Annotated in this window: 54 protein-coding genes (1 of these 54 only partly in view); 37 read left to right on the top strand and 17 right to left on the bottom strand. The window is 61.8% G+C overall.

Features of this window, described 5'->3' with window-relative positions:
• Positions 1-6: 6 nt before the first annotated feature.
• From EOE18_RS03880 to EOE18_RS03845, 8 genes are all read left to right on the top strand, one after another.
• Positions 7-390, top strand: coding sequence for a protocatechuate 4,5-dioxygenase subunit alpha (locus tag EOE18_RS03880; protein ID WP_127706403.1), 384 nt, complete (start codon positions 7-9; stop codon positions 388-390).
• Complete coding sequence (locus EOE18_RS03875) at positions 383-1,240, top strand: class III extradiol dioxygenase family protein (RefSeq protein WP_127706401.1); 858 nt, start codon at positions 383-385, stop codon at positions 1,238-1,240. Before EOE18_RS03880 ends, EOE18_RS03875 begins: the two co-directional genes overlap by 8 nt.
• 177 nt (positions 1,241-1,417) lie before the next feature.
• Positions 1,418-3,559, top strand: a complete 2,142-nt coding sequence (locus EOE18_RS03870; protein ID WP_246027244.1) for a PQQ-dependent dehydrogenase, methanol/ethanol family — start codon at positions 1,418-1,420, stop codon at positions 3,557-3,559.
• Positions 3,560-3,638: 79 nt separating this feature from the next.
• On the top strand, positions 3,639-5,150 hold the full coding sequence (locus EOE18_RS03865; protein WP_127706399.1) for an aldehyde dehydrogenase family protein: 1,512 nt from the start codon (positions 3,639-3,641) through the stop codon (positions 5,148-5,150).
• Positions 5,151-5,211: 61 nt separating this feature from the next.
• Complete coding sequence (locus tag EOE18_RS03860; protein WP_127706397.1) at positions 5,212-6,084, top strand: amidohydrolase family protein; 873 nt, start codon at positions 5,212-5,214, stop codon at positions 6,082-6,084.
• Positions 6,085-6,115: 31 nt separating this feature from the next.
• A complete protein-coding gene (locus tag EOE18_RS03855; protein WP_127706395.1) occupies positions 6,116-6,892 on the top strand; it encodes a glutathione S-transferase family protein in 777 nt (258 codons plus the stop codon).
• Between the two features lie 125 nt (positions 6,893-7,017).
• Complete coding sequence (gene ligM / locus EOE18_RS03850) at positions 7,018-8,418, top strand: vanillate/3-O-methylgallate O-demethylase (protein WP_127706393.1); 1,401 nt, start codon at positions 7,018-7,020, stop codon at positions 8,416-8,418.
• A gap of 76 nt (positions 8,419-8,494) precedes the next feature.
• Positions 8,495-9,160, top strand: coding sequence for an alpha/beta hydrolase (locus EOE18_RS03845; RefSeq protein ID WP_127706391.1), 666 nt, complete (start codon positions 8,495-8,497; stop codon positions 9,158-9,160).
• A gap of 94 nt (positions 9,161-9,254) precedes the next feature.
• Here the strand turns inward: EOE18_RS03845 and EOE18_RS03840 are convergent, their stop codons facing one another.
• Entirely contained in the window at positions 9,255-9,575 is a 321-nt protein-coding gene (locus EOE18_RS03840; protein WP_164852653.1) for a ribonuclease E inhibitor RraB, read from the bottom strand.
• A gap of 400 nt (positions 9,576-9,975) precedes the next feature.
• Here EOE18_RS03840 and EOE18_RS03835 point away from each other — a divergent pair, with 400 nt between their 5' ends.
• The 4 genes from EOE18_RS03835 (at position 9,976) to EOE18_RS03820 (ending at position 14,479) form a co-directional block, all read left to right on the top strand.
• Positions 9,976-11,385 (top strand): MFS transporter, encoded by a 1,410-nt coding sequence (locus tag EOE18_RS03835; protein ID WP_127706387.1) that lies wholly within the window; start codon positions 9,976-9,978, stop codon positions 11,383-11,385.
• Entirely contained in the window at positions 11,382-12,824 is a 1,443-nt protein-coding gene (locus tag EOE18_RS03830; RefSeq protein ID WP_127706385.1) for an NAD-dependent succinate-semialdehyde dehydrogenase, read from the top strand. Before EOE18_RS03835 ends, EOE18_RS03830 begins: the two co-directional genes overlap by 4 nt.
• 34 nt (positions 12,825-12,858) lie before the next feature.
• Positions 12,859-13,914, top strand: coding sequence for an amidohydrolase family protein (locus EOE18_RS03825; RefSeq protein WP_127706383.1), 1,056 nt, complete (start codon positions 12,859-12,861; stop codon positions 13,912-13,914).
• Between the two features lie 91 nt (positions 13,915-14,005).
• On the top strand, positions 14,006-14,479 hold the full coding sequence (locus EOE18_RS03820; protein ID WP_127706381.1) for a Saro_0803 family transcriptional regulator: 474 nt from the start codon (positions 14,006-14,008) through the stop codon (positions 14,477-14,479).
• Positions 14,480-14,489: 10 nt separating this feature from the next.
• Here EOE18_RS03820 and EOE18_RS03815 read toward each other — a convergent pair whose 3' ends face one another.
• On the bottom strand, positions 14,490-16,187 hold the full coding sequence (locus EOE18_RS03815) for an acyl-CoA dehydrogenase family protein (RefSeq protein ID WP_127706379.1): 1,698 nt from the start codon (positions 16,185-16,187) through the stop codon (positions 14,490-14,492).
• Between the two features lie 116 nt (positions 16,188-16,303).
• Here EOE18_RS03815 and EOE18_RS03810 point away from each other — a divergent pair, with 116 nt between their 5' ends.
• Entirely contained in the window at positions 16,304-16,759 is a 456-nt protein-coding gene (locus tag EOE18_RS03810; protein ID WP_127706377.1) for a MarR family winged helix-turn-helix transcriptional regulator, read from the top strand.
• A gap of 27 nt (positions 16,760-16,786) precedes the next feature.
• Here the strand turns inward: EOE18_RS03810 and EOE18_RS03805 are convergent, their stop codons facing one another.
• From EOE18_RS03805 to EOE18_RS03795, 3 genes are read right to left on the bottom strand one after another with little or no spacing between them, the layout of a single operon-like run.
• A complete protein-coding gene (locus EOE18_RS03805) occupies positions 16,787-17,929 on the bottom strand; it encodes a M14 family metallopeptidase (protein ID WP_425464281.1) in 1,143 nt (380 codons plus the stop codon).
• Entirely contained in the window at positions 17,926-18,492 is a 567-nt protein-coding gene (locus tag EOE18_RS03800) for a DUF4136 domain-containing protein (RefSeq protein ID WP_164852652.1), read from the bottom strand. Before EOE18_RS03800 ends, EOE18_RS03805 begins: the two co-directional genes overlap by 4 nt.
• A 46-nt stretch (positions 18,493-18,538) precedes the next feature.
• A complete protein-coding gene (locus EOE18_RS03795; RefSeq protein ID WP_246027243.1) occupies positions 18,539-19,228 on the bottom strand; it encodes a DUF4136 domain-containing protein in 690 nt (229 codons plus the stop codon).
• Between the two features lie 167 nt (positions 19,229-19,395).
• Here EOE18_RS03795 and galE point away from each other — a divergent pair, with 167 nt between their 5' ends.
• From galE to EOE18_RS03770, 5 genes are all read left to right on the top strand, one after another.
• A complete protein-coding gene (gene galE / locus EOE18_RS03790) occupies positions 19,396-20,400 on the top strand; it encodes a UDP-glucose 4-epimerase GalE (protein ID WP_127706373.1) in 1,005 nt (334 codons plus the stop codon).
• Positions 20,401-20,522: 122 nt separating this feature from the next.
• Positions 20,523-20,648: a type B 50S ribosomal protein L36 gene (gene ykgO / locus EOE18_RS03785; protein ID WP_008069451.1), complete on the top strand. Its 126-nt coding sequence runs from the start codon at positions 20,523-20,525 to the stop codon at positions 20,646-20,648.
• Between the two features lie 127 nt (positions 20,649-20,775).
• On the top strand, positions 20,776-21,429 hold the full coding sequence (locus tag EOE18_RS03780) for an HAD family hydrolase (protein ID WP_246027242.1): 654 nt from the start codon (positions 20,776-20,778) through the stop codon (positions 21,427-21,429).
• A 17-nt stretch (positions 21,430-21,446) separates the two neighbouring features.
• Positions 21,447-22,172 (top strand): peptidylprolyl isomerase, encoded by a 726-nt coding sequence (locus EOE18_RS03775; protein ID WP_127706369.1) that lies wholly within the window; start codon positions 21,447-21,449, stop codon positions 22,170-22,172.
• A 114-nt stretch (positions 22,173-22,286) separates the two neighbouring features.
• A complete protein-coding gene (locus EOE18_RS03770) occupies positions 22,287-23,993 on the top strand; it encodes a type I secretion system permease/ATPase (protein ID WP_127706367.1) in 1,707 nt (568 codons plus the stop codon).
• On the opposite strand, the gene EOE18_RS03765 is transcribed toward EOE18_RS03770, so the two are convergent.
• A complete protein-coding gene (locus EOE18_RS03765; RefSeq protein ID WP_127706365.1) occupies positions 23,990-25,498 on the bottom strand; it encodes a YifB family Mg chelatase-like AAA ATPase in 1,509 nt (502 codons plus the stop codon). The genes EOE18_RS03770 and EOE18_RS03765 overlap by 4 nt on opposite strands.
• A 247-nt stretch (positions 25,499-25,745) precedes the next feature.
• Between EOE18_RS03765 and rpmH the strand changes: the two genes are divergently transcribed.
• From rpmH to EOE18_RS03725, 8 genes are all read left to right on the top strand, one after another.
• Positions 25,746-25,880, top strand: coding sequence for a 50S ribosomal protein L34 (gene rpmH, locus EOE18_RS03760; protein ID WP_018075531.1), 135 nt, complete (start codon positions 25,746-25,748; stop codon positions 25,878-25,880).
• Between the two features lie 80 nt (positions 25,881-25,960).
• Complete coding sequence (gene rnpA, locus EOE18_RS03755) at positions 25,961-26,446, top strand: ribonuclease P protein component (protein ID WP_425464280.1); 486 nt, start codon at positions 25,961-25,963, stop codon at positions 26,444-26,446.
• The gene (yidD, locus tag EOE18_RS03750; protein WP_127706361.1) at positions 26,443-26,652 is read left to right on the top strand and encodes a membrane protein insertion efficiency factor YidD; all 210 of its coding nucleotides are present in this window, start codon (positions 26,443-26,445) and stop codon (positions 26,650-26,652) included. Before rnpA ends, yidD begins: the two co-directional genes overlap by 4 nt.
• 46 nt (positions 26,653-26,698) lie before the next feature.
• Positions 26,699-28,444 carry a membrane protein insertase YidC gene (gene yidC, locus EOE18_RS03745; protein WP_127706359.1) on the top strand — a complete coding sequence of 582 codons (1,746 nt, stop codon included), beginning with the start codon at positions 26,699-26,701 and terminating at the stop codon, positions 28,442-28,444.
• A gap of 29 nt (positions 28,445-28,473) precedes the next feature.
• Complete coding sequence (yihA, locus tag EOE18_RS03740) at positions 28,474-29,103, top strand: ribosome biogenesis GTP-binding protein YihA/YsxC (protein ID WP_220445967.1); 630 nt, start codon at positions 28,474-28,476, stop codon at positions 29,101-29,103.
• Between the two features lie 158 nt (positions 29,104-29,261).
• The gene (locus EOE18_RS03735; protein ID WP_127706355.1) at positions 29,262-30,206 is read left to right on the top strand and encodes a S1/P1 nuclease; all 945 of its coding nucleotides are present in this window, start codon (positions 29,262-29,264) and stop codon (positions 30,204-30,206) included.
• A 70-nt stretch (positions 30,207-30,276) separates the two neighbouring features.
• Complete coding sequence (gene dapE / locus EOE18_RS03730) at positions 30,277-31,455, top strand: succinyl-diaminopimelate desuccinylase (protein WP_127706353.1); 1,179 nt, start codon at positions 30,277-30,279, stop codon at positions 31,453-31,455.
• 115 nt (positions 31,456-31,570) lie between these two features.
• On the top strand, positions 31,571-32,878 hold the full coding sequence (locus tag EOE18_RS03725) for a dicarboxylate/amino acid:cation symporter (RefSeq protein WP_127706351.1): 1,308 nt from the start codon (positions 31,571-31,573) through the stop codon (positions 32,876-32,878).
• Between the two features lie 147 nt (positions 32,879-33,025).
• Here the strand turns inward: EOE18_RS03725 and nth are convergent, their stop codons facing one another.
• Both nth and dapB read right to left on the bottom strand, forming a co-directional pair.
• Entirely contained in the window at positions 33,026-33,673 is a 648-nt protein-coding gene (nth, locus tag EOE18_RS03720) for an endonuclease III (protein WP_127706349.1), read from the bottom strand.
• A 286-nt stretch (positions 33,674-33,959) separates the two neighbouring features.
• A complete protein-coding gene (gene dapB / locus EOE18_RS03715; protein WP_127706347.1) occupies positions 33,960-34,691 on the bottom strand; it encodes a 4-hydroxy-tetrahydrodipicolinate reductase in 732 nt (243 codons plus the stop codon).
• Positions 34,692-34,884: 193 nt separating this feature from the next.
• On the opposite strand from dapB, the gene EOE18_RS03710 reads away from it, so the two are divergent.
• A complete protein-coding gene (locus tag EOE18_RS03710) occupies positions 34,885-36,711 on the top strand; it encodes a HAMP domain-containing methyl-accepting chemotaxis protein (RefSeq protein ID WP_127706345.1) in 1,827 nt (608 codons plus the stop codon).
• Here EOE18_RS03710 and EOE18_RS03705 read toward each other — a convergent pair.
• Positions 36,700-37,479: a HesA/MoeB/ThiF family protein gene (locus tag EOE18_RS03705; protein WP_127706343.1), complete on the bottom strand. Its 780-nt coding sequence runs from the start codon at positions 37,477-37,479 to the stop codon at positions 36,700-36,702. The genes EOE18_RS03710 and EOE18_RS03705 overlap by 12 nt on opposite strands.
• Positions 37,480-38,017: 538 nt before the next feature.
• Between EOE18_RS03705 and EOE18_RS03700 the strand changes: the two genes are divergently transcribed.
• Complete coding sequence (locus tag EOE18_RS03700; protein WP_127706341.1) at positions 38,018-38,452, top strand: hypothetical protein; 435 nt, start codon at positions 38,018-38,020, stop codon at positions 38,450-38,452.
• Positions 38,453-38,772: 320 nt separating this feature from the next.
• On the opposite strand, the gene dnaA is transcribed toward EOE18_RS03700, so the two are convergent.
• The 3 genes from dnaA to mutM all read right to left on the bottom strand — a co-directional run bounded on the left by dnaA (position 38,773) and on the right by mutM (position 42,092).
• Positions 38,773-40,248: a chromosomal replication initiator protein DnaA gene (dnaA, locus tag EOE18_RS03695; protein WP_246027258.1), complete on the bottom strand. Its 1,476-nt coding sequence runs from the start codon at positions 40,246-40,248 to the stop codon at positions 38,773-38,775.
• Positions 40,249-40,828: 580 nt separating this feature from the next.
• Entirely contained in the window at positions 40,829-41,089 is a 261-nt protein-coding gene (gene rpsT / locus EOE18_RS03690; RefSeq protein WP_127706337.1) for a 30S ribosomal protein S20, read from the bottom strand.
• 187 nt (positions 41,090-41,276) lie between these two features.
• Positions 41,277-42,092, bottom strand: coding sequence for a bifunctional DNA-formamidopyrimidine glycosylase/DNA-(apurinic or apyrimidinic site) lyase (gene mutM, locus EOE18_RS03685; RefSeq protein ID WP_127706335.1), 816 nt, complete (start codon positions 42,090-42,092; stop codon positions 41,277-41,279).
• Positions 42,093-42,275: 183 nt separating this feature from the next.
• On the opposite strand from mutM, the gene EOE18_RS03680 reads away from it, so the two are divergent.
• The 4 genes from EOE18_RS03680 to EOE18_RS03665 all read left to right on the top strand — a co-directional run bounded on the left by EOE18_RS03680 (position 42,276) and on the right by EOE18_RS03665 (position 46,656).
• Positions 42,276-43,133, top strand: coding sequence for a SurA N-terminal domain-containing protein (locus EOE18_RS03680; RefSeq protein WP_127706333.1), 858 nt, complete (start codon positions 42,276-42,278; stop codon positions 43,131-43,133).
• Between the two features lie 85 nt (positions 43,134-43,218).
• Positions 43,219-43,974 carry a class I SAM-dependent methyltransferase gene (locus EOE18_RS03675; RefSeq protein ID WP_127706331.1) on the top strand — a complete coding sequence of 252 codons (756 nt, stop codon included), beginning with the start codon at positions 43,219-43,221 and terminating at the stop codon, positions 43,972-43,974.
• Position 43,975: 1 nt separating this feature from the next.
• Complete coding sequence (gene ubiB / locus EOE18_RS03670; protein WP_127706329.1) at positions 43,976-45,532, top strand: 2-polyprenylphenol 6-hydroxylase; 1,557 nt, start codon at positions 43,976-43,978, stop codon at positions 45,530-45,532.
• Positions 45,499-46,656, top strand: a complete 1,158-nt coding sequence (locus EOE18_RS03665) for a hypothetical protein (RefSeq protein WP_246027241.1) — start codon at positions 45,499-45,501, stop codon at positions 46,654-46,656. Before ubiB ends, EOE18_RS03665 begins: the two co-directional genes overlap by 34 nt.
• Here the strand turns inward: EOE18_RS03665 and EOE18_RS03660 are convergent.
• Positions 46,634-47,263 (bottom strand): hypothetical protein, encoded by a 630-nt coding sequence (locus tag EOE18_RS03660; RefSeq protein ID WP_127706327.1) that lies wholly within the window; start codon positions 47,261-47,263, stop codon positions 46,634-46,636. The two genes, EOE18_RS03665 and EOE18_RS03660, sit on opposite strands and share 23 nt — an antisense overlap.
• 580 nt (positions 47,264-47,843) lie before the next feature.
• Between EOE18_RS03660 and coaBC the strand changes: the two genes are divergently transcribed.
• The 3 genes from coaBC (at position 47,844) to EOE18_RS03645 (ending at position 50,295) form a co-directional block, all read left to right on the top strand.
• Positions 47,844-49,034, top strand: coding sequence for a bifunctional phosphopantothenoylcysteine decarboxylase/phosphopantothenate--cysteine ligase CoaBC (gene coaBC, locus EOE18_RS03655; RefSeq protein WP_127706325.1), 1,191 nt, complete (start codon positions 47,844-47,846; stop codon positions 49,032-49,034).
• Positions 49,021-49,491 (top strand): dUTP diphosphatase, encoded by a 471-nt coding sequence (gene dut, locus EOE18_RS03650; protein WP_127706323.1) that lies wholly within the window; start codon positions 49,021-49,023, stop codon positions 49,489-49,491. The genes coaBC and dut overlap by 14 nt, the downstream gene beginning before the upstream one ends.
• A 231-nt stretch (positions 49,492-49,722) precedes the next feature.
• Entirely contained in the window at positions 49,723-50,295 is a 573-nt protein-coding gene (locus tag EOE18_RS03645) for a porin family protein (protein ID WP_127706321.1), read from the top strand.
• 93 nt (positions 50,296-50,388) lie between these two features.
• Here EOE18_RS03645 and EOE18_RS03640 read toward each other — a convergent pair whose 3' ends face one another.
• The 4 genes from EOE18_RS03640 to secB all read right to left on the bottom strand — a co-directional run bounded on the left by EOE18_RS03640 (position 50,389) and on the right by secB (position 54,508).
• The gene (locus tag EOE18_RS03640; RefSeq protein ID WP_127706641.1) at positions 50,389-51,030 is read right to left on the bottom strand and encodes a DUF4136 domain-containing protein; all 642 of its coding nucleotides are present in this window, start codon (positions 51,028-51,030) and stop codon (positions 50,389-50,391) included.
• 241 nt (positions 51,031-51,271) lie between these two features.
• The gene (gene trpS / locus EOE18_RS03635) at positions 51,272-52,291 is read right to left on the bottom strand and encodes a tryptophan--tRNA ligase (RefSeq protein WP_127706319.1); all 1,020 of its coding nucleotides are present in this window, start codon (positions 52,289-52,291) and stop codon (positions 51,272-51,274) included.
• Between the two features lie 5 nt (positions 52,292-52,296).
• Entirely contained in the window at positions 52,297-53,874 is a 1,578-nt protein-coding gene (murJ, locus tag EOE18_RS03630) for a murein biosynthesis integral membrane protein MurJ (protein ID WP_127706317.1), read from the bottom strand.
• A gap of 85 nt (positions 53,875-53,959) precedes the next feature.
• Positions 53,960-54,508, bottom strand: a complete 549-nt coding sequence (gene secB, locus EOE18_RS03625) for a protein-export chaperone SecB (protein ID WP_127706315.1) — start codon at positions 54,506-54,508, stop codon at positions 53,960-53,962.
• A gap of 278 nt (positions 54,509-54,786) precedes the next feature.
• Here secB and EOE18_RS03620 point away from each other — a divergent pair, with 278 nt between their 5' ends.
• Together EOE18_RS03620 and mltA are read left to right on the top strand one after the other, a co-directional pair.
• Complete coding sequence (locus tag EOE18_RS03620; RefSeq protein ID WP_127706639.1) at positions 54,787-55,440, top strand: Tim44/TimA family putative adaptor protein; 654 nt, start codon at positions 54,787-54,789, stop codon at positions 55,438-55,440.
• Positions 55,441-55,607: 167 nt separating this feature from the next.
• Positions 55,608-56,315, top strand: partial view of a murein transglycosylase A gene (mltA, locus tag EOE18_RS03615; RefSeq protein WP_127706313.1) — the 5' portion only. 519 nt of this gene lie beyond the right edge of the window; only the first 708 of its 1,227 coding nucleotides appear in the window; its start codon is at positions 55,608-55,610; the stop codon falls past the right edge of the window.

The raw sequence follows: 56,315 nt of genomic DNA, 5'->3' as shown, positions 1-56,315 counted from the left end.
GCCCGCATGACAGCACAACAGCATCCAGCCCCGATAGAAGGGACCCATCTGTTTGACGGCATCGCCGCCGCCAAGGGGTTCGAACTCAACGCCATGTGTTATTCGTTTAACGAGGCGGCCAACCGTGCGGCCTTTCTGGCCGATGAGGATGCCTATTGCGCGCGTTTCAACCTGACCTCTGATCAGCGCGAGGCAGTGGCGAAGCGCGACGTGCTGGGCATGATCGCGGCGGGTGGCAACATCTATTACCTTGCCAAGCTGGCCGGCATTTTCGGCCTGAATGTGCAGGATGTGGGCGCCTTGCAAACCGGCAAGAGTGTTCCCGAATTCAAGCAGTTCCTGCTCGACCAAGCTCAACAGATCAAGCAATTGGAGGCCACCCATGGCTGAAATCGTCGGCGCCTATTTCACCAGCCACGTGCCCGCCATTGGCGGCGCCATCCATAAGGGTTTGCAACAGGACCCTTACTGGAAGCCCTTTTTTGATGGCTTTGACAAGGTCCATGAATGGTTGGCGCAGGTGAAGCCTGATGTGGCGATTGTGTTCAACAATGACCACGGGCTCAACTTCTTCCTCGACAAGATGCCCACTTTTGCCGTGGGCGCCGCCCATGAATATCACAATGCCGATGAAGGCTGGGGCCTGCCGCTTTACAAAAGCTTTCAGGGCCATACCGAGTTGAGCTGGCACCTGATCGAGCATCTGGTGGAGAGCGAGTTTGACGTGACCACCTGCCAGAAGATGCTGGTCGATCATGCCCTGTCGATCCCGTTTGAACTGGCATGGCCCGATGTCGATGCTTGGCCGGTCAAGATCGTGCCCTTTGCCATCAACACGGTGCAGCACCCGCTGCCCAGCGCCAAGCGCTGCCTTGCGCTGGGGCGGGCGGTGCATGAGGCGCTGAAAACATGGCAGGGTGACGAGCGGATTGTCATCATCGGCACCGGTGGCCTGTCGCACCAGCTGGATGGCGAGCGTGCCGGTTTCATCAATGCCGAATATGACAAGTTCTGCCTCGATAACCTGTCCAAGGATCCCGATGCGCTGACCCAGCATTCGATCCACGAAATGGTGCGCCTGTCGGGGACGCAGGGCGTGGAAATCCTCAACTGGATCGCCGCGCGTGGCGCGCTGGGTGAGGCGGCGGCCAGCGAGATTCACCGCAATTACCACATCCCCATCTCGAACACCGCTGCGGCAACCTTGCTGCTGGAGCCTGACGCGCTGGTCGGCGCCTGAGGCTAAAACGCAAAAGGGCTGGTGCGCAAAGCTGCGCCAGCCCTTTTTGCTGTCCGTCGCAAATTGCGGCGAAGCGACTGATCTTGCCGCTTCAAACCCCTTGACCCTCGCCTTATAAAACGTAAGTATTGCTTACAAAGGCAGCCCGTATCGAAACAGGGCGCCAAAGGAGAGGTTATGGGCTTGTTGGCAAAGAGCGGGGCCTTGCGCGCCCTGTGGCTTGGTGGCGCCGCCATTGGCATGGTCACTTCCGGTTTGATCGGTTCCATCGCGCAGGGCGCGGGGCCGCAAGGTTTGGCGGTAAACGCGGCCTCCATCGCTGCCGCCGCGCAAAAGGGCGACAATTGGCTCAGCCATGGCCGCAGTTATGACGAGCAGCGCTTCAGCCCGCTATCCCAAATCAACCAAAGCAATGTGGGTCAGTTGGGTCTGGCATGGTATGCCGACATGGACACCGCGCGCGGACAGGAAGCCACGCCTCTGGTGATCGACGGGGTGATTTACACCACCACGGCATGGTCCAAGGCCAAGGCCTATGACGCGCTGAGCGGCAAGCTCTTGTGGCAATATGACCCGAAGGTGCCGGGCGAAACGGCGGTGAAGGCCTGTTGCGACGTGGTCAATCGCGGCATGGGCGCATGGGGGAACAAGCTGTTCCTTGGCACGCTGGACGGGCGCCTGATCGCGCTGGACCGCGAGACGGGCAAGGTCCTGTGGTCCAAGGTGACGGTGGACCAGTCCAAACCCTATACGATCACTGGCGCGCCGCGCGTCATCAATGGTTTGGTGATTATCGGCAATGGCGGGGCGGAAATGGGCGTGCGCGGCTTTGTCGCGGCCTATGATGCCAATACGGGCAAGCAGGTGTGGAAATTCTACACCGTGCCCGATGCGCCGGGCAAAAATGCCCCCGAATATCTGCGCCGCGCCGAAGCCACTTGGAAGGGTGAATATTGGAAGCTGGGCGGTGGCGGCACCGTGTGGGATTCCATGGCCTATGATGAAAAGCTGGACCTGCTGTATATTGGCGTAGGCAATGGTTCGCCGTGGAATCAGGCCTATCGCTCGCCCGGCGGTGGGGATAATCTCTATCTGTCCTCTATCGTGGCGGTGCGGCCCAAGACCGGCGAATATGTCTGGCATTTTCAGGAAACGCCGGGCGAGACTTGGGACTTTACCGCCACTCAGCACATCGTTCTGGCCGATCTGATGATCAAGGGACAGAAGCGCAAAGTGCTGATGCATGCGCCCAAGAATGGCTTCTTCTATGTGGTAGACCGCGAGACGGGCCAGTTCATTTCGGGCAAGAATTTCGTGCCGGTCAATTGGGCCAGCGGTCTGGACCCTGTGAGCGGTCGCCCGATCGAGATCCCCGAGGCGCGTTATGACAAGACGGGCAAATTCGCCTTTGTCACCCCCGGCGCGGGTGGCGCGCATAGCTGGCACCCGATGGCTTGGGACCCCAAGCAGAATCTGATGTTCATTCCCGCCCAGATCGCCGGCTTCCCCTATATGCCGGAGGAAGGGTGGAAATCGGCCAAATATGGCTTCAATAATGGTTTGAACCAAGGCGCGGCAGCATTGCCTGCCGATGAGGCGGCGCGGGCTGCGGCCAAGGCGGCGACCAAGGGCGCGCTGATCGCGTGGGACCCGCTGACCCAGAGCGAGCGTTGGCGCGTGGATTATCCGGGGCCGTCCAACGGTGGCTTGCTGGCCACGGCGGGCGACCTGCTGTTCCAAGGCACGGCCAAGGGCGAGTTTCTGGCCTATTCGACCAAGGATGGCAAAAAGCTGTGGTCCTTTGGCGCGCAAACCGGTGTGATTGCCGCGCCGGTGACCTTTACGGTGAAGGGCCAGCAATATGTGGCGGTGATGGCGGGTTGGGGCGGCATCTGGCCGCTGGCGACCGGCGCCTTGGCATGGAACAGTGGCCCGATGCAGAACACCTCGCGCCTGTTGGTGTTCAAGCTGGGCGGTAAGGGTAAGCTGCCCGCCGCGCCCGCTATGACGCTGGCGCCGCTCGATCCCCCGCCCGCGACCGCCTCGGCGGAAGTGGTGGCCAAGGGGGCGTATACGTTCGGGCGCTTCTGCGGCACCTGCCATGGCGATGCGGCGATTGGCGGGGGCGTGCTGCCCGATCTTCGCCGCAGCGCCGCTTTGCATAGCGCCGAGACTTGGAGCGCGATTGTGCATGATGGGGCCTTGAAGGATCGCGGCATGATCGCATGGGGCACCCAATTGAGCCGTGAGGAGATCGAGGCGGTGCGGGCCTATGTGATCAAGCGCGCCCATGAGGACAAGGCGCTGGGGAACAAGTGAGCGCTTGTCGCTATTGGTATAGTATATTACATTTCCCGACAGGGCAGGGGAAACACCTGCCAGCAGAGAGGATAAAGCCATGAACGAGATGACCACGATCTCCTATCAGCAGCGTGCCTATTCCGATGCCGCGCAGAAGGCGCTGGCGCGCAAGCCCGCCCTGTTCATCAATGGCGAATGGGTGGCCTCCAGCCATGGCACGCTGATCGAGGTGGAAGACCCCAGCTCCGGCGCGATTATCAGCCATATCGTTGATGCCTCGGTGGCCGACACCGACCGCGCCGTGGCCGCCGCCCGCGTCGCTTTTGACGATGGCCGCTGGAGCGGTCTGCCGCCCATCGCGCGCGAAAAGATCATGCTGCGTCTGGCCGACCTGATCGAGGCGCATGCCGATGAACTGGCCGAGCTGGAAGCGATTGACGTGGGTAAGCCCAAGACCATGGCCCATGTGGTCGATGTGCCCGGTGCGGTGAGCCACATCCGCTATATGGCCGGTTTCGCGGCCAAGGTTGGTGGCGAGACGGTGCAGCCCTATACCGCGCCTGGTAGCGCTTTCTTCAGCTATACGTTGAAGGAACCGGTCGGCGTTTGCGCGCAGATCGTGCCGTGGAATTTCCCGCTGCTGATGGCTTGTCTCAAGATCGGGCCTGCCTTGGCTGCTGGTTGCACCATCATCCTGAAACCTGCGGAACAGACTTCGCTTACCGCGCTGCGTCTGGCCGATTTGATTGCCGAGGCGGGCATTCCGGCCGGCGTGGTCAATGTGATCACCGGTTATGGCCATGTGTCGGGCGACCGTCTGGTCAAGCATCCCGATGTGGATAAGGTGGCCTTCACCGGCTCGACCGAGATCGGCAAGCTGATCAACAAGAATGCCACTGACACTTTGAAGCATGTCACGCTGGAACTGGGCGGTAAATCGCCTGTGGTGGTGATGCCCGATGTGGATGTGGCGGAAGCTGCTCCGGGGGCCGCTGGCGCGATCTTCTTCAATTCGGGGCAGGTCTGTGTGGCTGGCTCGCGCCTTTATGCCCATCGCAGCGTGTTTGATTCTGTGGTGGAAGGCATTGCCAATACCGCGCCTTTCTGGGCCCCGCGCCCCAGCCTTGATCCGGCGGCGCATATGGGCCCTGTGGTCAGCAAGGAGCAGTATGACCGCGTGCTCGGCTATATCGAGGCGGGCAAGCGCGATGGCGCCAGCGTGGCTATGGGCGGCGATGCCCCCAGCGCTGCGGGCCATTATATCAACCCGACGCTGCTGGTGGATGTGAACCCGCAAATGAGCGTGGTGCGTGAGGAAATCTTTGGCCCCGTGGTGGTGGCGCAGCGGTTTGATGACATCAATGATGTGATCAAGGAGGCTAATGCCACGCAATTCGGTCTGGCCGCTAGCGTCTGGACCAAGGATGCGCGGACGCTGCACAAGCTGGCCTCCAGCATCAAGGCGGGCACGGTATGGGCCAATTGCCATGCGATTATTGACGTGGCGCTGCCCTTTGGCGGTTATAAGGAAAGCGGCATTGGCCGCGAGCAGGGCCGCGCAGGCATCGAGGCCTATCTGGAAACCAAGACTGTGGTGATGAAGCTGTAAGGCTTTGGCTTTTGGCGGGCTGAGGGATGCACTCCTTGGCCCGCCCTACTCAGGAAAAACTATGCCCATCGATCTTAGTAAAATCCGCGCCATCGATGTGCATGTTCATGCCGAAGTGTCCTGCCACGATCCGGAAGATCCGGTGATGGGCCAGTTTTTCGATGCGGCCAGCGCCTATTTCAAGGCCCCGCGTGAAAGGCCCAAATTGCCCGAGATCGTGGAAGTCTATCGCGAGGCGCAAATCGCTTTCTGCCTGTTTACGGTGGATTGCGAGAGCCATATCGGCGCCAAGCGTGTGTCCAATTATGAAGTGGCCGAATTTGCCGCCCAACATGATGACATCTGCATCCCCTTTGCCAGCATAGACCCGCACAAGGGCAAGCTGGGTGCGAGGGAGGCGCGGGATCTCATTGAGAATTATGGGGTCAAAGGCTTTAAATTCCACCACATCATGCAAGGCTGCGCGCCGGCGGACCCGATGACTTATCCGATTTACGAGGTGATCAACCATTACAAGCTGCCTGCCATTTTCCACACCGGCCATTCGGGCATGGGCACGGGGATGCGCGGCGGCGGGGGCGTGCGGCTGAAATATGGTCAGCCCATGCTGGTCGATGATGTGGCGGTGGACTTCCCCGATATGAAGATCATCCTGGCCCATCCCAGCTGGCCATGGACCGATGAAAGCCTGTCGATGGCGCTGCATAAAGACAATGTTTTCATTGATCTGTCGGGCTGGAGCCCCAAATATTTTCCGGCCCAGATCATCCAGTATGCCAACACGCAATTGCGCAAAAAGATGCTGTTCGGCAGCGACTTTCCGCTGATCCACCCCGCCAAATGGCTGGATGCGGCGCGCGGTGTTGGTTTCCGCGAGGAAGTGTTGCCCGCCATTATGAAAGATAATGCGGCGCTTGTGTTGGGCCTCGCCTGACATCTTGCCAAGCCGCGCTTGGGAGAGACTTATGGCATTGACCTATTACCATGCGGAACCGGCCGCCAATTCGCTGAAATCCATGATCCCGCTGATTGAAAAGGGGCTGGATTGGCAAAGCCGCTATGTCGACCTGCATAAGTTCGAGCAGCATCAGCCATGGTTCACCGCCATCAATCCCGAGGGGCAGGTGCCGGTGCTGGACCATGACGGGGTGATCATCACCCATACCACGGTGATTAACGAATATCTTGAAGACGCCTTTCCCGATGCCCAGCCCGACAGTGGGCCCTTGCGCCCGCGTGATCCGGTTGGCGCGGCGCGGATGCGTTATTGGAACAAGTTCGTCGACGAGCATGTGATGAATTTCGTCTCCATGCATGGCTGGCACCGCATGGTGGGGGTGATTGCCCGCAACATCGAGTCGGGCGAATTTGAAAAGCTGTTGGAGAGCATTCCGTTGCCCGATCAGCGCAAGAAATGGGCGACCGCCCGCAGCGGTTTTTCGGAAGCGGATCTGGCCCATGCCACGGCCAAAATCGAATATGCCGTGGACAAGGTGGAGCGGCAACTGGGCGAGACGGACTGGCTGGCAGGGGACGCCTACACCTTGGCGGACATCAATTTCTACAGCCATTGCGGCATGATGGTCGAACGCATGTTTCCCGAGATGGAGATCGCGCGCCGTGCGCCCCGACTGGTGGAATGGCGCGACCGGATGACCGCGCGCCCTGCGGTGGCCAAAGCCTTGGCGGGCGAGGATCGCACTGCGCCGGGCCTGCGCACATGGACCGGCCACGCGCGCTAGGCGCAAGGAGGCCCTGCGTTAAAAGCTAAAGCGGGCTTGCAAAGATTGTTTGTGTAGCTTACAAAACTTGCTATGCGGAAAACCGCAAGTGCAACCCTGAAATCCCTGTGGAGAGAGGATCGACAATGTCCGCCCAAAATCTTGACCAATTGCTTGCCAGCTCGGGCAACATCGTGGAAATGCTGCGTAACTCGCAGCTTGGCGCCTATGTATACCCCGTGGTGGCGCCCGAATTTTCCAACTGGCGTTCCGAACAATGGGCATGGCAGCATTCGGCGGTGCTGTTCGATCAGTCGCACCATATGGTGAACCTCTATATCCGTGGCAAGGACGCGCATAAGCTGCTATCGGACACGATGATCAACAGCTCGAAGGGCTGGGCGGTCAACAAGGCCAAGCAATATGTGCCCACCACGCCTTATGGTCATGTGATCGGTGACGGCATCATTTTCTGGGAAGAGCAGGAAAGCTTTACCTATGTTGGCCGCGCTCCGGCTTCGAACTGGCTGCGCTATCATGCGGCTACCGGTGGCTATGACGTGGAAATCGAGCTGGACGACCGTTCGCCGATGCGCCCGATGGGTAAGCCCGTCACCCGCAAGGAATGGCGCTTTCAGATTCAGGGCCCCAACGCCTGGGCGGTGATCGAAAAGCTGCATGGCGGCCCGCTGGAACAGCTCAAGTTCTTTAACATGAGCACGATGAACATTGCGGGCAAGACCGTGCGCACGCTGCGCCATGGTATGTCGGGTGCGCCGGGTCTGGAAATCTGGGGCCCCTATGCCGAGCAGGAAGAGATCCGTGCCGCCATTCTGGAAGCGGGCAAAGAGTTTGGCCTGATCGCTTGCGGCAGCCGCGCCTATCCGTCGAACACGCTGGAATCGGGCTGGATCCCCTCGCCGCTGCCTGCCATTTACACCGGCGAAAAGCTGAAGGGCTTCCGCGAATGGCTGGGTGCCGACAGCTATGAAGCCACCGGTTCGATCGGCGGCTCCTTCGTTTCGGACAATATCGAGGATTACTACCTCAATCCCTGGGAACTGGGCTATGGTCCCTTCGTGAAGTTCGACCATGATTTCCACGGCCGTGAAGCATTGGAAGCCCTGAACCCTGCCGAGCAGCGCAAGAAGGTGACGCTGGCGTGGAACCCCGAAGACATGGCCAAGATCATGGCTTCGATGTTCAACCCCGATGGCGAGGCCTACAAGTTCTTCGACGTGCCGTTGGCGAACTATGCCTCGTCCAACTACGACCGCGTGGTGGATGCAGGCGGCAAGACGGTGGGCCTGTCGATGTTCACCGGCTTCTCGTTCAACGAAAAGCAGGCTTTGTCGCTGGCTACGGTCGATCCCGAAATCCCCGTTGGCACCGAATTGCGCGTGGTATGGGGCGAAGAAAACGGCGGCACGCGCAAGACCACGGTCGAGCCCCATAAGCAGATCGAAGTGCGCGTGGTGGTTTCGCCCGTGCCCTATAGCCGCGTGGCGCGTGACACCTATGCCGAAGGCTGGCGCACGGGCCGTTAAGTGCCATAAAAACAAAGGGCGGCGTCTGGTTTAATCACCAGGCGCCGCTGTTTATATCAGCAGGGAGAGGGCGGGCATGACCGATTACGTCTTGGTGCATGGCGCATGGGCAGGCGGTTGGTCGCATGAGGGGCTGGCCGAGGACCTGCGTGCGGCGGGGCATCGCGCTGTGGTGGTGCATTTGCGCGGGTTGGGCATTCGCAGCCATGAATTGCACCCCGGCATCACCCTGTCCGACCATGTGGAGGACGTGTGCCTTGCCGTGGCCGAGGCCGGTTTCGACCGTTTCGTGCTGGTTGGCCATTCCTATGGTGGCATGGTGATCACCGGTGTGGCCACCAAATTGGGCGGGCGGATCGACGCCATTGCCTATCTGGATGCTTTCCTGCCCGAGGATGGGCAGTCGCTCTGGGACATTACCAGCGAGTATGAGCATCGCCATTATATCGATACGCAGAAGTTCACCCCCGGCCTTGTCGCGCCGATCATCGGTGGCAACAGCAGCAAATTATCGCGCCATCCCTTGCTGACCATGCTGGAGGCGGTGCGCTTTACCGGTGAGGAAGCGAAAATCCCTGTGCATGCCTATGTGCTTGCTACGGGGTGGAAGCCATCACCGTTCCATGGTTTCGCTGCCAAGGTGAAGGCGGATCCTGCTTGGGCCTATTATGAGGCAGATTGCGGCCATGATGTGATGAATGGCCAGCGTGAGCAGGTCTTGGGCATATTGCTTGGATTATAATCTTGTGACTATCGGTCTGGGCTTCCCTTTTGGGACTATCGGCCCAGACTCGGTGGCGGTTGTCTCCCCCAACCGTACAGGCTGATCTAACCGGTTAAACTTCCGGCAGATGCCAGCCTTCGCTGTCACCATCAAAGTCAAGCGCGAGCGCTTCGAGATCTTCCTCTACGGCGGTCACCGCGTCGCAGGTGGGCGTAATGATGCAGGAGGCGACGACTTCCCAAATGCCTTCTTCGTCAACCGGTTCATAGGCGATTGCTTCGTATCCGATGCTTATGGCCGCTTGGGCGAAGCCATCGGCATCATCGGCGTTGTGAAAGCTGTGAATGAAGTCGATTACAGTTGGCTGCGAAGGATCAAGGCCATCTTCGATCCATTCTCGCAGCATCACCATATTCTCGTCTAGAGCCGTCATGATTACCCCCTGAGATCCACTGAAGGTTGGTAAATAATTTAATAACATGACTTTTTTGTGATTGCGAAGCGAAACATGGGATCAATATACGTATTAATGCGTTAGTCGACAAAAAATCCTTAAAAGCAATGATTTAAGTAGTTGGTAATATGCCATTGCGTTTAATGGATGAAAGATATCCAACCATTATGGATTGATTTTGGTCCCGCGTAAGGCTGAATGCGGTCATGCCCCAAGGTCTATCTGTCAAAAATGGCGGTCCGGCCAACCGCAAATGCGAATCACTGCGCCATGAAAATAATCGTCCTTTGCATTTGTGACTGGACAAGCGCTCTGGAAACAGTTTGTATCTATCACATACAAAGTGCCCGGCAACAGGGCGCAGATGGAGAGGTGATTTATGGCCACGACCATGGCGGGCGGCCCTGCCGATATGGCGCCGCAAGGCAGCGCCCATGCCGCTGATCGCGCAGCAGAAGCTTCCCCCTTGCCCCATGCGGGCGATGATGCCCCCTGGCCATCCACCGGCACGGCCTATTATGCCTTGGCGGTCATCATCTTTGCGACCTTTCTCAACTTTTTCGATTCCGCGGCTTTTGGCCTGTTGATCGAACAGATCCGGGCCGAATTCCATCTGTCGAACACCGCGATCGGCCTGCTGCAAGGGCCGGTGAATGTGGTGTTCTATATGGTGGTGATGCTGCCGCTATCGCGCATGTCGGATATTTATCCGCGCAAATATGTGCTGGCGATTGGCGCTTTGTTGATTGCACTGCTCAATGCGGCGGGCGGGTTTACGGCGACGTTCATGGCTCTGGCCTTTACCCGAATGTTGGTGGGGGCGGGGGGCGGCGCCCATGCGCCCGGCTCCTATTCGCTGCTGGCCGATTTCTTCCCGCCCGAAAAGCGGCGTTGGCCGTTTGCGCTGCTGCAACTGGGCTTTATCGGTGGCGGCACGCTGGGACTGGTGCTGGCGGGGCAGATGCTGGCGCTGGCCATGGGCTGGCCTGAAAGTGATTTTCTGGACGTACATCTGCATGGCTGGAAATATGTGCTGATGATGCTGGCGCTGCCTGGTGTTGTGGCCTGTGGTCTGCTGCTGCTGGTGAAGGAACCGCCGCGCCGTGGGGTGATCGCCGCAGGCAAGCCCTTGCCGATCCGCGATGTGATGGCCGAAATCTGGCGTCGTCGTGCGGTCTATGGGCCTTTGTTCCTTGGGCTTGGCTTTTCGGCGGCACATGCCATGGCTTTGCCCGCATGGATGGTGCCTTTTTACAAGCGCACCTATGGCTGGAGCGAGATGGAGATTGCCACCCGCGCGCCGATGTTCATGCTGGCGGGACAATTGGCGGGGCTGCTGGTCGGGCCGATGCTGCTTAAACTGCTGTCGCGCCGCTATCGTGATGCCAATGTGCGCGCGGTGACGATTTGCTTTACCGCTGTGGTGCCGCTGGCGATTTTCGGGCCGATGATGCCCAATGGCTGGCTGGCGCTGACCTGTTCGATGCTGTCGGGCATGTTGGGCATTGCGTCGGCTGTTCCGCAAAATCTGACAATTCAGGAAATTACCCCGAACCAGATGCGCGGGCAGGTGACAGGCCTTTACCTGATGATGTTTACCGCAGTAGGTGCGGTCGGCCCCTTCATGATCGGCATTATGACCGACCATGTTTTTGGTAATGACGGCGATGTCTGGAAGGCATTGGCTTTGTCGGGCCTTTTGCTCAACCCTGCCGCTGCCTACATTATGAGCCGCGCGATCAGGCCTTATGCCGACGCTTTGGCCCTGCTTGATAAGGAAAAATCATGAGCTATCCCGAACTCTCCCTGATGATTGCCGGTGAAAGGATCGGCCTGGCCAAGGAAACAGGGGGGCAGCGCCGCAGCCATGCCGTGCTCAATCCGGCTACCGGTGGCGTGCTGGGGCAATTGCCTTTGGCCGATGCCGATGATCTGGATCGCGCTTTGGCCGTGGCCGAGCAAGGCTTTGCCATCTGGCGCCGCTCCACCGCGCAGCAGCGGGCAGCGGTGCTGTCGGGCGCGGCGGCTTTGCTGATCCAGCGTCAGGAAGAGATCGCCCGCAATGCCACGCTGGAAGAAGGCAAAACCCTGGCCGAGACGCGGATCGAGGTTTTGATGGTGGCGCAACTCTTCAGCTTTTACGCTGGCGAGACGCAGCGCATCTATGGCCGCGCGCTGGTGCGCCCCGAGGGCCAGCGCTCGACCGTGACCTATGAGCCGGTAGGACCGGTGGCGGCTTTCGCGCCATGGAATTTCCCCATTGCCAATTGCGGGCGCAAGCTGGGCGCGCCGGTGGCCGCCGGTTGCAGCGTGATTATGAAACCGGCGGAGGAAGCCCCCGCCAGCGCGCTAGCCGTGTTGCAGGCGCTGCTGGATGCCGGTTTGCCGCCCCAAGTGGCGCAGGTGGTGTTCGGCGTGCCGGACGAGGTGAGCCGTCATCTGCTGGCCAGCCCGATCATCCGCAAATTGTCCTTCACCGGATCGACTGTGGTGGGCAAACATCTGGCCAAACTGGCGGCGGAAAATTGCATCCGCACCACGATGGAACTGGGTGGCCATGGGCCGGTGCTGGTGTTCGCCGATGCCGATATTGATCATGTGCTGAATGTGGCGGTGGGGCACAAATTCCGCAATTCGGGGCAGGTCTGTGTCAGCCCCACCCGCTTCATTGTCGAGGAAAGCGTCTATGACCGCTTCCGGACCGGCTTTGCCGAGCGCGCCGCCGCGATCCGCGTGGGCGATGGTTTGGACCCCGACACGCAGATGGGCCCGATGGCCAACCCGCGCCGCCCCGAAGCGATGGAAGTGCTGATCGGCGATGCGATCGAGCATGGCGCGACGCTGCATACGGGCGGCAAGAGGATCGGCAATCAGGGATTCTTCTTTGAGCCTACGGTCCTGTCCGACATTCCCCTGTCGGCGCGGATCATGAATGAGGAGCCTTTCGGCCCGGTCGCGCTGATCAACAGCTATAGCGACGAGGCCGCGATGATCGCCGAGGCCAATCGCCTGCCCTATGGCCTTGCCGCCTATGCATGGACCAGCAATGCCGCGCGGCAGAAACGTCTGGCCGCGCAATTGGAGGCGGGCATGGTGGGTATCAACACCGTGGCCATTGGCGCGGCGGACGCACCCTTTGGCGGGGTGAAATGGTCGGGCCATGGCGCCGAAGATGGGCCGGAGGGCTTGATGGCCTGTCTGGTCACCAAGGCTGTTCACGAGGGCTAAACGCCCCGCAGCAAGGTATAAAGGGAGAGGATCAATGACCCACGCACTGAACACCGGTGGCGATCGCGGCTATCTGCGCATCGCCACCGAGGAAGCCTTTGCCACGCGCGAGCAGGTCGATGTGTTCCTGCGCATGATCCGCGATGGCACGGCGGATAAGGGGATGGTCTCGCTTTGGGGCTTTTACGCCACCAGCCCCAGCCCGCGTGCCACGCAGATCATGGAGCGCCTGCTCGATCTGGGCGAGCGGCGGATTGCCGATATGGATGCGACCGGCATTGATGTGGCCATTCTGGCGCTGACCTCGCCCGGCGTGCAGCCGATGCTGGATGTCGAAGAGGCCAAGGCCATTGCCCGCAGTGCCAACGAGCAATTGGCAGCGGCCTGCGCAGCCTATCCCACGCGCTTCGTCGGCATGACGGCGGTGGCGCCGCAGGACCCGCAATGGTCGGCCGATGAAATAAGGCGCGGCGCCCGCGAATGGGGCTTCAAGGGCGTGCAGATCAACAGCCATACCCAAGGCCATTATCTGGACGAGCCGCAATTCGATCCCATCTTTCAGGCCTTGGTCGAGGTGGATCAGCCGCTTTATATCCACCCCGCCACTTTGCCCGACAGCATGATCGGCCCGCTGGTCGAAGCGGGGCTGGATGGTGCCGTGTTCGGTTTCGGGGTGGAAACGGGGATGCATTTGCTGCGCCTGATCACCACCGGTATTTTTGACCGCTATCCCACTTTGCAGATCATGGTTGGCCATATGGGCGAGGCTTTGCCCTATTGGCTCTATCGTCTGGATTACATGCATCAAGCGGGCGTGCGCTCGCAGCGTTATGAGCGGTTGAAGCCGCTCCAAAAGACCATTGCCGATTATATGCGCAGCAATGTGGTGATCACCAACAGCGGTATGGCATGGGAACCGGCGATCAAATTTGCCCAAAGCGTGCTGGGGGAGGATCGCGTGATGTATGCCATGGATTATCCCTATCAATATGAAGCGCAGGAAGTGCGTGACATGGATAATCTGGATGTGTCGGCGCAGGTGAAGCGCAAATTCTTTGAGGGGAATGCGCGGCGCTGGTTCAAAATCTAGGCGTCTCATCCCTTGTGACAGGGGGCGGGGGCTTGCGCAAAAGGCGGCCCCCCGCCAAGCTGAAAGCGTAACAAAGGACGATTGCGCGATTATGCCCAGAGCCAAGGAAGTGCTGACCATCACCACCCCGCCCGGCGAGGATGCGGAGGATATTGGTGAAATCCGCGATATTGTCGGTTTCCATCTCCGCTTGGCCCATGGCGCGGTCTATCGCCACTTTACCGAGACTTTTACCGATCTGGGCCTGACGCAGAAACAGGTGTCGGTGCTGTGGCTGGTGGATGATCACCCCGGCATCGCGCAAACCGGCCTGTCGCAAAGGATGCGGATGGACCGCGCCACCACCATGGCCATCGTCAATCGGTTGGAGGCGCGCGATCTGTTGGCGCGAGGTCCTTCGCCGACCGATGGGCGCAAACAGACGCTGAATCTGACCGAGGCGGGCAAGGCGATGCTGGCCACGGCGAAAGAGGCCATTCGCGCGCATGAGGATTGGCTCAAATCCCGTTACACGCCGCGCGAAGTGGCGGTTTTGATCGAATTGCTCACCCGTTTGCACGAGTGAGCGATCCGGTTTAGTCTTCGAGAAAAGCGCCGAAACCTTCCAGCCTTGCCGCACCGGCCAAGGCTTGCGCGCTGGCCAGATGGGCGCGCGGGGCAATGTCGGACAGGGCAAAGCGTGCGGCGGCGGCCAGTTGCTGGCCCAAGGGATCGCCCGCATTGCCGGTGATCAACCGTGCCGCGATCCAGCCCTGTGCCACGATGGCTGCTAGTGACAGGAAAGCGGTCGCGCCTGCTTCGGCATCCTCCTGCTCCGCCACGGCTAGCGTCTCTGCCGTGCTCTCCAGCGTGGCCAGCGCGGCGTTCAGGCCCGCATGATCCAGTACCGCGATGTCGGGCTTGGCGGCGGCAAGGAAGGCTTGATAGGCCGCGCCTCCACCCCCGCGCAACCGGCGAAGGGCCAGATCCTGCGCCTGCATGCCGGTGGTGCCTTCAAACACGGTCAGAACGCGTGCATCGCGCAGCCCCTGTTCCACCGGCCATTCGCGGGTGTAACCAGCGCCGCCCAGCACCTGAATCGCATCGGAAGCCACGCCAAAGCCGGTTTCCCCGCCCAAAGTCTTGATGATCGGCAGCAGCCAGCCTGCCAGCGCCTCGCCTTGTGCCTTTTGCGCCGGATCGCTGGACACGCGGGCAAGGTCTGCGGCATTGGCGGTGGCGTAAATCAGCCCGCGCAAACATTCCACCCGCGCCGATAGTGACAGCAGTTGCAATTGCACATCGCGGTGCTGGTTGATCAGCATGGCTTGCGGGCCATTGCCGCCCTGACGCCTTTCCGCGGCATAGCCATGGGCGATTTCCGCCGCGCGACTGGCAATGGCCAGACCCATGACGCCGGTGGCAAGGCGCATATTGGTGATCATCACGAAAAGCTGCGGCAACCCGCGCCCGATCTCGCCCAGCAAATAGCCTTTCGCGCCTTCCACCCCCATCACGCAGGTTGGCGAGGCATGCAGGCCCAGCTTTTCCTCCAGCCTGCGGATGATGATCGGTTGGCGCTGCCCGTCCAGATCGCTGGGCACAAGGAACAGGCTTATCGGGTCTTTGGGGCTGGGGGCCTGGCCTTCGGGCGCGGTTTTGGCGAGTAGCAGATGGGCGATGCTGGTGGTGATGTCCTGATCGCCAAAGCTGATCCAGCATTTCTCGCCGGTGATGCTCCATATGCCATCACCCAAAGGCTCGGCGCGGCTGCGCAGGCGGCGCACATCGCTGCCCGCATCGGGTTCGGAAATGCCGATCGTAGCCCCCATGCTGCCATCGATCAGCGCGGCCAGATAGCGCTCCTGCACCGCCTCGTCGCCATAGGCCTGCAACAGGCGGGCGGCGGCGCGGCTAGGCACGGGCATCATGCCAAAGGCGGGGCCGTGGCGGTCCATCATTTCCTGCACCGCATTGCCCAGCGCCGTAGGCAGGCCCATCCCCCCAATCTCGGCCGGAGCATCCAGCATCAGCCAGCCACCTTCGCGGAAGGCCTCCCAAGCGGCCTTGTGCTCGGGCACGGTGATCACCCGCCCATCCACCAGCTTGCACCCCGCCACATCGGCGGCGGCATTGAGCGGGGCCAGATAATCCTCACCAAAGCCTTTGGCCGAATGCAGCACCTGCTCGATCAGTTCCTCGCTGGCTTCGGCAAAGCTTTCGCTGGCGGCGCGCACAGCATCCCAACCGGGGCTGAGCGCCAGATGGCGGGCGATGGTGGCGGTAATATCCATGTTGCGCTCTCCCTCTGTGGCGCTTTGTCATTTGTTATGATCTATAACGATAAGGCGCGCCGCCGCCAAATGAAAAACGCTTGCCTTGGCGCAAAAGAGGCAGCACTCAAGAGTGTATGAGTGATCCTTTATCCACGCTACCGGGCTATTTGCTGCGCCGCGCTTCGGCTGCCGCGCTCGCTGGCCTCAATCGCCGCCTTGCGCCCTTGGGCCTGCGCCATGTTGATGCCAGCCTGTTGCTGATCCTGCATTCCATGCCGGGCACCACGCAAAGCGAGGCGGGGCGCCTGCTGGATATCCAGCGCGCCAATATGGTGCCGATCGTCAGCCGGTTGGAGGGGCGGGGCCTGATCGACCGGCAAAAGGTCGATGGCCGCTCGCAAGGCCTGCATCTGAGCGCCAAGGGCGATGCGCTTTGCGCCGAGGTGCGTGAAGAGATCGAGGCCTATGAACTGGCGTTGCTGGCTGGCCTGCCCGATGACATGCGCGAGGGCGCGGTGGCAGTGCTGGACGCCTTCTGGCGCGCGGCCGAGGCGTTGAATGTGGAGGCGCCGAGCGGGGAGGAGGGCTAAGGCCTCGCTCCCCTCTGCCAAGGCGGATCAGCCCTGCATGACCCATTCGGCCAAAGCCGCCATGCAATCGCGGCCCAGTTGCGCGCTGCGTTCGGGGCTCCAGCCCTGATCGGGGCAGGGCAGATCATTGTGATCCTTGAACGGCATTTCCAGCGTCATGGCCACCGCGCCAAAACGTTCGGCAATCTGGTTGGTGGCCATGGTCAGGTTGGCCTTGCCCGCAGGCGCGATGGGGTAACCGCGCTTTGTCTGGAAATCGGGGGTGCGGCGGTCAAGGATTGAGCGATAGGCGGCATAGCCTGCGCTTTGTTCGTCGGTGATCGAGGGGATGCCTTCAAAACCGGCGATGAACACATGGGGGATGGCTTCATCCCCATGCACGTCAATGCAGAAATCCACGCCCGTTTCATCCATAGCCTTGCGGATGGCCAGCACCTCGGGGCTGCGTTCGGGGGTGGGCGCATGCCATTCGCGGTTGAGGTTTACCCCCGCCGCATTGGTGCGCAAATGGCCAAGGCGTGACCCATCGGGATTGGCATTGGGCACGATATGGAAGGTGCAATAATCGCGCAGCAACCGGCCATGCGGGTTGGCCTCGTCGGTCAGCAGGTCCAGCGCGCCTTCCATCCACCATTCGGCCATGCTTTCGCCCGGATGCTGGCGGGCCTGAAGCCAGACCTGCACATCGCCCTCGCCAAGGGTCAGGCAGTCAATGGGCTGGCCTTCGATGCTTTGGCCAAGGCAGCGATAGGAGACGAAGGGCATGCTGGCCGTTTCGCTGATCAAATCGTGATGGCGCTCCATCGAATAGGGCGCGAAATAGGCGAACCAGCACAGATCACTGTCGGGCGTATGGGTGATGACCAGAGTCCCGCCTTCGACCTCCGGCTCCCAAGCGGTGGCCGCGCGGCCCCAATAGTCGCGGTCTTCCGACACGCAGGCCTTATAGCCTGCCCAGCCATCGGGATAGGCCGCCTCTTTCAGCCCTGTGATGCGCAGCACCAAGGTCCGTCCATCTGCGCCCGAAACGCGGAAGTGGAACCACTGGAAAAACTCCGAATGGGCATCGCGGCGGATTTTCAACCTCGCCTGCGCGCCATCCACGGAGAGCACTTCGATATTGCCCGAGTCAAAGGCGGCGGTGATGTGGATAGGCGTGTCAGTCATCATGGCACCTTGATGGTTTCGCCCGACTGGCCGGGGAAGCCGGAAAACAAAGCCTGCGCCAGACGCGGCGCGGCCAGCGATCCTTGGGAGAAGGGGGATGTGGCGCTGACGGTAAAGCTGGCGCGACCTTCCCACAAGACCTTGCCGCTTTGGCGGTCACGGATCACCGCGACCAGATCGGTGGCGGTCTTTTGCTGTGGGCCGGTCTGGAACGGGATGGACAGGCCAACGCCAGCATTGGCGCCGGCATAGCTGTTGTTACCCCCGCGCAGGCCGACGCGGACAGGCGCTTGGGCATTGCGGATAGACTGGCGTTCAATGCGGATTTGGGCGGTTTGCGCGGCGCTTTCGGGCGCGGCAATGGCATAGCCTGCCTGTGTCAGCGCTTGTTCCACCGCGATGCGATAGCTGGACTGGTCTTCTCCATCGCCCGCGATCACGGCGATAGTACCGCGACCCAAAGCGGCCGTCTCGGGCACGTGAAAGCGCGAGACTTCCACCGGACCAAGCGGAACGCCGCAGCCCGTCAACGCGAGCAATGCAAAAGGGGCAAGCCAATGTTTCATCGCGCGACTGGTGGCGCGGGGCAGGGATTTAGGCAAGCGTGAAGTTTCAGCGGCTGATGGGCGAGGAGGAGGGGAAGCGTTCGAACAGGGCTGCGGCCAGACGGGTGGAAATGGCCGTGTCATTCCATTTGCTCGACCCTTCGCGCGTGGCGATGCGGGCGCGGGCCTCGTACAAGGCCTTGCCGCTCAACCGGTCGCGGATGCGGATTTCCATATTGGTCGAGATCAGCGCCCCCAATGGCTTGGTGCCATCATAGGCAAGGCTCAGCCCCATCATCGAGCCGCGATTGGAAACGCCCATCGTGGCGGTGCCGGAAATCGGGCTGCGCTTTTCCTCGGCGGGTTCCAGCTGGTCGCGGGTGACGGTGATTTCCACGATTTGCCCGCCGGTGGCATCGGGGCGGGTGGTGTCATAGCCCGCCTTGGCCAGTTGATCGATCACCGCCGCCTCGAAAGTGGCCTGTTCGCGCCCCGAAGTGGTGCTGCCCGCCAGCGTTTGCACCGCCACTGCAATCGGGGCCTGCGCGGTGGAGGTGAGCGCAGGGCCCGCGCCATCGGCCATGAACCTTTCGGCATCCACGCGGCCCTCGCGGTCGTCGCGTTGGACCATGCGGCTGTCGAAACGAGAAGGGCCAAAGCCGCCCCAGCCACCGCCCCAGCCCGGTTGGGCCAAAGCGGGCGATGCGGCGGCGGCAAGCGGCAACAGGGCCATGGCATATCGGATGGGGCGAATCATAGGTAAAGTCAGCTTTCACGAGATCACAGGGGTGCCGCAAGCCGGACTTGTGCGAGCCATAGCCTTGCCGCAAGCTGAACCTGTGGGGACTATCTTCTTGAATTCTTCATCGGTGCAGGCCATTCCTTTGCCAATTCACCTAAAATAGACACATGGAAGCACCACGCATGACTGACAAGATTCCCGTTCTGGTGACTGGCGGCGCCGGTTATATCGGCAGCCATGCCGTGCTGGCCTTGCAGGATGCCGGTTGGCCGGTGGCGGTGGTGGACAATCTGGTCACCGGTTTCCGCTTTGCCGTGCCCGAAGGCGTGCCCTTCTATGAAGGCGATATTGCCGATAGCGCGCTGCTGGCGCAGATCTTTGCTGAGCAGGGCACGCAGGCGATCCTCCATTTTGCAGGATCGGTGGTGGTGCCCGAATCGGTGGAGAACCCGCTCAAATACTATCGCAACAACACCGCCAACAGCCGCAATCTGATCGAGGCTGCGGTGGCTGGTGGGGTGAAGCATATTATCTTCAGCTCGACTGCGGCGACTTATGGCATTCCCGAAGTCTCGCCGGTGCAGGAAGATAGCCCCAAGCAGCCGATCAACCCCTATGGCATGTCCAAGCTGATGACGGAAATCATGCTGGCCGATGTCGCGGCGGCGCATCCCATCAATTACGGCGCCCTGCGCTATTTTAATGTGGCAGGCGCCGATCCGCAGGCGCGCACCGGCCAGTCGACCGCTGGCGCGACCCATCTGATCAAGGTGGCGGTGGAAGCGGCGCTGGGCAAGCGCGAGAGCGTGGGCGTGTTCGGCAGTGATTTTGCCACGCCCGATGGCACGGGGGTTCGTGACTATATCCATGTCTCCGATTTGGCGCAGGCGCATCTGCTGACGCTGGAGGCGCTCATCGCGCAGCCGGAGCGCAATCTGACCATGAATTGCGGCTATGGGCGCGGCTTTTCGGTGCTGGAAGTGCTCGATGCGGTGGACCGTGTGACCGGCGGTCAGATCAACCGCGTGATTCAGGGCCGCCGCGCAGGCGACCCCGATTCGCTGATTTCCGACAATGCGCGCATCAAATCCACTGTTCCATGGGTGCCGCGCTATGATGATCTGGACCTTATTGTCGCCCATGCCCTTGCGTGGGAGCGGAAATTGGGCGAATTGGGCCATGGTTAAGGCTTGATGGCCGGGGCGAGGGTTGACTTTACCCCCATGCCTGACTATCGGCCCAGCTTCCATTTCCGGCGGCGAATACCCTCCGGGCTTTTCGCCACCAGCGCTTATTCAAGAGTAGAACCATGAAGATTCGCAACAGCCTGAAGTCGCTGAAGGACCGCCACCGGGATAACCGCGTGATCCGTCGTCGCGGCCGCACCTATGTGATCAACAAGACCCAGCGTCGTTTCAAGGCTCGTCAGGGCTAAGGACTGCTGTTGGTTTTGCGGGGCTGTAACGGCCCTGCAGGATTGATCGATCGGCCCGCTTTCCCTCTTGTGTGTCACCCGCTATGGGGTTGATACGCAAAAGGGAAAGCGGGCCGATGGCGTTTATGTGCCCCGCCCGCGCCTCGACAGGAAAGGTGGATCGGTGGGTGTAGCGCAGGCCAGTGTGGTGGTGTTCGATATTGGCCGCGTGCTGGTGCAATGGCGAATCGCCAATCTCTATGAAAAGTTGATCCCCGATTCGGCGCGGCTCGATTGGTTTCTGTCCAACGTGGTGACTGAAAGCTGGCATGCCCAGCACGATGCGGGGCGCCCCTTTGCCGATATGATCGCTGAACTGGTGGCGGAATATCCTGATGAGCGCGCGTTGATCGAGGCCTATGCCCCGCGCTGGCTGGAAACCGTGCCTGCGCCGGTTGATGGCACGGCGGATCTGGTGGAGGCTTTGGCCGCCAAGGGCGTGCCGCTTTATTGCATCACCAATTTCGGGGTGGATGCTTGGGGCATGTTTCGTCCCACTTTCCCTGTGCTTGACCATTTTCGCGATATTGTGGTGTCGGGCCATGAGAAGCTGATCAAGCCCGATCCGGCGATTTTCCATCTGGCGGCGCAGCGTTTTGGCCATGCGCCCGAAACCATGCTGTTTATTGATGATAATGCCGACAATATTGCCACGGCCAAGGCTTTGGGCTGGCACACGCATCATTTTGTCGATGGCGCAGAGGCGCTGGCGCAGGATTTGCGCGGGCGTGGTTTGATCTGAAGGCGAAGGGACCGGATATGTTGATGCGAATCGCTGCCTCGCTGGCCGTTATGGCGCTGGTCGCTGCGCCTGCCTCCGCTGCGCCTGCCCGCCGTGTGATTGTCAAAGTGGTGCAGGCCAAGCCGCCTGCGCCCATGCCCTTACCCCCCGCCATCCCGTTTCATGAAATCGAGCGTGTGGCGATCACCACCGAATTGGGCGTGATCACGCTGGATCTGGAAGGCAAGAAAGCGCCGATCAGCACCGGCAATTTCCTGCGCTATGTCGACAGCAAGCGTTTTGACGGCATGGCGTTTTATCGCTCCATGCATCTGCCCTGGGGTGATCCGCCCAATGGTTTGATTCAGGCGGGCGTGCGGGGCGATCCGCGCAAGGTCTTGCCGCCTGTCGCCCATGAGCCGACCAGCCAGACCGGCGTGCTGCACAAGGCTGGCACGATATCGCTGGCTCGCCTTGCGCCCGGTACGGCGACGGGGGATTTCTCGATCATGCTGTCGGATCTGGAGGCTTTGGACGCCGATCCCAAATCGAGCGATCCGGAAATTCAGGCAGGCTATGCCGCCTTTGGTCATGTGGTCGATGGCATGGATGTGGTGCGCAAGATCTGGGACACCCCCCGCGATCCCGAGGCGGGCGAAGGGGCTTTGAAGGGCCAGATGCTGGCCACGCCGGTCAAGGTGTTGAGCGTGCGCCGTGTGCCTCTGCCACAGCCTTTGCCCTTGGTTACCCCGTCCGCGCCTTGAACGCCGGATGCAATCATGGTTGACGCAGCCTTGCCTGCCGCTAGCCATGATTGCGGAGTTTCCCTTGGCAGGCTGCGCTGCTTTGTCATCATTTGGGTGTGATAAGAGACTGTTATGACCACAGAGCCTGCCGCCCCGCCCGAACAGCATGAAAAATTGAAAGCCATCCTGCGCGATAGCCGCAAGGCGATGGTGGGGATTGGCGTGCTCAGCGTTGCGCTTAATGTGCTGCTGCTGTCCGGCTCGCTCTATATGATGATGGTTTACGACATGGTGCTGCCCAGTCGCAGCGTGCCGACCCTGTTTGGTCTGGCGGTGCTGGTGCTGGTGGCCTATGTGTTTCAGGGTGTGCTGGATTTCATCCGCAGCCGCTTGCTGATCCATTTCGCCAATGCGGTGGACGTGGACCTCAACCGCGATGTCCATGCGCTGATCATCATGCTGGGGCGTAAACAGGCGGCGGGCGATGCCACACAGCCGATGCGCGATCTGGACCAGTTGCGCAGCTTTCTGTCGGGCGCGGGACCATCGGCTTTGGTCGATATGCCTTGGATGCTGTTCTTTATCGCGGTGCTGTTCCTGCTGCATCCCTATCTGGGCATTACGGTGCTGGTGGGGGGCGCGATTCTGGTGGCTATCACCTATCTGGTCGAAAAAATGACCAAGGAGCCTTCCGCCCAGTTGATGGAATGGAACACGCGCCGCTTGCTGGAGGCCGAGGCCGCGCGCCGCCATGCCGAAGTGTTCACCGCCATGGGCATGCAACAACGCATGGGCGACCGCTGGGTCGCCACCAGCCAGACGATGCTGGCCGCGCAGGGGCGTTTGTCGGCGGTGGTCAATGGCATGGGCAACCTGTCGAAAATCAGCCGTATGGTGCTGCAATCGGCGGTGTTGACGGTGGGCGCGCTGCTGGTGATGAAGCAGATGGCGACCGGCGGGGTGATCTTTGCCAGTTCGATCCTGTCATCACGCGCGCTGGCGCCGCTGGAAAGCATTATCGGCAATTGGCGCGGCTTTATCTCTGCGCGGCAAAGCTGGGCGCGGCTGCATAAATGGTTGGGCGAAATGCCCGATACCGAGAGCCTGCAATGGTTGCCCGCCGCGACCAACAAGCTGGAATTGCAAAGCGTGACGTTGGGCCCTCCAGGCAGCACCGAGCCCACCGTGCGCGGGGTGAGCCTGCTCGTCAAAGCGGGCGAGGGCGTGGCCATTCTGGGGCCGAGCGGTTGCGGCAAGTCGACCTTGGTGCGCGCGATCACCGGCGTCTGGGCCTTGGCCGATGGCCATGTGCGTCTGGATGGCGCGGCGATCGAGCAATGGCCGGTGCAGGAATGGGGCCGCCAGATCGGCTATGTGCCGCAGAATGTTGAACTGCTGGAAGGATCGGTGGCCGAGAACATTGCCCGCTTTGACCCGCAGGCCACGTCCGATGCGGTGGTGGAGGCGGCCAAGGCGGCTGGTGTCCATGATCTGATCCTGAAACTGCCCAAGGGTTATAACACGCCGGTCGGGCGCGAGGGGCAGACGCTGTCGGGCGGGCAGAAGCAGCGGATTGCGTTGGCACGCGCGCTGTATGGCGATCCTTTTCTGATCGTGCTGGACGAGCCCAATTCCAATCTGGACGAGGAAGGCGATCAGGCGCTGATGGGCGCAATCCGTCAGGCGCGGGCGCGCGGCGCGATTGTGATTGCCGTGGCGCATCGCGCCTCGATCTTGCAGGCGATGGATCTGGTGGTGCTGATGCAGGAGGGCCGGATCGTCGGCTTTGGTCCCAAGGAGCGGATGGTGCCGCATCTCTTGCCTGCGCCTGCGGTTTAAGCTCTGGGGGCTTGTCGGCGGTAGGATAGGGCTTCGGCCATATGGGCGCGGGTGATACACTCGCTGCCTGCCAGATCGGCGATGGTGCGCGCCACGCGGCGGATGCGCGTATAGGAACGCGCCGACAGGTTCATCGTGGCGGCAGCTTTCAGCAAGAGTTCCTGCGCGGGTGTTTCGGGCGTGGCAAAGGCCTCCAGCGCGTCCCCGTCCAGATCGGCGTTGCTGCGCATGGCGGTGCCAGCCAACCTTTCGGCCTGGATCGCGCGGGCTTTGGCCACACGGGCGGCCACTTGCGCGCTGCCTTCCTTGGGCGCGGGCAGGGCCAGATCGACGGCGCGGACCGGATCAACCTCTACATGCAGGTCAATGCGGTCGAGCAGGGGGCCTGAAACCTTGCTCTGGTAATCGGCGGCGCAGCGCGGCGCGCGCGAACAGGCCAGTGAGGCATCGCCCAGATGGCCGCAGCGGCAGGGGTTCATCGCCGCAATCAATTGAACGCGGGCCGGATAGGTGACATGGGCATTGGCGCGGGCCACGCTGACCTCGCCGCTTTCCAGAGGCTGGCGCAGCGAATCGAGCACCGCGCGCTGGAATTCGGGCAATTCGTCAAGGAATAGCACGCCCAGATGCGCCATGCTGACCTCACCGGGTTTGGCGCGCAATCCGCCGCCGGTCATCGCGGCCATGCTGGCGCTGTGGTGCGGCGCGCGAAAGGGGCGGTTGCGGCTGATCCGCCCGCCTTCCAATGTGCCCGCGACCGAGGCGATCATCGAGACTTCCAGTGCCTCGGCGGGGCTGAGCGGGGGCAGGATGCTGGGCAGGCAGGAGGCGAGCAGCGATTTGCCCGCGCCGGGTGGACCGACCATCAGCAGATTATGCGACCCCGCTGCGGCAATCTCCAAAGCGCGGCGGGCGGTTTCCTGCCCCTTCACCTGCTTCAAATCCGGCCCTGCCGCCGGCGGTTCGGCTTGGCCCATGGCGGGCGGGCTCAACACTTGCGCGCCTTTCAAATGGGCGAGCAGGCTGGCCAGGTCGGGCGCGGGCACCACCGGCACGCCTGCGGCCCAGCGCGCCTCTGGTCCTTGGGCGGCGGGGCAGATCAGGCCAAGATCGCGGACACTTGCATGCATGGCAGCCAGCAACACGCCGGGCGAGCCGACAATCCGCCCGTCGAGCGACAATTCGCCCACCGCCAGAAAATCCTGCAATTGTTCGCCATCGCAAACCCCCATCGCCGCCAGCAGGGCCAGCGCGATGGGCAGGTCGTAATGACTGCCCTCCTTGGGCAGATCGGCGGGCGACATATTGACGATGATCCGCTTGGGCGGCAGCGCCAATCCCATCGCGGTCAGCGCGGCCTGCACCCTTTGGCGGCTTTCATTCACCGCCTTGTCCGGCAGGCCCACCAGATGGAAGCCGGGCAGGCCAGCGGCCAATTGGCATTGCACCTCTACCGCACGGGCATCCAGTCCCAGATAGGCGACGGTTTGCACCAGAGCCACCATGGCCACATCCTCTCATGCTGTTTTGCCAAGTATTTCTACCTATTCTTGACTTTGTCGAGCGGGAAATGGAAAGGGGCGCCCGTGAAGGGGGACGAGCTAACGCGAATCCCTTGACTCTGGAGCGCGCATCCCATACTGGCGCCGCTTCACGCCTTGGCAGCGATGCTATGGTGTATCTGGCGCAGGACTGCGTCAATCAACGCAATCCGGATCAAACGCCGGTCAACGCAATTCGAGGGTTTTGACAATGAAGCGCACTTTCCAGCCCAGCCGGCTCGTCCGCGCCCGCCGTCACGGCTTCCGTGCTCGCACCGCGACCGTTGGTGGTCGCAAGGTGCTGCGCGCCCGCCGCGCACGTGGCCGCAAGAACCTGTCGGCCTGATCGATTCGTTCGATCACGGTGTAAAGACGGGGCCGGAGGCTATGCCTTCGGCCCCATCTTTGTTGGTGGGGCGCTTGTTGATGGGTAGTGCGTCCATGGGTGATGTGCTGGTCAAAGAGGCTGATGCTCAAACCTTGCCGCTCAAGCTGCAAGTGCTGACCCGCCGCGCAGACTTTCTGGCCGCCAATAAAGGCTTGCGAATCGCCCGCGCCGGTTTGGTGTTGCAGGTGCGCCCCAATGGCGGCGATGCGGCCCGTTTCGGCATTACCGTTACCAAGAAAATCGGCAATGCCGTGGTGCGCAACCGGATGAAGCGGCGCTTTCGCGCTTTGGTGCGTGAAGTCTTGCCGCAGCATGGGCTGGCGGGGCATGACCATGTGCTGATCGGGCGCGAGGGCGGGGTAGAGCGTGACTTTGCCCTGTTGCGCGCCGAATTGCTGGTGGCGCTGGAACGGGCGCGGGCTGGCAAGGGCGATCCGCCGCGCAAGGGGCCAAGGCTGAAAGGTCGTGGCGGGCAGGCCGCGGGTAAGCCCAAAGCGCCTCAACCCACGGTGTCTGGCGCGTGAAATATGCGCTGATCTTCATCGCCCGCCTGTGGCAATGGGGGCCATCGCGCATTCTGCCTCCATCCTGCCGCTATGCGCCGTCCTGCTCGGCCTATGCCATACAGGCGCTGCAGAAATATGGCGCGATTAAGGGTGGATGGTTGGCGGCGAAGCGTCTATTGCGCTGCCACCCATGGGGTGGGCACGGCTATGATCCGGTGCCCTGATTCCCGTTAAATCTGTTGTTATGATGTCTGGCTTGAGGAAATACGCGTGAAGAACCAGCGCAATATGATGATTGCGATGCTGCTGACCGGGCTTCTGCTGTTTGGCTGGGATGCGGCGATCCGCTATTTCTATCCCGATGCGGGCAAGCCCAAGCCTGCCGCTGTTGCCAGCCCGACCCCCACCGCCAGCGCCAAGCCCACCCGTGAAGGCGGCCTTACCAGCGTGGTCGATCAGGCGGTGGAGGCCAAGGCGCTCAACACTGATCTGAACGCTGGCGCGCGTGTGCCGGTGGAAGCGCCGGGCCTGTCGGGCTCGATCAATCTGGTTGGTGCGGTGGTCGATGACCTGTCGATCAACCGCCACAAGCAGACGGTGGAAAAGGATAGCAAGCCGGTCCGTCTCTTCTCGCCCGCTGGCACGCCTGCCGAACATTTCGCGCAGCTGGGCTGGGTAGGACAGGGTGTACAGACGCCCGATGGCAACACGGTTTGGACCGTGCCCGCCGGTGCCAAGCTGACCCCGCAGACGCCGTTGACGCTGAGCTGGGCCAATGCCACCGGCCAGACCTTTACTATCACCTATGCCATCGATGCCGATTACATGATCAGCGCCAAGCAGGCTGTGATCAATGCCGGTGCAGCTCCGGTCAGCGTGACGCCCTTTGGCCTGATCCGTCGCACGGAAAAGACCGCCAGCGTCGATTCGTGGAACATCCACTCCGGCCCGTTTGGCGCCTTTGATGGCGCGGTGAAGTTTGACCCCAATTATAGTGATGTGGCCGAAAAGGGTCTGGTGGCTGGCGCGGGCAAGCTGGACTGGATCGGCTTTACCGACATTTACTGGATGAGCACGCTGATCCCCGAATCCGGCGTGGCCAGCAGCGATTTCCGCAGCCTTGGCAATGGCCTGTTCCGCGCCGACGTGGTCTATCAACCGCAGATCGTCGCCCCCGGCCAGAATGCCGCGCGCAGCACCCGTCTGTTTGCCGGTGCCAAGGAAAGCCTCGTCCTCGACCGCTATGAAGCGACCGGCATTGCCAATTTCGGTCTGGCGATTGACTGGGGCTGGTTCCGCTGGTTTGAAAAGCCGATCTTCTGGCTGCTGCGTTCGCTGTTCAAATTTGTCGGCAATTTCGGCGTGGCCATCATCTGTCTGACCGCGATTGTGCGCGGCATCATGTTCCCTGTCGCCCAGCGCCAGTTCAAGAGCATGGCCGCCATGAAGGCGATCCAGCCCAAGATGAAGGCTTTGCAGGAGCGTTACAAGGACGACCGCGCCAAGCTTCAGGAAGAAACCATGAAGCTGTATAAGGAAGAGGGTGTGAACCCGTTGGCAGGCTGTCTGCCGATCTTCCTGCAGATCCCTGTGTTCTTCGCGCTGTACAAGGTGCTGATGGTGTCGATCGACATGCGCCACCAGCCCTTTGCGCTGTGGATCCGCGATCTGTCCTCGCCCGATCCGATGTATATCCTCAACCTGTTCGGCCTGCTGCCCTTCACGCCGCCTTCGTTCCTGACGATCGGTTTGCTGGGTCTGTTGCTGGGCATCACCATGTGGCTGCAGTTCAAGCTGCAACCGGCCGCGCCCGATCCCGCGCAGCAGCAGGTGATGTCGATCATGCCCTGGATGATGATGTTCATCATGGCGCCTTTCGCCTCGGGTCTGCTGCTCTACTGGATCACGTCCAACCTGCTGACGATTGCCCAGCAGAAATATCTCTATAGCCGTCATCCCCAGATGAAGGCTGCGGCTGCCGCTCCGGCACCGCTGAAAGACAAGGCCAAGAAGTGACTGAAGAAGAAGCCACCCAGCAAGCGTTGATGGAACGCGCCCGCAAGCTCTTTTCGGGGCGGGTGGACTTCCTCCTGTCCGCGCCGGCGCTCAAATTCCTGCCCGATCCGGTGGTGCCCGAAGTGGCCTTTGCGGGCCGCTCCAATGTGGGGAAATCCTCGCTGCTGAACGCGATCACGGGGCGCAAGTCTCTGGCGCGCACTTCGGTGACGCCGGGCCGGACGCAGGAATTGAACTTCTTTGAAGTGGGCGGGATCTCGGGCGAACTGCCCGACTTCCGCCTCGTGGACATGCCCGGCTATGGCTATGCCAAGGCGCCGCCCAAGGTGGTGGAGCAGTGGAAGAAGCTGGTGCGCGAATTCCTGCGCGGGCGCGTGGTGTTGAAGCGCACTTTGGTGCTGATCGACAGCCGCCACGGGGTGAAGCCGCCAGATCTGGAAATGATGGAAATGCTGGACGGGGCCGCCGTGGGCTATCGTCTGGTGCTGACCAAGGCGGATAAGGTGAAGGCCAGCGAATTGGCCGAAGTCCACGCCAAGGTGATTGCGGAGGCGCGCAAACATTCCGCCGCTTACCCCGAGGTGATGATCACCTCCAGCGAGACGGGGCTGGGCATTGCCGAGATCCGTGCAGCAGTGCTGGGGGATGCGGAAGTTTGAAGGCTTAGGCCCGTTTCCCCTGCCCTGACAACCTTGCGGTATCATCGATGGGTGGCAGGGCAGGGGGAGCGGGCCGGTGCCGCTTTCTGAGCGAAAAGCTGGCCAGCGCAATTTGGCCACCTTTTTTATGTAACCGAACAAGGTTACAAGCTGTGCCCATGATCTCGCAACAGCTTCGCCGCCTGTCGGCCTCTCCGCTTCGTTCCGTTCTGTCTGCTGTGGCCGCTCTGGCCGTGGGCTGGGCTTCGCCCGCGCTGGCCTGGGGGGAGACGGGGCACAAGACCATCGCCAATATCGCGCTGGCCAATGTCTCGCCCAAGGCGCAGGCGCAGGTGGCGGCTTTGATGAAGGCCGAGAGCGGTTTGGGCACCCCCAATTGTCCGGTTAAGGATATTGCCGATGCCTCGGTCTGGCCCGATTGCATGCGGGCGCAGGGTTGGCGCTGGGGCTATACGTTCCCTTGGCATTTCCACGATAGCGATGTGACCGGCAGCGGTTTCGACATGAAGGCCAATTGCTCCTATGGCAATTGCGTTACCGCCCAGATCCCGCGCGCCAAGCGCATTCTGGCCGATGCCAGCCTGCCTGCGGCCCAGCGTCTGGAAGCGCTGGCCTTTCTGGTCCATTTTGTGGGCGATTTGCACCAGCCTCTGCATGCCGCCGAACATGCCCATGACGCGGGCGGCAATGGGGTGATCGTCGGCAATATCGCGGGTGAGCCCTATATTATCAACACCACGCCCCCCACCGTGGTCAGCGCCAAGCCGACCCCGCTGACGCTGCATTGGATGTGGGACAATTACATTGTGGAACGTGCGCGTAAGGCGGGCAAACTGCCGGCGGTGCGCGCCTATAGCCCTGCCGAAAAGGCGGGTTTGGCCACGGGCGAAGTGCCCGATTGGGCGCAGGAAAGCTGGAAGCTGGCCCATGATGTCGTTTACCCGCAGGTTTTCGGCAAAGTGGTGGGGCCGGAGGACAAGACGCCCAAGGAAGTGACCGTGTCCGAGGCCGATCTGGACAAGGATGTGCCCTTGGCTTCGGACCGCCTGCTGCGCGCAGGCCTGCGTCTGGCGCGCTTGATGGAGGAAGCGCTGGGCTCCTAAATAACCGGCATGGCGCAATTCCCTTCTTGTCATGCTGGTCAGTGGGCCAAGCCTTTGCTAGGCTTGTTGCATGAGCGAATTGGTAACATCCCGTCTGGTTGACCCCGCCGCCGATGTGGCGGGCTTGACCGAAGCCCTGATCGCCTGCCCTAGCGTGACCCCCGCCACGGGCATGGTGTTTGACTGTCTGGAACAGATGTTGGCGCCCATGGGCTTTGCCGTGCATCGTTTTCAGGCGGGTGAGGCGCCCGATGGGCCGGTGGAGAACCTGTTCGCGATCCGGCGCGGACCTGCGGGCACCCGCCATTTTGCCTATGCGGGCCATGTCGATGTGGTGCCGCCCGGTGAAGGCTGGACCAGCGGACCTTTCGCCCCCACGCGGCGCGGCACGCCCGAAACGGGCGAATTGCTCTATGGGCGCGGCGCGGTGGATATGAAGGGCTCGGTCGCCGCCTTTATCGCCGCCCTGCGCGATGTGCCGCAGGAGGCGGGCACGGTCAGCCTGATCATCACCGGTGACGAGGAAGGCGTGGCCACCCATGGCACGCTGGCCTTGATCGACCATATGAATGCCGCCCATATCCGCCCCGATCTCATTCTGGTGGGCGAACCGACCTCGGTTCACCGCCTGGGCGATATGATCAAGGTGGGGCGGCGCGGCAGCGTCAATATGTGGATCGAGGTGGAGGGCACGCAGGGCCATGTCGCCTATCCGCATCTGGCCGATAATCCGATCACCCGTCTGGTGGCGCTGCTGGCCGAATTGAAAGCGATCAAGCTGGATGAGGGCACCGACTGGTTCCAGCCCAGCAATCTGGAAGTGACCGACATTGCCTGTGGCAACAAGGCGACCAATGTCATCCCGCAAAAGGCCAGCGCGCGTATCTCGATCCGTTTCAACGACCTGCACACGGGGCAAAGCCTGTCCGATCTGGTGACCGCCATTGCCGAGCGCCATGGCGCCAGCGTGCGGCCGGTGATTTCGGGCGAGGCTTTCCTGACGCCGCCCGGTGCCTTTTCCGATCTGGTGCTGGCGGCGATCAAGGCGGAGACGGGGCTGGACGCGGAAGTGTCCACCAGCGGCGGCACGTCGGACGCGCGTTTCCTCAAAAATCTGGCGCCGGTGATCGAGTTCGGCCTGTGCAACGCGACGATGCACAAGAAGGACGAGGCGGTGGCGATTGCCGATCTGGAAGCCTTGCAGCGGATTTTCACGCGGATCACTTTAGCGGGGCTGGCGGCCATTTGACGGGCGGGGAGCGGAAAAGCGGCTGATACGCAATCCGGCCCTGTTGCTCCGCGACCCTATTGCTCCGCGTCTGGGGGATTGCTAGCGCAGTCCTTTAATTCGGAGATTATCCAAGATGCGCCAGCGTCTGACGCAATTCCTGATTCTGGGCCTCATTCTGGGCATTGGCCTGGGCTATGTGCTGCATTCCTCCTATGATGCGGGTGATGCTGCGCTGGCAGCATGGGCCGATTATCTCAAGCTTTTGCCCGATGTGTTCCTGCGCCTGATCAAGATGATTATCGCGCCGCTGATCGCCTCGACCATCATCACCGGCATTGCGGGCATGGGCGATTCAACCGCGCTGGGCCGGATTGGGGCCAAGGCGATGGCATGGTTCCTCTCGGCCAGCTTTATCTCGCTGTTGCTGGGCATGGTGCTGGTCAATTGGTGGCAGCCGGGCGTGGGCGTGAATGCGGTGGCGGCCACGGGGGTGGAACTGGCGACCAAGGAATTGACGCTGCGCCATTTCGTGCTGGAAATTTTCCCGACCAGCGCGCTCGATTCGATGGCCACCAACAATGTGCTGCAAATTCTGGTCTTCTCGGTGTTCTGCGGCGTAGGCCTCAGCGCGATTGGCGAGAAGGGCCGGATCATCGTCGAATTTGCCGAGGCGGTGGTGCAGATGATGCTGCGTGTGACGGCCTATGTGATGGCGGTGTCGCCGCTGGCGGTGTTTGGCGCTTCGGCCTCGATCGTGGCGCAAAAGGGGCTGGGCATTATCGTTACCTATGGCGTGTTGGCCGGTGAATTCTATGCGGGGCTGGCCATTCTCTGGCTGATCCTGATCGCTGCGGGCAGCCTGTTCCTTGGCAAGCGTATCCTGATGCTGGTCCGCTATGTGCGCGAGCCGGTGCTGATCACTTTCTCCACCGCCACCAGCGAGGCTTCGTTGCCGCGCATGTTCGAGGCTTTGGACCGTTTCGGCGTGCCGCGCCGCGTTTCGGGTTTTGTGCTGCCTTTGGGCTATGCCTTCAACCTCGACGGCTCGATGATGTATACCAGCTTTGCCTCGCTGTTCATCGCGCAGGCCTATGGCATCCACTTGAGCTTTGAGCAGCAGGTGCTGATGCTGTTGACGCTGATGGTATCGTCCAAGGGCATTGCCGGTGTGCCCCGCGCCAGCCTGGTGGTGATCGCCGCGACGCTCAACCAGTTCCATGTGCCGGTGGAAGGCGTGGCGCTGTTGCTGGGGATCGATACGTTCCTCGACATGGGCCGTTCGGGCACCAGCGTGTTTGGCAATGCGGTGGCCACCGCCGTTGTCTGCCGCGCAGAGGGCATGTTGCAGCCGCCTTTGGACCCCGATGCGCCTTTGCCGGAAACCCCGCATGATACGCCCGAGCATGGGCGTAGGGGCTTGCATTTGGAGGAGGGGCAGTAAGGTTTTGAAGGTGCCTCCGGCGGGCCAAGGGACTCGTCCCTTGGCAATCCCTTTCATGGGTTGCGCTTCGGCCTCAAAGATCTGGCTTTAGGGATTTGAAGGCCTGCGGCGCTTTTTGGGCCAACCATTAAAGGTAGTATGGGGGGCTCACCCTTTCTTCTTCTCCAGCACCTTTTGCTTGAACCCGCAAAGGTCCACCACATCGCAGCGCCAGCATTCGGGCGTTCGCGCCTTGCAGATGTAGCGGCCATGCAGGATCATCCAATGGTGTGACCCCACGCGGAAGGGTTGGGGAACTTTCTTCTCCAGCCCCTTTTCCACCGCCAGCGGGGTCTTGCCCTTGGCCATGCCCGTGCGGTTGGCCACGCGGAAAATATGCGTGTCCACCGCGAAGGTCTCCATGCCAAAGGCGCAGTTGAGCACCACATTGGCGGTCTTGCGCCCCACGCCCGGCAACTCGGTCAGAGCATCGCGGTCGGCAGGCACTTCCCCGCCGTGGTCGCGCACCAATATCTCGGCCATGGCCATCACATTCTTGGCCTTGGAATTGAACAGGCCGATCGTCTTGATATGCTCCTTTAGCCCATCTTCGCCCAGATCGAGCATATCCTGCGGCGTCTTGACCCGCTCAAACAGCGCCCGCGTCGCCTTGTTCACCCCCACATCGGTCGCCTGCGCCGACAGCGTTACCGCCACCAGCAATTGATAGGTGTTGCCAAATTCCAGTTCGGTCTGCGGGTCGGGGTTGTTCTCGGCCAGGCGGCGGAAGAATTCGAAAATGGCGGCGCGGTTCATGGGGGTGGTATGGCGTGGTTCTGTTGGGGCGGCAAGATGCCTCCGGCGGGCAAAGGGCGGGGGCCCTTTGCAATCCCATAAAGGGGTAGCGCTTTGGCCTCACGGGGCAGCGTAAAGGAATGTATAGCCTGCGGCGCGGCGGAGTAGCGCTACCCAGCGCCGCAGGCTTTCAATTTTAGAGGTTTCGGCCATGCGCAAGTTAGCAGGCGATACCCATTATCGGGATTGCAAAGGGACGAGTCCCTTTGCCCGCCGGAGGCACCAAAACGCCCGCCGGAGGCAAATCTTACAGCCCCAACACCTCCCGCATCCCGTAACGCCCAACCGGCTTGCCGATCAGCCACAGCGCACCCTTGACCGCGCCGCGGGCGAAGATGCCGCGGTTTTCGGCGAGGTGGGAGAAGGAGAGGCGCTCGTTATCGGCGAGGAAATGGACGGTGTGGTCGCCCGCCACGCTGCCGCCGCGCAGGGCGGCAAAGCCGATGGTGCCCGATTCGCGCGCACCGGTGATGCCATCGCGGCCGCTGACCGATACGTCGGCCAAGGCCACTTCGCGCCCCTTGGCGGCGGCTTGGCCCAGCAACAGCGCCGTGCCCGAAGGGGCATCGACCTTCATGCGGTGATGGGTTTCCACGATCTCGATATCCCAATCCTCGCCCAGACGCTTGGCGGCTTCCTCGACCAGAAAGGACAGCATATTGACGCCCAGCGAGGTGTTGCCGGTTTGCAGAACGGGGATCGATTGCGAGGCCTGATCGAGCAGCCAGTGGTGGCGCTCTTCAAGGCCGGTGGTGCCGACCAGAATGGGGATGCCCGCCGCCACGGCCGCATCCAGATTGGCCTCCAGCGCGGAGGGCGAGGAAAAGTCGATCAAAACCTGTGATTTGGTCGCCAGTGCGGTCGGGTCTTCGCCACGGTCGATCCCGCCGGCCAGTTCCTGCCCTGCGGCCACCACCGCTTCGGAAAGGGCGCGGCCCATGCGTCCTGCGCTGCCGATAATGCCGATTCTGCTGCTCATGCTGATGCCTCCATTTGGCCCGCTCATGCGGCAGAGCGGCCCGTGTTGCAAGGGAGTGGGCGCGGCGGGCGCCATGTCGCTTTCCTACAAAACCTCATGGTTGTTTTTGCGTAATTTCGCATTGCGGCATAATTTATCCGCCTGTGTTCTATTTCATCCCACGAATAGAAAAGAATTGTGAAGGGCAGTTTGTATGGCTTTCCTTGGTGGGGTGAAGATCGGAACAATTTCCTTTGGGGCAATTGTTTTGCTGTCTGTGTCGGGCATTGCGGCGGGACTCGTTCCCATCCAATCGGCGATCGAGGCCGATGCCAGTGCGCAGGAATTAGGCAGGAATACTATGCCCAGCATCGCGCAGATCGCCAATATTCGTGGCGCGATGATTGCGGTGCGGATCAGCTCGGTCAAGGGCCTGCTCGATCTGAGCGAGGAGGGCCAGCGGGCCAATGCCAAGAAAATGAATGACCAGATGGCCGAGATCGACCAAAAGCTGATCGCCTATAAGCCGCTGCTGTCGGATGCCGAAGAACAGGCGATTTATGACAAACTTTGCGCTCAATGGGAGCATTGGAAGCAGATATCGGCACAGGTGCGCCAATTGGCCCCGGTAAACCACGCGCTCGCCATGGAAAAATACGAAAAGGAATTGTCGCCGCTGGGGCCTGAATTGCAGAAGGCGGCGACGGCAGAGCTGGAATATAACCAGAAAGCGGGCGATGAACTGGTGGCCCGCAACCACCAGACGATCACCCGCGCGATCGAGCAATCGGCCTTTCTCTGCGCCTTGACGGCGCTGACCGCGATTTTCACCATCTGGCTGATGCGCCACCGCGTGACGCGGCCCTTGTCCAATCTGGCGGGGGCGATGCAGGATATGGCGGGCGGAGATCTGGATCGCCACGTACCGGGGCGGGATTTGACCGATGAGGTGGGCGAGATCGCCCATGCTTTGGACGCGATCAAGATTGGCGTGACCCATCGCGCACAGGAGGCCTCCGCCCGCGATATGGCCGAGCAGCGGCAGATCGTGGAGGCCCTGTCCTCTGGATTGGACAAGATGGCCGCCAAGGATCTGGAATACCGGATCGAGGCGCCATTTCCGCCGCAATATGAAACGCTGCGCGCCAATTTCAACGATGCGATCCGCGCTTTGGCGCAGGCCTTGGGCACGGTGCGCGTGGGCACCAGCAGCCTGATGGCCACGATTGGCGAGATCCGCACCGCCGCCGACGATCTGGCCCAGCGCAACGCCGAGCAGGCCGCCAGTCTGGAGGAAACCACCGCCGCGCTGCGTCAGGTGACCGACGGGGTGAAGCGCATTGCCGCCCGCACCGGCGACATGCGGGTGCAAATGGGCCAGACCTATGAACAGGCGACGCAAGGCGGCGATGTTGTCACCCGTGCGGTGCAGGCGATGACCGCGATTGAAAGCAGCGCGCAGGAGATCAGCCAGATCATCGCGGTGATCGACGGGATCGCTTTCCAGACCAACCTGCTGGCGCTCAACGCTGGTGTAGAAGCGGCGCGGGCGGGCGATGCGGGCAAGGGCTTTGCCGTGGTGGCCAATGAAGTGCGAGGCCTCGCCCAGCGCAGCGCCGATGCGGCCAAGGATATCAAGACGCTGATCAACACTTCGGTCGATCAGGTGGCGGGCGGCGTGCAATTGGTGAAGGATACGGGCGACTTGCTGGGCGGTATTCTGGCGCGGATTGGCGACATCAATGGCGTGGTGTCCGAAATTGCCAGCAGCGTGGAAATGCAGGCGGGCAATATCGTGCAGGTCAATCACACGGTGAACGAGATCGACCGCGTGACCCAGCAGAATGCGGCCATGGTCGAGCAGACTAGCGCCGCCACCCGCGACATGTCCGACGAGGCCACGGCCCTGTCCAAGCTTGTCAGTTCGTTCCGCACCCGCAATGTTGACACGCGGCCTGAAGTGGGCGGCCAGCAGAACCGCCGCCAGACCCTGCGCGGCGGCACGGTGGCGGACAAGGTGAGGCTGGCGTTAAGCGCCTGAAGAGGGTTGCGCGGCGCAGGCCGGATCGGCGGGAATGGTGATCGTGCGCAGCGAAGGCGCCAGTCCGTCGATCAGATGCAGCCGCCCCCATTGCGGATCGGCCAGCGGGCCGGGGGCACCTGCCGCGTGGAGGATGATGCGGATCGCCGATTGCGCCGCCATCGTGCCCACCATGCCGACAAAGGCGCCCAGCACCCCATCGGCGGCGCAAGTGTCGCAGTCGGTGGCGTCAAAGGCATCGCCGACAAAGCAGCGGTAGCAGGCGTGTTGATCAAGGTGGCCGGCGAAATTGGCGACCTGCCCCTGAAAGCGGCCTACCGCCGCTGTGGTGAGCGGGATTTGCGCCGCCACCGCAGCGTCGGACACGGCAAGGCGGGTGGCGAAATTGTCGCAGCCGTCGAGGATGATTGTTGCGTCTTTTAGCAGCGCCTGAGCGTTTTCTGCGCAGATGCGGGTTTGATGCGCGGTGACGTCTATCGCGGGGTCAAAGCGTTGCACCCAATCGGCGGCGGCTTGGGCTTTGCTCTGGCCGATGTCGGCCTCGGTAAAGATCGTCTGGCGTTGTAGGTTGCTGGCCTCCACCCGATCATCGTCGATCAGCGTCAGGCGACCCACACCCGCCGCCGCCAGATATTGGATCGCCGGACTGCCAATCCCGCCGCAGCCGATCACCACCACATGCGCCCCCGCCAGCGCCATCTGCCCCACGCCGCCCACTTCGGGCAGGACAATATGGCGGGCGAAGCGGGAGAGGCGGTCTGGGGTCATGCCTGAGGTCATGGGGGAGAGATAGGAGAGGGGGGCGGTTGGGGCAAGGGTTTGATGTGCCTCCGGCGGGCCAAGGGACTCGTCCCTTGGCAATCCCGTTAATGGGTCGCGCGGCGGGTTGGCGCGGTGGGGACTCCGCTGGGGGCGGATGGGATATCAGGCCGGTGTTTGAGGCGCCCATACGGGTGGCGCGAAGGGCCGCGTGCACGTGCGAAGGGTCGGGTAGCCGCATTGCTTCACAGCCCGACTCGAACCTGAGGACTGGTGGCCAAAAAGCGGTAGGTCTCGCAAATCCCGCTTTTCTCGATAGGCTTATCGCCCATACCCCAGCCCGTTGGCGCTTGGTCTGCGTGGGTTCACGGCTTCAAACACAATCCGCGCTTTCCCGCTCATCCAAACACCGGCCTGAAAACACCACACCGCCCCGCAGCTGTCCGGTTGAGCGTGGATAGGTGCAGGATTAACCGATTTGGTTTGGTGTAGGAAAGGGGGAAGTTGAGTGATCAAAAATTAAGTTGTTTGCGTTGCATTACTGTGATTGATGGCTGATATGATAAAAGCCTTTGCCAAATCCGTGTTGTGCGGAGCTGTGATTGGTTGTGCGCCTTTTTTGATGGTGACTTTTGTTTCGGCCATAGCAGTAGCACTCGATGGCGGGCATGGAGATGGCAATCTGCGGGGAATGCTCTGGTTTGCGTTCCTGCCGTTGATGATTTCGTTTCCTATAGTTCTTGCAACAAGTTTGATTTTCGGCCTTCCGCTTACGCTTTTCTTGCGAATGCGAGGGCTGGAAAGCGGGGATGCCTATCGTGGTGCAGGAATTGCCCTCGGCTCGGTTATTCCCGTTGCAGGAGCGGTGATTCTCCATGCGCCTGGGGTTTATGTTTTGAGCATATTTGGGGCGATCGCAGGAGCGGCTACAGGGCATATCTGGTGGGAAGCCATCAAAAATGTGGATGACCATCCGCACTGATTTGTCAGTCAGACCCGCCGCGCAGCGGCTTTCAAATCAGTGATAGCGCTACGTATCGGACGAAGCCTTACAGAGTAAAGGGATTGCAAAGGGCCCCCGCCCTTTGCCCGCCGGAGGCATAAAGACCTCCCGCCGGAGGCACTTGTAAACACCCCGCCCACAGCCCATCCCCTGCGAACCCACAGGCTTCCCCACCGGTGATGCACAGGGCTACCCACCCTGCATCAACAGCTTATCCACAGGCATGCCAACAGGCGGTGCACAGGCTTTTGAGAAGCTCTATGCACCGCCCGTAAACAGGTTTTACCGGAGTTTTGCGCTTAGCTTTCCAGCTGGCGCAACAGCGAACGCACATCGCCGTCGATGTCGGCGTCGCGGGTGCGCAGGTCTTCGATCAGGCGCACGGCGTGGATGACGGTGGAATGATCGCGCCCGCCGAATTTGCGGCCGATTTCGGGGTAGGAGCGCGGGGTCAGCACCTTGGAGAGATACATGGCCACCTGACGCGGGCGCACCACGGCGCGGGCGCGGCGCTTGGAGGACATTTCGGTGCGGTCTACGCGGTAGAATTGGCAGACGGTGCGCTGAATCTCGTCGATGGTGATGCGCTTGCGGTTGGCCGAGAGGATGTCGGTCAACTGGTCTTCGGCAAGGGCAAGGCTGACCGGCTGGCCGGTGAGCTGGGCATAGGCGATCAGCTTGTTGAGGCCGCCGACCAATTCGCGCACGTTGCGGTTGATGGTGCGGGCGAGGAATTCGATCACATCGGCGGGCACTTGCACCGAGGCAAAGCGGGCGAGGCGGTGGTTGAGCACGGCGCGGCGCAGGTCGATGTCGGCGGGCTGGATATCGGCCACCAGACCCATCGACAGGCGCGAGAGGAGGCGCTGTTCGACGCCGTCCAGAGCTTGCGGGCTGCGGTCGGCGGCGAACACCAGACGCTTGCCTTCGGCCAGCAGGGCGTCGATCGTGTAGAGCAGTTCTTCCTGCGCCGAAGCCTTGCCGATGATGAACTGGATATCGTCGACCAGCAGCAGGTCAAAGCCGCGCAGGCGCGATTTGAACTCGATCATCTGGTTCTGGCGCAGGGCCTGCACGAATTCGACCATGAAGCGTTCGGCGCTGCAATAGAAGATGCGGGCGTTGGGATGGGCGGCCATGAAGGCATGGCCGATGGCATGCATCAGATGGGTCTTGCCTTGCCCCGTGGCGGCCTTGAGATAGAGCGGCGAGAATTGCGGCGCTTCGAGCGCGCCCATGCGCTGGGCGGCGTTAAAGGCCAGCACGTTGGAGGTGCCGGTGACAAAGCTGGTGAAGGTCAGGCTGGGGTCCAGACCGATCGAGGCCAGCGCCAGCGTGTCGGTGGCCACCGTGGTGGTCGGCATCGAACGGCTGGCGGGCGCACGGGGGGCGCGGGCGGGCGCGGGCGCATCGCTGTCATTCGACAGGGCGCCCAAAGCGGGGGCGGCGGGGCTGATGCTGGGCGCGCTGCGGGCCAGGCGCAGGTCGGGCATGGCGCGGCGGCCGGGCTGGGCGCTGATTCGCACATGGCGCATGTCGCGGGCGATTTTCCACGCCAGCGACAGGCGGTCGGCGAAACGGTCCGACACCCAATTGGCAGAAAATTCGGTGGGCAGATAGAGGTCGAGCGTGCCGGTGTCCTTGTTATAGGCACCCAGCTGGATCGGGCGAATCCATTGGTTGAACAGCTGTTGGCCCAGATCCTTTTTCAGGCCCTGGCAGATGTCGGCCCAATCTGCGGCGAGATCGAGCGCTTCCTGATCGTCGGCAGGCAAAGCTTGCGCAGCTTTACCCTTGGCCGGCGCTGCTTCTGCGCGTCGTCCGCCCCACGTGGTTCCCGTCACTCACTTGCTCCCGCATTGCATACGCGTTTGCGCCGAGGGGAAACCCCCAGCGAAAACTTACCCCCGCCCGCCGCACAGGGGTGCGGCAGGACCACTCAAGAAAAAACAGACTGTGCTGTGAAGTCAGGCGGGCCGCTCGGGCGCTGCTGACAGGTTCGTTTTATGGGTGATGGAGGGGTGGGGCAAGGGCGTTATCTGCAAAAATTTTGAAATAATTGGCTTGACACCAGAGGGTCGCAGAAATCCGCCATTTGCAAAAAATATCAATAAAAACAGGTATTTATAAATTCAGCCCCATGCGAATCGCGGGATTTCCTAGGTTTGCGAAAAGCTCCATTTTCCCTCGCTTTCGGGCATAGAAAAAGCCGCCGAGAAGCTCGACGGCTTTAACCATGTAAATGCCCGTAATTCGTCTAAAAGGTTAACCTGCGTGGCGCGGGGCGCCGGAGGCTACCTAGAGCGAATCCATAGGGGGGGCGAATCCGTAGGACCGCAAACCCCTATGCCCGAATCACAGAGCCGAGACGGCCTTGGTCAGGCGCGCAAACTTGCGCGAGGCCGTGTTCTTGTGCAGCACGCCGCGGGCAACGCCACGAGCCAGTTCAGGCTGGGCGGCCAGCAGGGCAGCAGCAGCTGCGGTCTTGTCACCACCTTCAAGGGCGGCTTCCACCTTCTTCACGAAGGTGCGGATGCGCGACAGGCGTGCACCATTGATTTCGGCGCGGCGCTCATTGCGGCGGATGCGCTTGCGGGCTTGCGGCGTATTGGCCATGTGTTTCCTCGTATCGGCCGCTGATGGCCGGAAAATGCTACCAAATAACTGGATCGCGGGCCCGCAGGACCCGCCAGAAGCGGCGCCCTTAATGGGCTATAGGCGAATCGTCAAGGCGATCTTGCGGTTTGACCCGCTTGGTGCCTTGAAAATGCGGCAGGGGTAGACGGCCGGTGCCGCCTGAAATTCAACTTTGACAGGTGGGGCACCAGAAACTGGAGCGCCCGCCTTGCGTCATGCGCTCTATCGGGGTGGCGCAGCTGGTGCAAGCCTGACCCTCGCGGCCATAGACCTGCCAATTGGCGGCGAAATAGCCCAATTCACCGTTGGGCTGGGCATAATCGCGGATGGTGGAACCGCCCGCGGCAATGCTTTCCTGCAAGACCTGCCGGATGGCGGGCAGGAGGCGCTCCAGCTCGGCGCGCGTCACATCGCGCCCTGCACGGGAGGGGGCCACGCCCGCGCGGAACAGCGCCTCGCAGACATAGATATTGCCCAAGCCCGCCACGATGGCCTGATCGAGCAGCAGGAGTTTGACCGCGCTGACCTTGCCCGCGAAACGATTCGCCAGATGGTCGACGGTCAGATCATCCTCCAAAGGTTCCGGCCCCAAACCGGCCAGCGGGCCCCAGCCTTGCAGCTTGTCCGTATCGACCAGATCGACCGAGCCGAAGCGGCGCGCATCGTTCAAGGCCAGCACATGGCCGGAATCGGTTTTCAGGATCAGATGGTCATGCTTGTCCTGAGTGTCGGGATCGATGCGCCACCGGCCCGACATGCCCAGATGGAACACCATCGTCCGGTCACGGTCCGTGGCGATCAGGCCATATTTGGCGCGGCGCGATAGGCCAGTGACGGTAGCGCCGGTCAGCGCCTGCGCCAGATCGGGGGGAAAAGGGCGGCGAAGCCCCTCGCGGCGGATCTCCACGCGGATGATGCGTTCGTCCTGCAGATAGGTGGCAAGGCCGCGCAGGGTGGTTTCGACTTCGGGTAGCTCTGGCATGGCGTGGTTGTAGGCGCAGGGCAGGGGCTTGGCGAGTGGGCTTGAAGGGCGAGGCTCCTCTTTCGGCGGCGCCGTTTTGTTCGTTTTGAGCCATGTTTTCCATGGTCGGTTAGGGATCTATTCTTTATTGCCCTTGGCTGTTTGCGCGATGTAGCTTCGCCATAAACGGGATCTGGAGTATTTATGACATCGAAGCGCGCTTATGCCCTGTTGCTGGTGGGGGCGGCCCTGTTGGCCGGATGCAAGGGGGACAAGCCGGTCGGCGGGCAAGTGGTGGCCAAGGTGGATGGCACCGAAATCACCCAGACTGAATTGAAGGCGGCCATGGCCAGCCTGCCGCCCGAGGCTTTGGCGGGCATGCCCGACAAGCAGGCCGCCGCTGTGCAATTGTTGCAAAAAGTGATCGACCGTCGCCTGTTGGCCCAGCAGGCGGAGAAGGAAGAGATCGACAAGCAGCCCGATTTCGCGGTGGAACTGGCCGCTATGCGCGAGGATCTGCTGGTGCGCCGACTGGCGGCCAAGGCGGCAGGTGACGTGCAGGCCCCCGACGAGGCCGCGGTCGACAGCTATATTGCCAAGAATGCCTCGCTGTTTGGCGGGCGCAAGATTTACGCGCTGGACCAGCTGGCCTTCCCCATGCCCAAGGACAAGTTGGTGATCAGCGAGATCGAGGCGGCCCATTCGCTGGACGCCATCGCAGGGGTGCTGGCCAAGCATAATATGCCCAGCCAGCGCGGTCGCGGTCAGTTGGACAGTGCCAAGATCCCGCCCGCCTTGGCGCAAAAGATCGATGCCCTGCCCGCAGGTGAGCCTTTTGCCACGCCGCAAAATGGCGCGGTGGTCGCCTCGGTGGTGACGGGCAGCCAGTCGGCGCCGGTGGACATGGCCAAGGCGCGCGAGGCGGCCAAGGGCATGATGAAGCAGGAGGCGGTGAACAAGGCGATGGAGGACCGCGTCAAGCAGGCCAGGCTGGTGGCCAAGATCGAATATGCCAAGGAGTTTACGCCGCCTGCCACCAAGGCGCCTGCTGCGGCCAAGTGAGGGGACGGGGGCAGGCGCCTATTTCCCCTGCCTGCCCCTTACAAGCCCTTCCCGAAGCGGCAAAAGCAGCCTAAAGCGCAGGGCCATGAACGACACTCTCCAGAACGCCCAGCCCGAAACCGTATCCTTTGGCTATGAGGAGGTTTCTCCCGAAGAAAAGACCGCCAAGGTGGGCGAGGTCTTTTCCAATGTGGCCAAGAAATATGACATCATGAATGATGCCATGTCGGCGGGGATGCACCGGCTGTGGAAGGATAAATTCGTCCGCCGCGTCAAGCCCCAGCATGGCGAGCAGATTCTGGACATGGCGGGCGGCACGGGCGACATTGCCTTCCGCATGGCCGCGCGCGGGGCCAGCATCACCGTGTCGGACATCAATCAGGACATGCTGGACGTTGGCATTGAACGCGCGATGGAACGCGGCATCGACGGCCTCGTCTGGAGCCGCCAGAATGCGGAAGAATTGAGTTTCGAGAGCCGCGTGTTCGACGCCTACACCATCGCTTTCGGCATTCGCAATGTGACGCGTATCGACAAGGCGCTGGCCGAGGCGCATCGCGTGCTGAAATTCGGCGGGCGTTTTTACTGCCTTGAGTTCTCCACCACCGAATGGCCCGGTTTCAAGGAAGTCTATGACGCCTATTCGCACAAGCTGGTGCCGCAATTGGGCCAGATGATTGCAGGCGATGCCGATTCCTATCGCTATCTGATCGAATCGATCCGCCGCTTCCCCACTATGCCTGCCTTTGAACAAATGATCCGCGACGCTGGTTTCACCAACACCCGCGTCGAGCCGATTCTGGGCGGGCTGGTGGCCATCCATTCGGGGTGGAAGATCTAACTTGGCATCGCATCGCACGCATATTCTTCGCCTGCTCGGTTGGGGGCGGGTGTTGGCCCGCCATGGCGCCTTGCGCATTATCGAGGACGCGCCTCATGCCCCCGCGCCGGTGCGCCGCCTGTGCCGCATCGCGCGTTTCGGCACGCGTCAGCCTGATCAGCCCGATTATGCGGGCGCTTTTCGTGCGATTGGCCCCGCCGCGATCAAGCTGGGCCAGACTTTGGCGACGCGGCCCGATGTGGTGGGCGATGAAGCCGCGCGCAATCTGCTGAGCCTGCAGGATAGCCTGCCGCCGGTGCCCTTTGCCGCGATCCGTACCGAGATCGAAAGCGCCTTTGGCCGCAAGCTGGAGGATCTCTACACCAGCATCGAGGAAGAGCCGGTGGGCGCGGCCTCGATCGCGCAGGTGCATCGCGCGGTGACGCTGGACGGGCGCAAGGTGGCGGTGAAGGTGCTGCGCCCGGGCATCCGTGAAAAATTCGCGCAGGATATCCAGACCTATGAATGGGCCGCCGCCCATCTGGAGGCCTTTGGCGGCGAGGCTGCGCGCCTGCGCCCGCGTCTGGTGATCGCCAATTTCAAGCGCTGGACCCTGCGCGAGCTGGACCTGCGCCGCGAGGCCGCCTCGGCCAGCGAATTGGCGGAGAAGATGGCGGGCGTGGCCGGTTATCGCATCCCCGCTATCGATTGGGACCGCACCTGCGGCAGCGTGATGACGCTGGAATGGATCGAGGGCACCAAGATCAGCGACCGTGACGCCCTGCGCGCGCAAGGGGTTGATCTGGAGGAGCTGGCCAAGCGCCTGGTGATCGCTTTCCTGACGCAGGCGGTGGCCTTGGGCTATTTCCATGCCGATATGCATCAGGGCAATCTGTTCATCGAGAAGGATGGCACGATTGCCGCCATCGATTTCGGCATTATGGGCCGGATCGACCGGCAGGCCCGCGTCTGGCTGGGCGAGATTATCCATGGGTTGACCACCGGCAATTACCGCCGCGTGGCCGAGATCCATTTTGAAGCGCAATATGTGCCTTCCTATCACAACCTTGAGGAATTCGCGACCGCCCTGCGCGCGGTGGGCGAGCCGATGCGTGGCAAATCGGTGAAGGAACTCTCGGTCGGGCAGATGCTGGACGGGCTGTTTGCCATCACCCGCGATTTCGACATGGTGACCCAGCCGCATCTGTTGCTGTTGCAAAAGACGATGGTGATGGTCGAAGGGCTGGCCACGCAATTGCATCCCGACATCAATATGTGGGATGTGTCCGGCCCGTTTGTGTCCGAATGGATGCGCGATGAATTGGGGCCAGAGGCGGCGATTGCCCGCGGCGTCCGGTTGGGCCTGACGCGTCTGGCCAAGCTGCCCGCGCTGCTCGACCGGATCGAGGAGGCGTTTCCGCCCAAGGGTGGCGCGCCCGAACCGCCGCCTTTGCCCGATGTGGCGCTGATTTTCGAACGTGGTCAACGTAATCCTAACGGTTGGCTACGATATGCTGCCAGCTTCCTGATCGGAGGTGTGGTGGCATGGTTGGCGCTGGAGCATGGTATCAGCCTTTAAGGGCGGCGGATCGCTTCGCCGGCTGGGGAGCTTGGCCTGCGCGGTTGGCGCTGGCCTTGCTGGCGGTTTTGCTGGTGGCCAGCGCGGTGGTGCCCTTGACCGTGGGGCGCGGGCAGGCGGCCAAGCCGCCCAGCGTGGCGCGGCTGGTGGGTGGGAGTAAGGCGGCGGCAAGGCCGCGAGACGCTGATCTGGCGCTTTATGACCGTGCCATCGCCCGCATTCGCGCGGGTGAGAATTACTACGACTTTATCGCGCAGGAGCATCGGCGGGCCGATTATCCCTTGCGACCCGGGGTGGCGGTGCGGCTGCCTACTCTGGCCTATCTGGCGGCATGGTCGGGGTTGCGCGAGGATGGCTTGGCGCCTGTGCCCGTGCTGGCCGCGCTGGCGCTGATGGCGGGCGTGGTGGGTAGCTGGTGGGGGCGGCTGTGCGCTTTGGGCGTTTCGCCCGAATTGCGGCGGATTGGCACGGCATTGGTGTTTTTCGGCGCGGCCTTGGGGCTCAACCGCTATTATTTCGTGCTGCATGAGCTGTGGGCAGGGATGCTGCTGGCTTTGGCCTTCGGGCTGCATCGGCCAGAACAAAAGCGCTGGCTGGGCGCGGTGCTGGTGGCGGGGCTGGCTCTGGCGATCCGTGAACATAGTTTGCCCTTTGTGGCTCTGATGGGCGCGATGGCGGCATGGCGGCGGGCTTGGGGTGAGGCCTTGGCTTGGGGCGCTTTGGTGGTGCTGTTTGCGCTTGGCTTGGCGTGGCATTTGCATCTGGTGGCGCTGCATACATTGCCCAGTGATCCAACCGGCCCCAGTTGGCTGGCTATGCGGGGCTTGGGCGGGTTTCTGGCCAATACAGTGCTATCCTCCAACCTGCGTTTCCTGCCGCATACTATCGCGGGACCACTGACGATCCTGATGCTGCTGGGCTGGGCCGGATGGCGGTCGAGCGCGGGGGTGACGGGCTTCCTGCTCTACACCGGCTATGGCTTTGCCTTTGCCGTGGCGGGGCGGCCCGACAATTTTTACTGGGGCGCGATGATTACGCCGGTGATGGCGCTGGGGCTGGTCTTTGCGCCTATGGCGGGATGCTCGCTATGGCGCGCGGCGTTTAACCGAGATTGGGTGGCGTAGCGGGGGTGGGGCTGGCTTTTGGCTTTTTGCGTATTTTTTGGGCGAGCTTTGTGAAAAAATCACGAATCTGGCTGAATTTTGCCCAAATTGCCGCCACTATTGTCAAGAATGTGCCCAATGCGCCTTCGACCCACGAGGTCTCGAATGCTTTGAGCAAACCTGTCAGGTAATTGCCGCAGCCGATGAGAGAGCTGTCGATCACGACCTTTGCGGTTTTGCTGCCGGTCATCATATCGCCGTTCATCTGGTCGCGATAGAAGGTGAAAGACACAGTGCGGGGCGTGGCGACACAAGTTCCGGCCAAGGGTTCGATAAACCATTGCCAACGCAGGGGAATGCTTGGATCCCGGGTTATGTTCCGGGTCTTTGACTGGTCGGGGGGCGGGGTGATGCCGAGCAGTTTTGGCTTTTCCGCGACAAGGGATGCAGCAAAGACTTCTCCTGCCTTTGCAACGATGGTTTGGATCTGCAAATTCTTTGCGACATTGCTCAAGGCATCGCGCAGGTCCTGCTCGGCCTTGTTGCATGCCTCATGGCTCTTGCCCAGCGCCAGCGAGATATATGTGCTGGACTGGCGCTCGTCGGCGCTGCTGGCATAAGCCATCATATAGGACAGCGGATAGGCGATACAAACGTCGAAAAGGGAATGGTTTTCGATCGCGGGAGCTTGGTGCTCCTCTTGGCCACGTGCTGGCGAGGGGTGGCGATGGGCTGGCCTTGGGCCGGGGTGCTGCGACTCTGACGGGGCAGGCTGGGCTGGATTTTCCGCCGGTTCCGTAGGCGTCGGTTCCGCAGGCGTCGACCCCGGTCCAGGCACAGTGCTGGGCGGTGGTAGATCTTCCGGTTCCGGAACGCTGGCCGGGGTTCGTCCGGCGTCGGTTGGCGGGGTTGGGGTTGACGGGGGTGTTGTTGACGGGGGTGTGGGCGACCGGGGCGGCGGGGGGCCAACAAATTGCGGCGCCTTGTCGACAAGGCCACAGGCAGAGAGCGGCATCGCGGCCAGCGCGACAAATATGATCTGCTTTTTCATTGGAGCCCCCCGCCTGAATATATCCAATTTTTTCAACGCTATCACTCGATGTGCTTGATGAAAAGCGCAAATTTGCCACCTCTTTCCCAAGGGTAAGGACTATCCTGCTTTGACCAAGGCTTCCCATCGGGCCCATCCCCGCGCTAAGACGCCTTCCATGAATGGCAAAAAGATCCTGCTCATCATTGGCGGCGGCATTGCGGCCTATAAGTCTTGCGAGCTGATCCGCCTGATCCGCCGTGCAGGCGCTGAGGTGACCTGTGTGCTGACCAAGGGCGGCGCGCAATTTGTGACCGAGATGACGCTGGCGGCTTTGTCCGAACGCGATGTGCATACCAGCCTGTGGGATGTGGGCGCGGAAGTGGGCATGGGCCATATCCAGCTGTCGCGTCAGGCCGATCTCTTGGTGGTATGCCCCGCCACGGCGGATTTGATGGCCAAGATGGCGGCGGGCATTGCTGATGATCTGGCCACCACTTTGCTGTTGGCGACAGATAAGCCGGTGATGGCGGTGCCCGCGATGAATGTACGGATGTGGCAACATGGCGCGACGACAGCCAATGTGGCGACCCTGCGCGCGCGAGGCGTTACCGTGCTGGAACCGGACGAGGGCATGATGGCTTGCGGCGAATTTGGCCCCGGTCGCCTGCCCGAGCCGGAGGTGGTGGTGCAACATATTGCTGCCGCCATGTCCCCCTTGCGCGGGCGGCTGGCGGGCAGGCATGTGCTGGTCACCGCTGGCCCTACGCATGAGCCGATTGATCCGGTGCGTTATATTGCCAACCGTTCCAGCGGCTTGCAGGGCTTTGCCATCGCGCGGGCGGCGGCAGAGGCGGGGGCGAAAGTGACTTTGGTGGCGGGGCCGGTGAACCTGCCCACGCCTTTTGGCGTGACCCGTGTGGATGTGGAAAGCGCCGCGCAAATGGCGGCGGCGGTGGAGGCGGCTTTGCCAGCGGATGTGGCGGTGATGGTGGCCGCCGTGGCCGATTGGCGCAGCGCGGATGCCGCCCAGCAAAAGCTGAAGAAGGATGGTTCGGGGCAGGTGCCTCCGCTGGCCTTGGTGCAGAACCCCGATATTCTGGCGGGGCTATGCGCCCATGTGCAGCGGCCAGCGCTGGTGGTGGGCTTTGCGGCGGAAACGGAAAATGTGATCGGCCATGCGCAGGCCAAGCTGGCGCGCAAAGGTGCCGACTGGATTGTGGCCAATGATGTGTCGGGGGATGTGATGGGCGGCACGCGCAATGCGGTGCATATCGTGACCGCGTCCGGCGTGGAAAGTTTGGCAGAGGCGCCCAAGGATGATGTGGCGCAGGCTCTGGTGGAAAGGATGATCGATGCACTCGTCTGAACCGATTCCCGTTCGTTTGAAGCGCCTGCCCCATGGAGAGGACCTGCCCTTGCCCGCCTATGCCACCAGCGGCGCGGCGGGCATGGATGTGGTGTCGGCCGAGGATGTGGTGATCGCGCCGGGGCAGCGCTATGCGGTGGCCACGGGGCTGGCTCTGGCCATTCCGCATGGTTACGAGGTGCAGGTGCGCCCGCGTTCGGGGCTGGCGTTAAAGCATGGCATCACCGTGCCCAACACGCCCGGCACGATCGACAGCGATTATCGCGGGGAATTGAAAGTTATCCTGATCAACCATGGCGAGCAGGATTTCGCCATCGCGCGCGGTGATCGCGTGGCGCAGCTGGTGCTGGCGCCGGTGGTGCAGGCCAGCTGGCTGGAAGTGGCTGAACTGGACAGCACCGCGCGTGGCGAGGGCGGGTTTGGCAGCACCGGCGGGGTGGCGGCGCTGGGGAATTAATCTGCGCCTTGCCGTGGCTTTCGCATTTGCGGCAAGCTATTGAAATTACTTCTTTCATTTTGGATGCAATTTGTGCATCGGGCCAGCGCCTGCTTTTGCGGCTCTCGGCCTGAATGCGTCTGCGCGGTTTAAATAAAAGGCTCCGGAATGGAGAACGATCGCATGGATGCCGGGGGCGCGGTGAAATAGGGGCGCGATTGCCTGTTTCAGGTGCGACAAGAGGTTTAATTAATGAAGAATTTTGTAATGCTGTCCGCCGCTGTTGTTCTGGCGGCCATGTCTTCGAATGCTTATGCCGCAGCTCCTGGTGGTGCGCGCGTCGAAGCAGTGGTGGGCTATGACAAGGTTTCCGACAGCGCCTATTATAACGGTACGAAAGTCACGGTCTCGCGCTCTGGCGTGGCCTATGGTGTGGCGGCGGGTTATGACGTGCCCGTGGCCGAGCAGATCGCTTTGGGCCTGGACGCCGAAGTGGCGGGTTCGACCGTGAAGAACGAGTTCGTCTATTATGGCTATACCGACAAGATCACGGCGGGCCGCGATCTGTATGTTGGCGCCCGTTTGACCTTTGCTGCCGCAGACCGTCTGAATCTCTATGTCAAGGCTGGCTATTCCAACGCACAGTTGAAGGAAGCCTATCGCAGCTATTCGGATTCGACCAATTTCGATGGGTTCCGCACTGGCCTTGGCGCGCAATTCAACCTGACCAAGTCGGCCTATGTGCTGGCTGAATATCGTTACAGCACGTACAAGGATGGCTTCACCCGTGACCAGCTGGTCACCGGTCTGGGCGTCCGTTTCTAAGCTGTCAGGCTTGGCGTAAAGGAAAGGGCCCCTGCGCCATGTTGCGCAAGGGCCCTTTTCTGTGTCCGCCTTTTCTGTGTCCGTTGCCGGCGCTTATTTCTTGACCTTGGTCTTTTCCGGCGCGACCGAGATGCGGACCGTTTCGCCCGAATTGCCGGGGAAGCCGGTGAAGAAGGCTTCGACCAGATTGGGCACCAGATAGGACAGGCGGTTCGAGGTGGAGGCGGCTTCCGCGCGGCCTTCGAACACGCGCTTGCCGTCGGATTTGCTGTCGATCTTTACGCTGATGCCGCTGGTATAGACGGTGTAGCTTTGCACGCCGCCGCCGAACCACGGGTCGTTCCAGCCATAGCCCCATGTGCCATAGCCATGGAAGCCGCCGCCCCAGCCCGGGCCCCAGCCACCCCATCCGCGACCATAGCGCGGGCCGTACCACGGGCCCCAGAAGGGATCGCGGATGCCGGTGGATTCGACATGGGTGCGGCCCTTGTCCACGCCATAGGAGAAGCGCACGAGCAGATTGGCAGCATCGGGGTTGGCGGCCTCGACATAGCCTTTTTTCACCAGCTCGCCCGCCACCAGACGCGCATATTGGCCATATTCAATGCCGCCCGCCAGCGAGGCATCATCGGCCACAATGGCAAAGGTTTGCCCCTGCGGCGCGGGCAATTGCGACTGGAAACGGGTGACTTGCGTGTTGAAACTATCGGCACAGGCCGAAAGGCCCAGCACCATGACACCGGCCAGAGCGGCCTTTGCCCAGCGGGCATCGACCAGACTCGCCCAGCGGGCTTTCATCAAACGAGATGCGACGCCACTCATGTTTATGCTCCTCTGATTTTATCCGCCTTTTGGCCGCACCGCTTTACTCTGGCCCTGATCAGCGCAGGGCTAGGGTAATGTGCGATAGTGCTATGGCAAGAGGCATGAATGGCGCTTGAATGGGGCAGGTTTGCGTGCCTGCCCCAAGAGGCAATTATCCCCGAACCAGACCCAGCGCATCATAGGTCGCCGCCAGCGTCGGGGCGGCGGCCTCGCGTGCCTTGGCCGCGCCTTTGCGCAGGATGGCGTCCAGCGCCTCGCGGTCCTGGCGCAGCTCGTTAAAGCGGTTGTTGATCGGGGCCAGTTGTTCGACCAGCAATTCGCCCAGCGCCGGCTTGAAGGCGCCAAAGCCCTTGCCGCCAAAGTCGGCCAGAATCTGCGCCACGCTCTGCCCCGACATGGCCGAATAGATGCCCAGCAGGTTCTTGGCTTCAGGCCGCCCTTCCAGCCCTTCGGCCTCGGAGGGCAAAGGTTCGGGGTCGGTCTTGGCCTTTTTGATCTTGCCCATGATCGTGTCGGCATCATCGGTCAGATTGATGCGGCTCATGTCGCTGGCGTCCGACTTGCTCATCTTCGACGTGCCATCGCGCAAGCTCATGATGCGCGCGGCCTGTGGCGGGATGATCGGATCGGGCAGGGTGAAGACGGGCTTGTCTTCCGAAGCAAAGTCATTGTTGAACTTTTGCGCAATGTCGCGGGCCAGTTCCAGATGCTGCTTCTGGTCCTCGCCCACGGGGACATGGGTGGCCTGATAGATCAGCACGTCGGCGGCCTGCAGCACGGGATAGGTGAAAAGCGCGACCGAGACCGAATCGCGATGCTTGCCCGCCTTGTCCTTGAACTGGGTCATGCGGCTGAGCCAGCCCATGCGCGCCGTGCCGTTCAGCAGCCATTGCAACTCGGCATGGGCGGGCACCTGCGTCTGGTTGAACAGGGTGCTCTTGTCCGGATCAATACCACAAGCGACCAGCGCGGCGGTCATCTCGCGCGTGTTGGCCGACAGGTTGGCCGGATCATGCGGCATGGAAATGGCGTGCAGATCGGCCAGGAAATAGAAAGCCTGCCCGCCGGTGGCCACGGCCTGTTCCTGCAAAGCCACCCAATTGCGGATCGCGCCCAGATAATTGCCAAGGTGCAGATTGCCAGTGGGCTGGATACCGGAAACGATACGCATAGATCTCACTCTTTTGTCGGGGCGCGGCGACGCCGCAAGAGGCCAAGGTCTTCCCGCGTGAAAGCCCCCAGCAACAAGGTGGCCAGGCCATAAACGCAAATGCCTGCGCAAACCAGTGCCGACATGGCTCCAAGGCGCAAGAACCACGAGCCATGGGTGTAGGGCATGATCAGGCCTTGCGCGCTGAACAAAAGCGCGCCCATCGCCAAAGCCGCCAGCGCAAGCCGCCAGATCCGCCGCCGCGCCCGCGCGTCCAGCACGAAATGGCCGCGCCGCACCAAGGTGGAATAGAGCAGCACGACATTGACCGTGGAGGACAGGGCGGTGGCCAAAGGCGGGCCCATATGTTTCAACGGCAGGATCAGGATCAGGTTGAGCGCAAGGTTCACCCCCATGCTGATCGTGGCATAGCGCACCGGCGTTTTGGTGTCGTGGCGGGCATAATAGCCCGGCGTCAGCACTTTGACCAAAATATAGCTGGGCAGGCCGATGGAGAAGGCGGCCAAAGCCTGCGCGGTAAGATGGGTGTCCATCGCCGTATAGCGGCCATAGCCGAACAAAGCGGCGGCAATCGGCTCGCCACAGAACACCAGCCCCATGGTGGCGGGCAGGGTGAGCAGCAGCGCCAGTTCCAGCCCGCGGTTCTGCGTTTCCATCGCGCCTGCCTCGTCGCCTGCGCCCAGCAGGCGGCTGATGGTGGGCAGCAGCACGGTGCCCAGCGCAATGCCGATCAGGCCCAGCGGCAATTGGTTCAGCCGGTCGGCCATATAGATATAGGTGACACTGCCATGGTCGAGCAGGCTGGCGGCCAGCGCGGTGGAGATCACCAGATTGATCTGCACCGCGCCTGCTCCTGCCGCTGCGGGCCAGATCAGGCTGAGCAGCTTTTTGACATCCGGCGTCAGGCGCGGCCAGCGCGGGCGCAGGTTTACGCCATTACGCCGCGCGGCATGGGCCAGCCATGCCAGTTGCAACGCGCCCGAAATGCTGACCGCCAGCGCCTGATGGGTAGCGGCGACCAGAGCATCGGGCGAGGGGAAGAACAAAAGCGCGGCGATCAGCGTCAGGTTGAGCAGGATGGGCGCGGCGGCATTGACCCAGAATTGCTGGAGCGAATTGAGGATGCCGCCCAAAAGCGCGACAAGGCTGATCAGCAGCAGATAGGGAATGGTCAGCCGCGAAAGCGAGACGGCAAAGGCGAATTTGTCGGGCGAGAGGCCATTGAACCCGCCCGACAAGGCCCATGTGACCGGCCATGCAAAGACTTCCAGCGCCAGCGTCATCACCACCAGCACTGGCAACAGCACCGAAAGCGCGGCCTCGGCAAAGGCAAGGCCATCGGGCAGGCCCTTGCCTTGCGGGTCGGCCACTTTCTGGTTGAACATGGGCACAAAAGCGGCGGCGAAGGCGCCTTCTGCAAACAGGGCGCGGAACATATTGGGCAGGCGGAAGGCGACGAGGAAAGCGTCCGAGGCAAAGCCTGCGCCCACCATGCGGGCAAACAGCGAATCGCGCGCCAGCCCCAGCACGCGGCTGAGCAGGGTCAGGCCGCCGATGGTGCCTGTGGCCTTCAACAAGTTCATCTTTGCCCCGTTCCCTCATAGACCAAGGGCGCAGCTTGCCGCCGCGCCCCTGTTACTTTCATTCAGGCGTTAAAGCGCTGAAAGATCAAGCGTTACCTTGCGGTTCGTCGATCGAGGGGCCGGTATTGCCACCCATCATGCCACCAAGGGCGTCTTCCATCGACACGCCTTGCGCGGCCAGTTGCTGGAAGTAGAGCGCGCCGAAATCGATGGGTTCGAGCATCACGGGGGTGAAGCCTGCATCGCGCGTTACGTCGGCAATCACGCGGCGGGCAAAGGGGAACAGGATGCGCGGGGCTTCGGCGAAGATGAAAAGGTGAGCCTGGCTGTCGTCCACATTGCGCAGGCCGATCAGACCGGCATAGGTCAGGTCGACGATGTAAGCCACGCCCTGGCTGGTCTTGGCGTTGAGCTGGATTTTCAGAGCCACTTCATGCACGCCGCCGTCAACGGGCGTGCTGGCAATGTTGAACTGCACTTCCAGCTCGGGCGCCTCGGTCCAGCCAAAGCAGGCGGGCGCATTGGGGTTTTCGACCGAGAGGTCCTTCACATATTGCGAGATGATGCCCGCGCTGGGCATGGCATCGGCGCCATCCAGCTTGAGAGACGAGGTGACATTGCCATCTTCGGACATGCGCTAAGCTTTCGACTGGGGCCACAAGGGGCGCTGAAACAAAATTCCGTCGCAGCCGTGGGTTGGCCGCAACCATGCCACAGCCGGTTAGCATCGAGGGCAGGCGGCGGCAATGGGGGAGAGGGTGGTTAGGCGACCCGCATGCCACGCTCGCGCTAAAATTTCGGTACTAACGGGAATCCATGCGTTGTTCATTTGTCAAGAAGCACTATGTAAGGCATGATAAACAAGTGACGGCTGTCGTGGCGATGGCCGCAAGCTACTGGAAAACACCGCAAGTGACCGTCTCTATCGTCATTCTGGCCATGATCGCAGGCTTTTTGTGCATGCGACTCTATTCGGTGCTGGGGCGCCGCGCCGAACATGGCGAGGAGCCGGTGCAGAACCGTGTGGAGCCGGTGGCCGCGCCTGCCGTGCTGCCTCTGGCCGAACAGCCCGCCAAGGGCAGCGCGCAGCCATTGGCACAGCCGCCGATGTTGCCGGTGGTGGAACGCGGCTTGCGCGAGATTATCGCCGCTGATCGCCGCTTTGATCCTTTGGCCTTTGTCGAAGGTGCGCGCGGGGCCTATCGCGTCATCCTCGAAGCCTTTTGGCGCGGGGACAAGGAAGAGCTGGCCCAGCTGTGCGATGGCGATGTGCTGGAAAGCTTTTCCGCCGCGATTGATGCGCGTGTGGCCGCTGGGCAAACCTATGACAACCGTCTGGTGCGGATCGAGGAAGCCGCTCTGGTCGGTGCCAGCTATGATGCGCCCTTTGCCAGCATTGCGGTGCGTTTCATTTCCGACGTAGCGGCGGTGACGCGCGATGCGGATGGCACGGTGATCGCCGGTTCGCTGACCGATGCGGTGGAAGTGCGCGATGTGTGGACCTTCCGTCGCAACCTGCAATCGACCAGCCCCGACTGGTTGCTGGAAGCCACCGACGAAGGTTGAGGTTTTGGGCCGCTTGGGGCTGATTTTTCAGCCCTTTGGGTCACGGACTGGCGCGAATCCCTTGTCAGGGACAGGCGGGCCTGTCACACAGGCGACTAAGTGTGTTGCCATAAGGCCAGGCACCGCGCGGCGGGCTTGGCCTTTTGTTTGAGTGCGAGGGTGGGTTGATGTTGAAAGCGAGCTGGCCGTTGAAGGCGGGTCTGGCGACCATGTCGATGGTTGTGGCGCTGTTGGCCGGTTGTGTGCCCAATAGCCAGCAGGGCGGGCGGGTGCAGCATCGTCCCTCGGCCAACCAGCCCGCGCGCACCAACGCGCTGTCGGTGGGTGTGCGTTCGGGGCCGGAACTGTCCAGCATGGGGCTCACCGATGCCATGGCGCGCGGCGCCTTTCTGGCCTTTCGTGAAAGCTGCCCCAAATTGCTGGCCCGCAATGATGTCAGCGGCCTGACCCGCAACAGCGACTGGCGCGAGGCCTGCGATGCGGTGACCCGCTGGCCGGTGCCCGAGGCGGCCAGTTTCTTTACCACCCAGTTTGAAACCGCGATTGTCGGCACGGGCGAGCTGAACGCCACCGGCTATTACGAACCCGAAATCGCCGGCAGCCGCAATTGGTCGCCCGATTATCCGGTGCCGGTCTATCGCCAGCCCCCCGATCTGGTCCATGCGCGCCCCGGCGATGCGCCGGTCAAGTCCAATGGCCAGACGCCCTTTGGCCGCTATGACGAATTTGGCCGCTTCGTCCCCTATTACAGCCGCGCCGAGATCGAGAATGGCGTGCTGGACGGGCGCGGGCTGGAAATCGCCTGGGTGGCCGATCCGGTGGAATTCTTCTTCCTGCAGATTCAGGGCTCGGGCCGTTTGCGTCTGGCCGATGGT

The sequence above is a fragment of the Novosphingobium umbonatum genome (assembly GCF_004005905.1).
Taxonomy (GTDB): Bacteria; Pseudomonadota; Alphaproteobacteria; order Sphingomonadales; family Sphingomonadaceae; genus Novosphingobium; species Novosphingobium umbonatum.
The sequence above is the reverse complement of the archived record's forward strand: the minus strand, read 5'-3'. Positions and strand labels throughout refer to the sequence as shown.

Bases quoted from the DNA above. Each gene is read 5' to 3' on its own strand.
- EOE18_RS03880 (WP_127706403.1), top strand. From the start codon at position 7: ATGACAGCACAACAGCATCCAGCCCCGATAGAAGGGACCCATCTGTTT.
- EOE18_RS03875 (WP_127706401.1), top strand. From the start codon at position 383: ATGGCTGAAATCGTCGGCGCCTATTTCACCAGCCACGTGCCCGCCATT.
- EOE18_RS03870 (WP_246027244.1), top strand. From the start codon at position 1,418: ATGGGCTTGTTGGCAAAGAGCGGGGCCTTGCGCGCCCTGTGGCTTGGT.
- EOE18_RS03865 (WP_127706399.1), top strand. From the start codon at position 3,639: ATGAACGAGATGACCACGATCTCCTATCAGCAGCGTGCCTATTCCGAT.
- EOE18_RS03860 (WP_127706397.1), top strand. From the start codon at position 5,212: ATGCCCATCGATCTTAGTAAAATCCGCGCCATCGATGTGCATGTTCAT.
- EOE18_RS03855 (WP_127706395.1), top strand. From the start codon at position 6,116: ATGGCATTGACCTATTACCATGCGGAACCGGCCGCCAATTCGCTGAAA.
- ligM (WP_127706393.1), top strand. From the start codon at position 7,018: ATGTCCGCCCAAAATCTTGACCAATTGCTTGCCAGCTCGGGCAACATC.
- EOE18_RS03845 (WP_127706391.1), top strand. From the start codon at position 8,495: ATGACCGATTACGTCTTGGTGCATGGCGCATGGGCAGGCGGTTGGTCG.
- EOE18_RS03840 (WP_164852653.1), bottom strand. From the start codon at position 9,575: ATGACGGCTCTAGACGAGAATATGGTGATGCTGCGAGAATGGATCGAA.
- EOE18_RS03835 (WP_127706387.1), top strand. From the start codon at position 9,976: ATGGCCACGACCATGGCGGGCGGCCCTGCCGATATGGCGCCGCAAGGC.
- EOE18_RS03830 (WP_127706385.1), top strand. From the start codon at position 11,382: ATGAGCTATCCCGAACTCTCCCTGATGATTGCCGGTGAAAGGATCGGC.
- EOE18_RS03825 (WP_127706383.1), top strand. From the start codon at position 12,859: ATGACCCACGCACTGAACACCGGTGGCGATCGCGGCTATCTGCGCATC.
- EOE18_RS03820 (WP_127706381.1), top strand. From the start codon at position 14,006: ATGCCCAGAGCCAAGGAAGTGCTGACCATCACCACCCCGCCCGGCGAG.
- EOE18_RS03815 (WP_127706379.1), bottom strand. From the start codon at position 16,187: ATGGATATTACCGCCACCATCGCCCGCCATCTGGCGCTCAGCCCCGGT.
- EOE18_RS03810 (WP_127706377.1), top strand. From the start codon at position 16,304: ATGAGTGATCCTTTATCCACGCTACCGGGCTATTTGCTGCGCCGCGCT.
- EOE18_RS03805 (WP_425464281.1), bottom strand. From the start codon at position 17,929: ATGATGACTGACACGCCTATCCACATCACCGCCGCCTTTGACTCGGGC.
- EOE18_RS03800 (WP_164852652.1), bottom strand. From the start codon at position 18,492: ATGAAACATTGGCTTGCCCCTTTTGCATTGCTCGCGTTGACGGGCTGC.
- EOE18_RS03795 (WP_246027243.1), bottom strand. From the start codon at position 19,228: ATGATTCGCCCCATCCGATATGCCATGGCCCTGTTGCCGCTTGCCGCC.
- galE (WP_127706373.1), top strand. From the start codon at position 19,396: ATGACTGACAAGATTCCCGTTCTGGTGACTGGCGGCGCCGGTTATATC.
- ykgO (WP_008069451.1), top strand. From the start codon at position 20,523: ATGAAGATTCGCAACAGCCTGAAGTCGCTGAAGGACCGCCACCGGGAT.
- EOE18_RS03775 (WP_127706369.1), top strand. From the start codon at position 21,447: ATGTTGATGCGAATCGCTGCCTCGCTGGCCGTTATGGCGCTGGTCGCT.
- EOE18_RS03770 (WP_127706367.1), top strand. From the start codon at position 22,287: ATGACCACAGAGCCTGCCGCCCCGCCCGAACAGCATGAAAAATTGAAA.
- EOE18_RS03765 (WP_127706365.1), bottom strand. From the start codon at position 25,498: ATGGTGGCTCTGGTGCAAACCGTCGCCTATCTGGGACTGGATGCCCGT.
- rpmH (WP_018075531.1), top strand. From the start codon at position 25,746: ATGAAGCGCACTTTCCAGCCCAGCCGGCTCGTCCGCGCCCGCCGTCAC.
- rnpA (WP_425464280.1), top strand. From the start codon at position 25,961: ATGGGTAGTGCGTCCATGGGTGATGTGCTGGTCAAAGAGGCTGATGCT.
- yihA (WP_220445967.1), top strand. From the start codon at position 28,474: ATGGAACGCGCCCGCAAGCTCTTTTCGGGGCGGGTGGACTTCCTCCTG.
- EOE18_RS03735 (WP_127706355.1), top strand. From the start codon at position 29,262: ATGATCTCGCAACAGCTTCGCCGCCTGTCGGCCTCTCCGCTTCGTTCC.
- dapE (WP_127706353.1), top strand. From the start codon at position 30,277: ATGAGCGAATTGGTAACATCCCGTCTGGTTGACCCCGCCGCCGATGTG.
- EOE18_RS03725 (WP_127706351.1), top strand. From the start codon at position 31,571: ATGCGCCAGCGTCTGACGCAATTCCTGATTCTGGGCCTCATTCTGGGC.
- nth (WP_127706349.1), bottom strand. From the start codon at position 33,673: ATGAACCGCGCCGCCATTTTCGAATTCTTCCGCCGCCTGGCCGAGAAC.
- dapB (WP_127706347.1), bottom strand. From the start codon at position 34,691: ATGAGCAGCAGAATCGGCATTATCGGCAGCGCAGGACGCATGGGCCGC.
- EOE18_RS03710 (WP_127706345.1), top strand. From the start codon at position 34,885: ATGGCTTTCCTTGGTGGGGTGAAGATCGGAACAATTTCCTTTGGGGCA.
- EOE18_RS03705 (WP_127706343.1), bottom strand. From the start codon at position 37,479: ATGACCCCAGACCGCCTCTCCCGCTTCGCCCGCCATATTGTCCTGCCC.
- rpsT (WP_127706337.1), bottom strand. From the start codon at position 41,089: ATGGCCAATACGCCGCAAGCCCGCAAGCGCATCCGCCGCAATGAGCGC.
- mutM (WP_127706335.1), bottom strand. From the start codon at position 42,092: ATGCCAGAGCTACCCGAAGTCGAAACCACCCTGCGCGGCCTTGCCACC.
- EOE18_RS03680 (WP_127706333.1), top strand. From the start codon at position 42,276: ATGACATCGAAGCGCGCTTATGCCCTGTTGCTGGTGGGGGCGGCCCTG.
- EOE18_RS03675 (WP_127706331.1), top strand. From the start codon at position 43,219: ATGAACGACACTCTCCAGAACGCCCAGCCCGAAACCGTATCCTTTGGC.
- EOE18_RS03665 (WP_246027241.1), top strand. From the start codon at position 45,499: ATGGTTGGCGCTGGAGCATGGTATCAGCCTTTAAGGGCGGCGGATCGC.
- EOE18_RS03660 (WP_127706327.1), bottom strand. From the start codon at position 47,263: ATGATGGCTTATGCCAGCAGCGCCGACGAGCGCCAGTCCAGCACATAT.
- coaBC (WP_127706325.1), top strand. From the start codon at position 47,844: ATGAATGGCAAAAAGATCCTGCTCATCATTGGCGGCGGCATTGCGGCC.
- dut (WP_127706323.1), top strand. From the start codon at position 49,021: ATGCACTCGTCTGAACCGATTCCCGTTCGTTTGAAGCGCCTGCCCCAT.
- EOE18_RS03645 (WP_127706321.1), top strand. From the start codon at position 49,723: ATGAAGAATTTTGTAATGCTGTCCGCCGCTGTTGTTCTGGCGGCCATG.
- EOE18_RS03640 (WP_127706641.1), bottom strand. From the start codon at position 51,030: ATGGTGCTGGGCCTTTCGGCCTGTGCCGATAGTTTCAACACGCAAGTC.
- trpS (WP_127706319.1), bottom strand. From the start codon at position 52,291: ATGCGTATCGTTTCCGGTATCCAGCCCACTGGCAATCTGCACCTTGGC.
- murJ (WP_127706317.1), bottom strand. From the start codon at position 53,874: ATGAACTTGTTGAAGGCCACAGGCACCATCGGCGGCCTGACCCTGCTC.
- secB (WP_127706315.1), bottom strand. From the start codon at position 54,508: ATGTCCGAAGATGGCAATGTCACCTCGTCTCTCAAGCTGGATGGCGCC.